The 57,671-nt window shown below is 50.0% G+C and carries 49 protein-coding genes; 26 read left to right on the top strand and 23 right to left on the bottom strand.

What is annotated here, in order from left to right; all coding sequences use genetic code 11:
- Window positions 1-337: 337 nt before the first annotated feature.
- The gene (locus QWI17_RS17675; protein ID WP_302723849.1) at window positions 338-847 is read right to left on the bottom strand and encodes a TlpA disulfide reductase family protein; all 510 of its coding nucleotides are present in this window, start codon (window positions 845-847) and stop codon (window positions 338-340) included.
- 11 nt (window positions 848-858) lie between these two features.
- A complete protein-coding gene (locus QWI17_RS17680; protein ID WP_302723850.1) occupies window positions 859-1,614 on the bottom strand; it encodes a hypothetical protein in 756 nt (251 codons plus the stop codon).
- Window positions 1,615-1,728: 114 nt separating this feature from the next.
- Here QWI17_RS17680 and QWI17_RS17685 point away from each other — a divergent pair, with 114 nt between their 5' ends.
- The 4 genes from QWI17_RS17685 (at window position 1,729) to QWI17_RS17700 (ending at window position 4,487) form a co-directional block, all read left to right on the top strand.
- Window positions 1,729-2,292 carry a MarR family winged helix-turn-helix transcriptional regulator gene (locus QWI17_RS17685; RefSeq protein ID WP_302723851.1) on the top strand — a complete coding sequence of 188 codons (564 nt, stop codon included), beginning with the start codon at window positions 1,729-1,731 and terminating at the stop codon, window positions 2,290-2,292.
- Window positions 2,293-2,294: 2 nt separating this feature from the next.
- Window positions 2,295-3,158 carry a fructosamine kinase family protein gene (locus tag QWI17_RS17690; protein WP_302723852.1) on the top strand — a complete coding sequence of 288 codons (864 nt, stop codon included), beginning with the start codon at window positions 2,295-2,297 and terminating at the stop codon, window positions 3,156-3,158.
- Between the two features lie 67 nt (window positions 3,159-3,225).
- Complete coding sequence (lepB, locus tag QWI17_RS17695; RefSeq protein ID WP_302723853.1) at window positions 3,226-3,849, top strand: signal peptidase I; 624 nt, start codon at window positions 3,226-3,228, stop codon at window positions 3,847-3,849.
- A 125-nt stretch (window positions 3,850-3,974) separates the two neighbouring features.
- Entirely contained in the window at window positions 3,975-4,487 is a 513-nt protein-coding gene (locus tag QWI17_RS17700; RefSeq protein WP_302723854.1) for a helix-turn-helix domain-containing protein, read from the top strand.
- Window positions 4,488-4,549: 62 nt separating this feature from the next.
- Here QWI17_RS17700 and mnmE read toward each other — a convergent pair whose 3' ends face one another.
- The 5 genes from mnmE to rpmH form a co-directional block, all read right to left on the bottom strand.
- A complete protein-coding gene (gene mnmE / locus QWI17_RS17705; protein ID WP_302723855.1) occupies window positions 4,550-5,908 on the bottom strand; it encodes a tRNA uridine-5-carboxymethylaminomethyl(34) synthesis GTPase MnmE in 1,359 nt (452 codons plus the stop codon).
- Between the two features lie 21 nt (window positions 5,909-5,929).
- Window positions 5,930-7,588: a membrane protein insertase YidC gene (yidC, locus tag QWI17_RS17710; RefSeq protein ID WP_302723856.1), complete on the bottom strand. Its 1,659-nt coding sequence runs from the start codon at window positions 7,586-7,588 to the stop codon at window positions 5,930-5,932.
- Between the two features lies 1 nt (window position 7,589).
- Window positions 7,590-7,889 carry a membrane protein insertion efficiency factor YidD gene (gene yidD, locus QWI17_RS17715; protein ID WP_370661381.1) on the bottom strand — a complete coding sequence of 100 codons (300 nt, stop codon included), beginning with the start codon at window positions 7,887-7,889 and terminating at the stop codon, window positions 7,590-7,592.
- Window positions 7,835-8,215: a ribonuclease P protein component gene (gene rnpA, locus QWI17_RS17720; RefSeq protein WP_302723858.1), complete on the bottom strand. Its 381-nt coding sequence runs from the start codon at window positions 8,213-8,215 to the stop codon at window positions 7,835-7,837. Before rnpA ends, yidD begins: the two co-directional genes overlap by 55 nt.
- Before the next feature lie 125 nt (window positions 8,216-8,340).
- The gene (gene rpmH / locus QWI17_RS17725) at window positions 8,341-8,475 is read right to left on the bottom strand and encodes a 50S ribosomal protein L34 (RefSeq protein ID WP_302723859.1); all 135 of its coding nucleotides are present in this window, start codon (window positions 8,473-8,475) and stop codon (window positions 8,341-8,343) included.
- 423 nt (window positions 8,476-8,898) lie between these two features.
- On the opposite strand from rpmH, the gene dnaA reads away from it, so the two are divergent.
- The 10 genes from dnaA to QWI17_RS17775 all read left to right on the top strand — a co-directional run bounded on the left by dnaA (window position 8,899) and on the right by QWI17_RS17775 (window position 25,652).
- Window positions 8,899-10,356 carry a chromosomal replication initiator protein DnaA gene (dnaA, locus tag QWI17_RS17730; protein ID WP_302723860.1) on the top strand — a complete coding sequence of 486 codons (1,458 nt, stop codon included), beginning with the start codon at window positions 8,899-8,901 and terminating at the stop codon, window positions 10,354-10,356.
- 21 nt (window positions 10,357-10,377) lie between these two features.
- Window positions 10,378-11,481, top strand: coding sequence for a DNA polymerase III subunit beta (gene dnaN / locus QWI17_RS17735; RefSeq protein WP_302723861.1), 1,104 nt, complete (start codon window positions 10,378-10,380; stop codon window positions 11,479-11,481).
- 10 nt (window positions 11,482-11,491) lie between these two features.
- On the top strand, window positions 11,492-12,613 hold the full coding sequence (recF, locus tag QWI17_RS17740) for a DNA replication/repair protein RecF (RefSeq protein ID WP_302723862.1): 1,122 nt from the start codon (window positions 11,492-11,494) through the stop codon (window positions 12,611-12,613).
- A 19-nt stretch (window positions 12,614-12,632) separates the two neighbouring features.
- Complete coding sequence (gyrB, locus tag QWI17_RS17745) at window positions 12,633-15,053, top strand: DNA topoisomerase (ATP-hydrolyzing) subunit B (protein WP_302723863.1); 2,421 nt, start codon at window positions 12,633-12,635, stop codon at window positions 15,051-15,053.
- Window positions 15,054-15,649: 596 nt separating this feature from the next.
- The gene (gene bacA / locus QWI17_RS17750) at window positions 15,650-16,282 is read left to right on the top strand and encodes a biofilm formation regulator BacA (RefSeq protein ID WP_302723864.1); all 633 of its coding nucleotides are present in this window, start codon (window positions 15,650-15,652) and stop codon (window positions 16,280-16,282) included.
- A gap of 14 nt (window positions 16,283-16,296) precedes the next feature.
- The gene (locus QWI17_RS17755) at window positions 16,297-16,980 is read left to right on the top strand and encodes a PspA/IM30 family protein (protein ID WP_302723865.1); all 684 of its coding nucleotides are present in this window, start codon (window positions 16,297-16,299) and stop codon (window positions 16,978-16,980) included.
- Between the two features lie 59 nt (window positions 16,981-17,039).
- Window positions 17,040-17,729, top strand: a complete 690-nt coding sequence (locus QWI17_RS17760; protein WP_302723866.1) for a DUF1449 domain-containing protein — start codon at window positions 17,040-17,042, stop codon at window positions 17,727-17,729.
- A gap of 34 nt (window positions 17,730-17,763) precedes the next feature.
- On the top strand, window positions 17,764-19,728 hold the full coding sequence (locus QWI17_RS17765) for a hypothetical protein (RefSeq protein ID WP_302723867.1): 1,965 nt from the start codon (window positions 17,764-17,766) through the stop codon (window positions 19,726-19,728).
- 67 nt (window positions 19,729-19,795) lie between these two features.
- The gene (locus QWI17_RS17770; RefSeq protein ID WP_302723868.1) at window positions 19,796-25,081 is read left to right on the top strand and encodes a DNA repair ATPase; all 5,286 of its coding nucleotides are present in this window, start codon (window positions 19,796-19,798) and stop codon (window positions 25,079-25,081) included.
- A gap of 58 nt (window positions 25,082-25,139) precedes the next feature.
- Window positions 25,140-25,652: a rhomboid family intramembrane serine protease gene (locus QWI17_RS17775; RefSeq protein WP_302723869.1), complete on the top strand. Its 513-nt coding sequence runs from the start codon at window positions 25,140-25,142 to the stop codon at window positions 25,650-25,652.
- Window positions 25,653-25,688: 36 nt separating this feature from the next.
- Here the strand turns inward: QWI17_RS17775 and QWI17_RS17780 are convergent, their stop codons facing one another.
- The gene (locus QWI17_RS17780; protein ID WP_302723870.1) at window positions 25,689-28,283 is read right to left on the bottom strand and encodes a bifunctional diguanylate cyclase/phosphodiesterase; all 2,595 of its coding nucleotides are present in this window, start codon (window positions 28,281-28,283) and stop codon (window positions 25,689-25,691) included.
- A gap of 282 nt (window positions 28,284-28,565) precedes the next feature.
- Between QWI17_RS17780 and QWI17_RS17785 the strand changes: the two genes are divergently transcribed.
- On the top strand, window positions 28,566-31,190 hold the full coding sequence (locus QWI17_RS17785; RefSeq protein ID WP_302723871.1) for a CHASE domain-containing protein: 2,625 nt from the start codon (window positions 28,566-28,568) through the stop codon (window positions 31,188-31,190).
- A gap of 45 nt (window positions 31,191-31,235) precedes the next feature.
- Here the strand turns inward: QWI17_RS17785 and QWI17_RS17790 are convergent, their stop codons facing one another.
- Complete coding sequence (locus tag QWI17_RS17790) at window positions 31,236-32,159, bottom strand: carboxylesterase family protein (protein WP_302723872.1); 924 nt, start codon at window positions 32,157-32,159, stop codon at window positions 31,236-31,238.
- Between the two features lie 29 nt (window positions 32,160-32,188).
- Window positions 32,189-32,668, bottom strand: coding sequence for an Lrp/AsnC family transcriptional regulator (locus QWI17_RS17795; protein WP_302723873.1), 480 nt, complete (start codon window positions 32,666-32,668; stop codon window positions 32,189-32,191).
- 263 nt (window positions 32,669-32,931) lie between these two features.
- On the opposite strand from QWI17_RS17795, the gene leuA reads away from it, so the two are divergent.
- The 4 genes from leuA (at window position 32,932) to QWI17_RS17815 (ending at window position 38,625) form a co-directional block, all read left to right on the top strand.
- The gene (gene leuA / locus QWI17_RS17800) at window positions 32,932-34,626 is read left to right on the top strand and encodes a 2-isopropylmalate synthase (RefSeq protein WP_302723874.1); all 1,695 of its coding nucleotides are present in this window, start codon (window positions 32,932-32,934) and stop codon (window positions 34,624-34,626) included.
- A gap of 83 nt (window positions 34,627-34,709) precedes the next feature.
- Entirely contained in the window at window positions 34,710-36,011 is a 1,302-nt protein-coding gene (locus QWI17_RS17805; RefSeq protein WP_302723875.1) for a GGDEF domain-containing protein, read from the top strand.
- Between the two features lie 57 nt (window positions 36,012-36,068).
- Entirely contained in the window at window positions 36,069-37,379 is a 1,311-nt protein-coding gene (locus QWI17_RS17810; protein WP_302723876.1) for a GGDEF domain-containing protein, read from the top strand.
- Between the two features lie 97 nt (window positions 37,380-37,476).
- Entirely contained in the window at window positions 37,477-38,625 is a 1,149-nt protein-coding gene (locus QWI17_RS17815; RefSeq protein ID WP_302723877.1) for a pectate lyase, read from the top strand.
- Window positions 38,626-38,640: 15 nt separating this feature from the next.
- Here the strand turns inward: QWI17_RS17815 and QWI17_RS17820 are convergent, their stop codons facing one another.
- From QWI17_RS17820 to glyQ, 4 genes are read right to left on the bottom strand one after another with little or no spacing between them, the layout of a single operon-like run.
- Entirely contained in the window at window positions 38,641-39,423 is a 783-nt protein-coding gene (locus QWI17_RS17820) for a lysophospholipid acyltransferase family protein (RefSeq protein ID WP_302723878.1), read from the bottom strand.
- A 23-nt stretch (window positions 39,424-39,446) separates the two neighbouring features.
- Window positions 39,447-40,007, bottom strand: coding sequence for a D-glycero-beta-D-manno-heptose 1,7-bisphosphate 7-phosphatase (gene gmhB, locus QWI17_RS17825; protein ID WP_302723879.1), 561 nt, complete (start codon window positions 40,005-40,007; stop codon window positions 39,447-39,449).
- Window positions 40,008-40,011: 4 nt separating this feature from the next.
- Window positions 40,012-42,090 (bottom strand): glycine--tRNA ligase subunit beta, encoded by a 2,079-nt coding sequence (glyS, locus tag QWI17_RS17830; RefSeq protein WP_302723880.1) that lies wholly within the window; start codon window positions 42,088-42,090, stop codon window positions 40,012-40,014.
- A gap of 3 nt (window positions 42,091-42,093) precedes the next feature.
- Window positions 42,094-43,041, bottom strand: a complete 948-nt coding sequence (gene glyQ / locus QWI17_RS17835; RefSeq protein WP_302723881.1) for a glycine--tRNA ligase subunit alpha — start codon at window positions 43,039-43,041, stop codon at window positions 42,094-42,096.
- Between the two features lie 96 nt (window positions 43,042-43,137).
- Here glyQ and QWI17_RS17840 point away from each other — a divergent pair, with 96 nt between their 5' ends.
- Genes QWI17_RS17840 through QWI17_RS17855 form a run of 4 tightly spaced genes read left to right on the top strand, consistent with a single transcriptional unit; the run spans window position 43,138 to window position 47,306 of the window.
- Window positions 43,138-44,106: a lysophospholipid acyltransferase family protein gene (locus tag QWI17_RS17840; RefSeq protein WP_302723882.1), complete on the top strand. Its 969-nt coding sequence runs from the start codon at window positions 43,138-43,140 to the stop codon at window positions 44,104-44,106.
- Window positions 44,107-44,123: 17 nt separating this feature from the next.
- Window positions 44,124-44,846 carry a putative ATP-dependent zinc protease gene (locus tag QWI17_RS17845; RefSeq protein WP_302723883.1) on the top strand — a complete coding sequence of 241 codons (723 nt, stop codon included), beginning with the start codon at window positions 44,124-44,126 and terminating at the stop codon, window positions 44,844-44,846.
- A complete protein-coding gene (locus tag QWI17_RS17850) occupies window positions 44,843-46,366 on the top strand; it encodes an inactive transglutaminase family protein (protein ID WP_302723884.1) in 1,524 nt (507 codons plus the stop codon). Before QWI17_RS17845 ends, QWI17_RS17850 begins: the two co-directional genes overlap by 4 nt.
- On the top strand, window positions 46,356-47,306 hold the full coding sequence (locus QWI17_RS17855) for an alpha-L-glutamate ligase-like protein (protein ID WP_302723885.1): 951 nt from the start codon (window positions 46,356-46,358) through the stop codon (window positions 47,304-47,306). Before QWI17_RS17850 ends, QWI17_RS17855 begins: the two co-directional genes overlap by 11 nt.
- A 21-nt stretch (window positions 47,307-47,327) precedes the next feature.
- Here the strand turns inward: QWI17_RS17855 and QWI17_RS17860 are convergent, their stop codons facing one another.
- From QWI17_RS17860 to def, 8 genes are all read right to left on the bottom strand, one after another.
- Window positions 47,328-47,510 (bottom strand): DUF3465 domain-containing protein, encoded by a 183-nt coding sequence (locus QWI17_RS17860; protein WP_370659584.1) that lies wholly within the window; start codon window positions 47,508-47,510, stop codon window positions 47,328-47,330.
- Between the two features lie 185 nt (window positions 47,511-47,695).
- Window positions 47,696-48,052: a DUF3465 domain-containing protein gene (locus QWI17_RS17865; RefSeq protein ID WP_302723886.1), complete on the bottom strand. Its 357-nt coding sequence runs from the start codon at window positions 48,050-48,052 to the stop codon at window positions 47,696-47,698.
- Window positions 48,053-48,063: 11 nt separating this feature from the next.
- A complete protein-coding gene (locus QWI17_RS17870) occupies window positions 48,064-48,417 on the bottom strand; it encodes a VOC family protein (RefSeq protein WP_302723887.1) in 354 nt (117 codons plus the stop codon).
- A 44-nt stretch (window positions 48,418-48,461) separates the two neighbouring features.
- Window positions 48,462-49,907: a TrkH family potassium uptake protein gene (locus QWI17_RS17875; protein WP_302723888.1), complete on the bottom strand. Its 1,446-nt coding sequence runs from the start codon at window positions 49,905-49,907 to the stop codon at window positions 48,462-48,464.
- A 68-nt stretch (window positions 49,908-49,975) separates the two neighbouring features.
- The gene (gene trkA, locus QWI17_RS17880) at window positions 49,976-51,361 is read right to left on the bottom strand and encodes a Trk system potassium transporter TrkA (protein ID WP_302723889.1); all 1,386 of its coding nucleotides are present in this window, start codon (window positions 51,359-51,361) and stop codon (window positions 49,976-49,978) included.
- A gap of 93 nt (window positions 51,362-51,454) precedes the next feature.
- The gene (gene rsmB, locus QWI17_RS17885; RefSeq protein ID WP_302723890.1) at window positions 51,455-52,756 is read right to left on the bottom strand and encodes a 16S rRNA (cytosine(967)-C(5))-methyltransferase RsmB; all 1,302 of its coding nucleotides are present in this window, start codon (window positions 52,754-52,756) and stop codon (window positions 51,455-51,457) included.
- A complete protein-coding gene (fmt, locus tag QWI17_RS17890; RefSeq protein WP_302723891.1) occupies window positions 52,753-53,718 on the bottom strand; it encodes a methionyl-tRNA formyltransferase in 966 nt (321 codons plus the stop codon). The genes rsmB and fmt overlap by 4 nt, the downstream gene beginning before the upstream one ends.
- 28 nt (window positions 53,719-53,746) lie before the next feature.
- Window positions 53,747-54,253 carry a peptide deformylase gene (gene def / locus QWI17_RS17895; protein WP_302723892.1) on the bottom strand — a complete coding sequence of 169 codons (507 nt, stop codon included), beginning with the start codon at window positions 54,251-54,253 and terminating at the stop codon, window positions 53,747-53,749.
- A gap of 169 nt (window positions 54,254-54,422) precedes the next feature.
- Here def and QWI17_RS17900 point away from each other — a divergent pair, with 169 nt between their 5' ends.
- Both QWI17_RS17900 and dprA read left to right on the top strand, forming a co-directional pair.
- Window positions 54,423-55,466, top strand: a complete 1,044-nt coding sequence (locus QWI17_RS17900) for a LysM peptidoglycan-binding domain-containing protein (protein WP_302723893.1) — start codon at window positions 54,423-54,425, stop codon at window positions 55,464-55,466.
- 46 nt (window positions 55,467-55,512) lie between these two features.
- A complete protein-coding gene (gene dprA / locus QWI17_RS17905) occupies window positions 55,513-56,616 on the top strand; it encodes a DNA-processing protein DprA (RefSeq protein ID WP_302723894.1) in 1,104 nt (367 codons plus the stop codon).
- A 7-nt stretch (window positions 56,617-56,623) separates the two neighbouring features.
- Here the strand turns inward: dprA and QWI17_RS17910 are convergent, their stop codons facing one another.
- Window positions 56,624-56,776, bottom strand: a complete 153-nt coding sequence (locus QWI17_RS17910) for a hypothetical protein (protein ID WP_302723895.1) — start codon at window positions 56,774-56,776, stop codon at window positions 56,624-56,626.
- A 299-nt stretch (window positions 56,777-57,075) separates the two neighbouring features.
- On the opposite strand from QWI17_RS17910, the gene tsaC reads away from it, so the two are divergent.
- Window positions 57,076-57,645 carry an L-threonylcarbamoyladenylate synthase type 1 TsaC gene (gene tsaC, locus QWI17_RS17915; RefSeq protein ID WP_302723896.1) on the top strand — a complete coding sequence of 190 codons (570 nt, stop codon included), beginning with the start codon at window positions 57,076-57,078 and terminating at the stop codon, window positions 57,643-57,645.
- Window positions 57,646-57,671 lie beyond the last annotated feature (26 nt).

Below are 57,671 nucleotides of genomic sequence, written 5' to 3' on the forward strand. Positions count from 1 at the left end.
TAACCCATATTTAAGTATATAAAACAATAAGTTAAAGAAAGTATAACCCTTAGTAAAAGATGCCGGTAAGCTGACAGAGACCCCTGCACAAGCTTGGGATGAAATGGCCAGTTATCCACTGAAATCTGGAAAATTGATTTATCCCCAATTCGTTATGCAGGTTTGTCAGTGGAAACACACAGGCTTATACCGAACCCTGATTACTATTTAATCGAAAAACGTGTAAAAACATGGAGTTATGGGATAAACCTGTGAACAATTGTGGATAAATCTTGTAAGTGCCCTTTTTGAGTCAGTTATATCTGTGGATAACCTTGTCCACTTCTGTTGAATACTTTTATATTGAGCAACCTTGGGTAGCTGAGCGCTGTATGATTGTTTTGTTATCGCTCCAAATCGCTTGAGTGATAAAGGCACTTAATTGCATGTCACTGAGTCTGCCAAAGTGTTGCACTATAAGGCTGCCGTCTGCTGAAAATATCAACATTGATGGCGTCCCTTGTAAATTATAGTGGGCCATAGTTTTGGGGACTGGCCCATCTGAGGCGGCATCTATAGCAACAGGGTAGGTAATCCCCATTTCACTCACAAACGCTTTTAGGGCTGTTGGCGTCATTGCATCGTGATGCTCAAATACGCTGTGTAACCCGACAATGGAAAGCTGATCTTCGGAGTAGACCTTTCGCACAGAAGCGAGCTGGGGCAGGCTGTGATAAACACAGCCTGGGCAAAGCATTTGAAAAGAGTGTATCAATAGTGCTTTGCCTGATAGAAACACCCGGTAGTCGCTTGTGTCGACGTTAAGCCATTCGCTGGCATACACGGGTACAAAGGGTTTCGAATTCATCGCCGTTGCTCCTAATGATCATGTTGTTCATCGAAGATACCGGGCAAGGAGAGGTCACCGCTTGCCACATCGAATACATTAACGACACACAATAATGGTGCGTGTACGCTTTGGTTAACCCGTAACCCCGCGATCACCCCATCGTATTGTGTCCCCTCAAGTTCGACTGTCGAGTCAAAGGGTACTCGCACATTAACGCTCTGTTGCTCGAAAACCGGTTGCCAACCAGGGCTGTCGATTAATATAGGTAGGCCTGGCCAGGTTTTAGGTAGGCTTGGCGTAGAGCCATCGGGGATATCCACAACGCCCAGTGCTCCTGCACCACACTGTTCGTTTGGGGCTAGAACGACCCAGTGGCTATGCCAGTTACTGCCATCGTTGTCGTACTGCCCGTCGCTGTTTTCGTCGAACAGTGGAGTGTCGTCGAAATCTGGATGAGAGGTGACCGCAAGCGCCAGTAAACCGGCATCTGATTCAAAACCGACGCTAGCAGTATCCAGTGTGGTGGGCCAAACATAAGAATAAACCTCACTGCCGGCCAGCTCTCCTTTTGCTTTTGGTTTGTGGTGTCCTGCACTGGCTGCAGTTGCCATATGGAATGTTGCGACATTACCGGCATAACTGACCTTTGCGTGCACAATGTCCATGGCTTTAGGGGTTGTTTTATCGGTGGGCGATTGAAGGCCGCCTTTGTGTTGGTCGTGCGCCACCGCGCCGTTGGCCATAAAAAGGGCGGCGTATAAGCTGATAATTCCACTGTGTTTCATTGTAATTTCCTCACTGTTTTGCTTATTTAAGTATTGTGTCGACTCGATACAATATTGAGTTTTCCATTATTTAGGTGGCTTGTCAATATTGTTTTTAGTCGATACTATTGTGGTATGAATGAAGCAGAGAAGATTGATCACTTACTCGATCGCCTTAGTGGGTTGTTGCGCACCGAAGTGCGGCGACTGGAGTCCGCAGAGACTTTACAGCCGGTGCAGTTAGAGGTACTGGATTACCTGAAGAGGGCGAACCGGTTCAGTGATACAGCAATGTCAGTCACTGAATATTTGGGGCAAACCAAAGGCACTGTGTCGCAGACGATAAAAGTGTTGCAAGGTCGCGGTTTAATACACAAAACGCCCGATGCTGAAGACCGCCGAGTAGTGCATCTTGTATTGACCCGTAAAGGTGAGCAGGTCCTGAATCAGCTAAAACCGTCACCACTGTTGCAACAAGCGCTTGGTTCTTTGTCTCCCGATTGCCAGCAATCTTTAGCGGCAGGGTTGATGGAGTTATTGTCAGCGATGCAAAGAACCAACAAAGCAAAGGCTTTTGGTCAGTGTCATTCCTGTCAGCACAACCTGAACCGAAACGGCGGGTATTGGTGTGGGTTAACCGAAGAAGCATTGTCGGTTGATGATGTTGAACTCATTTGCCGGGAATTTAGCGCAGCGTAACTATGTTCGATTGGTCACAGCTGATTCAAGAAGTCTTCTTCGGTGAGTTGGATGAGAAAACAATTCGGGCTGTCAGCGGTGGTGATATTTGCCAAAGTTTCAGCGCAAGCAACCTGAGCGGTGTTCAGTATTTTTTAAAATGCCATCGCAATGGTCAGTTGCTTGAAGCAGAGTTTGCCAATTTGCAGGAGCTTGCAAGGGCATCCGTGCGCACGCCCAAGTCGTTGGGTTACTTTTGTGGCGCTGACGTCGCAATTCTGTTGTTAGAGTATATATCCCTTGTCGATACAGGAGATGAGTATCAATTAGGGGTTGCTTTGGCGGATATGCATGCAATTCCTGCTGAAGACAATATGTATGGGTTTAAATCCAGCAATTTTATTGGCCATACTGTGCAGCACAATACTAAAAACCAAAATTGGGCAGAATTTTGGTGGCAGCAGCGTTTAAGGCCGCAGCTCGCTATGGCGCAACAAGCCGGATTAGCGACGGTAAAGGCATCATCCTTGAGAGAATGCTCGTTTGATCTGTTGTCGCGCCATCAACCTAAGGCATCGCTTTTGCACGGCGACCTGTGGAGTGGAAATAAAGCATATACGGCGTCTGGTGAGCCCGTGCTGTTTGATCCTGCCACTTACTATGGGGACAGAGAAACCGATATCGCCTTTACCTATGTTTTTGGCGGCTTCGGTTCAGACTTCTATCGTGGCTATAGCAGTCGTTGGGCTCTGCCTGCTGATGCCGCTCAACGTAGGCCTCTGTATAACCTCTATCATATGCTCAATCACTACAACCTTTTCGGTTCTGGGTATGAGTTTGCTGTTAACAGTTTACTTCGGGAGCTTGGCGTTCTGGCTGTTAGGTGAGTGGGGAAACTTTCCTTAGTGCGAGCGCTCTAAGGTGCCTTAGCCTATAAATACATGGATTTAAAATATGACTGCCAAACCTAAAACCCCCGGATTTATACGTCGCAATGCTGGATTTTTGTTGTTTGTATGCTGCCTGGCTTTTTTCCGCACGGCGGTTGCTGACTGGAATTACGTCCCATCCAGTTCTATGGAGCCAACGCTTTATCCCGGTGATGTTTTGGTCGTTAATAAGTTAGCGTACGGGCCGGCGGTACCCTTTACTCGATCGAGATTGTTGAGTGTCGGTAACCCTAGCAGAGGAGATATCATTACTTTCTTCCCGTCTCACACTGACAATTGTCTGGTAAAGCGGGTTATTGGTGTACCCGGCGATAGATTAAAAATAGAGGGGCATCGCATTTGGGTAAACAGTGAGTTGGTTTCGGTAGAGCACGATAACGGCCAGTATTGGGAGCTTTTACCCGGTGCAAAACATCTTTTGGACCCAACCGGTGAGCAGCCAATTCTTGAAGGCGAGTTGCTGATTCCTGAGGGCAAGTATTTTGTTATGGGTGATAACCGCGACAACAGCTTAGATTCTCGCTTCTGGGGGTTGGTGGACGAAAGCCAGGTGATCGGTAAAGTTGTGGCGGTCGGGTTAAATTTTACTGATCGGTTTGCTCAACGTTTTGCCCACAAAATAATGTAAGTTATTGTTTTTATTGATTTGTCACCAAGATGTCAGGTAGGTGACGTGGCTTTGTCAGGTGGATTTTTACAATACTTAGGTTGTGCAATTCATACCGCACACCTCAGTACATTACGGAGCAAGGAATGAACGTTCGAAAACTCAGATTAGTGAAAGGCTGGTCTCAGGAACAGTTAGCCGAAATGGCTGGCGTCAGCATTCGGACCATTCAACGCATTGAAAGGGGGCAGCCGCCCTCATTGGAAACGCGCAATGCACTTGCCGCTGTGTTTGAGGTTGATATCAGTGAATGGCCTATGGAGGGCAGTGATATGAACTCAACATCTACTACACCAAACGATACTGCGACGGATCATCAAGACGCCAAGGCGGAAGCTTTAGAAGAGCAAAAAGCTATAGAGTATGTAAGGGATGTTAAAGCGTTTTACTCTAATCTTGCGTCGTACCTGGTGATTATCCCGTTTCTGGTGTTTGTAAATTTAACCACTTCACCGGGTTATATGTGGGTATTCTGGCCCGCTTTTGGTTGGGGAATCGGCCTCGCCCTACACGCACTCAATGTGTTTGAGGTGTTTAATCTATTCGGCCCCGACTGGGAGCGCAAACAGGTTGAGAAGCGGCTGGGAAGGAAGTTGTAGAGTAAGTCGCTAGAGGTCTGAAGTCTGATGTCGGACGCTATCAGACCTCAGACCTCAGACCTCTATTTTCCTATACAAAAAGACGAGAAAATCCTTCCCAACAAGTCATCGGAGGTGAACTCTCCGGTGATTTCTGAAAGATAATTTTGCGCATCGCGCAGGTCTTCGGCTAACAGTTCTCCCGCCGCGTGTAGCTGTAGCTGTTCTTCTCCTTGTTGCAGGCAGCGCTGCGCCGATAAGAGGGCGTCTATGTGTCTTTGCCTTGCCGTGAAGGTGGCTTCGGTTGTGCTCTGGTAGCCGATGCAGTCTTTCAGGTGTTGCTTTAGAGTCTTCAGGCCCTGACCGGTTTTGGCGCTGATGGCGAGAGCGTTGTCGGGAAGTTTTGAGGTATCAGCTAAGTCCACCTTATTGTAGATAACGCTAACCTTGTCTGAGTGTTTAAGACGCTCAGTGAATTCTGGCCAAACATTTTCCGGTTGCCAGTCTGGGTGATTAATAGCGTCAACGGCATCGATCATAAGAAGAATGCGATCGGCCTTTTCGATCTCTGCCCAGGCGCGCTCAATCCCAATTTTTTCCACTTGATCCGATGCTTCACGCAAACCAGCGGTATCGATAATGTGCAATGGCATACCGTCGATATGGATATGCTCCTTGAGCACATCGCGCGTGGTGCCGGCGATATCAGTAACAATAGCACTGTCGCGTTCAACCAAAGCGTTTAGCAAGCTGGATTTACCGGCGTTGGGTTTACCTGCGATAACAACCTGCATGCCATCTCGAACCAGTTGTCCCTGGCGGGCCTGTTGAATCAGCTCGACCAAACTTTCGCTGATATGAGTTAGATCACCGGCGACTTTGCCATCACTGAGAAAATCGATCTCTTCTTCGGGGAAATCGATGGCCGCTTCTACGTAGATGCGCATGGCAATCAATGATTCCACCAGCGCATGCACCTGATTAGAAAACAACCCCTGTAAGGAATTTAGGGCGTTGCGGGCCGCTTGTTCGGAGCTGGCTTCAATCAAGTCGGCTATTGCCTCAGCCTGAGCGAGGTCGAGTTTGTCGTTCAAAAAAGCACGCTCTGAGAACTCGCCGGGTCGAGCCTGCCGGGCACCCAGTTGTTTCACTCGCTCTAACAGTAGGCCTAGAACAATGGGGCCGCCGTGACCTTGTAGTTCGAGTATGTCTTCCCCGGTAAATGAGTTGGGGCCGCTAAACAGAAGTGCTATGCCCCGGTCTAGCTCTTGGGTATTTTCGTCCCAGAAAGGCAGATAGTGCGCCTGCCGAGGTGTCAGTGTGGCTTTGGTTATAGCTTTTGCAATCTCAGGGGCCTGAGGTCCAGAAACTCGAACAATGCCGACGCCACCGCGACCGGTGGCGGTCGCGACGGCGGCAATGGTGTCGGTGGGAGGTAACACCGGAATAAAGATCCTTTTGGTTTAAGCGCTGGCGCTTTCCGACTTTTCAATCTGCCGGGTAATAATCATCTGCTGTAAGAATGATAATGTGTTGTTGGTTACCCAGTACAGAACCAGACCGGCGGGGAACCATAGGAACATAAAGGTGAAGACCACAGGCATCATCTTCATAATTTTTGCCTGCATTGGGTCCGGTGGTTCTGGGTTAAGGCGCATAGTCAGCCACATGGTGAAACCCATCAACAGAGGCAATATAAATATTGGATCTTTGACCGATAAGTCCGCCATCCATAGGAACGGAGTATGGCGAAGTTCGACTGACTCCATTAACACCCAATACAGAGCCAAAAATACAGGCATCTGAATAAGCATCGGTAAACATCCGCCCAGAGGGTTCACTTTCTCGTCGCGATAGAGCTTCATGGTCTCTTGCGACATTTTTTGACGATCATCACCGTAGCGTTCTTTTAGGTCCTTCATTTTGGGAGCTAGCTTGCGCATACGAGCCATAGACCTATAGCTTGTGGCACTTAGCTTAAAGAAGATTGCTTTAATAATAATTGTCAGGGCAATAATTGATATACCCCAATTACCAATTAGTTCATGAATATACTTTAGAACACTGAACAATGGCTTGGCCATCCACCATAGCCAACCGTAATCAACGGTCAGGTCCAGGTAGGGAGCAATGGCTTCGAGCGCTTCAGTGTCTTTAGGGCCTGCGTAAAACTCTGCGCCAAAGGTTTTAGTTTCTCCGGCGGCGACGGACATCAGTGGTGAGGTGAAACCCATCAGGAAAATGTCTTGGTTACCCTGCTGGCGCAAGTAGTATTGATTTTTGCTTTCCTGAGCAGGGATCCAGGCGCTGATAAAGTAGTGCTGAACCATGGAGATCCAGCCGCCTTCAACAGTCGCTTTAAAGCTCTTATCTTCAAGATCGTCGAAAGAGAACTTTTTATAGCGCTCATCTTCGGTGGTTAGGGCTGCCCCCACAAATGGTTGCATACCGAAGCCATTGGCTGTGTTAGGTTTGTGGCTATCTCGCTTAATTTGACCGTATAGCGCCGCCTGCCAAGTAGAGCTGCTGGCATTGTTAATTAAGTAGTTCACCTCTACCCGGTATTCACCGCGATAGAAGGTAAAGCGTTTGGTGATGACGACGCCGTCTTGCTCAGTGGTTAAATCTACTTGTAATGAACCGGCACCGTCGGCCATTTGAAAGTTATAGTCTGTGCTCACAAACAGAGGCCGTCCGTCCGCGCTGTCGGTGCCATTTGGTCCGACCAGACCGCTTTGAGCGGTATAAGTTTTCGTACCACTATTATCGACCAGAACAAAGGGTTGATCCGGTGTATCCACTTCGGCGAAATGTTTCGGCAGTGCAACATTGACGATATCGCCACCGCGTGGATCGATGGAAACCAGCAGAGAGTCAGTGGCAACTTCTATTAGTTGTCCGGTAGCTTGTTGTGCTGGCGTCGCGCCGGGTACATCGGGCTGGGGAACATCGTTGGTTACCACAGCGGGAACATCATTATCACTGCGAGCGCTGCTGACCTGGCTTTCTGCCACTGCTGCAGTGTTGAGTGCTTGCCGCTCCTGGAACTCTTCCCAGCGAATCACCAGGAGAATGATTACAGCGACCATTGCCGCGATTAACAGATTCTTTTGCCAATCCATCTTAGTGTTTGCCATTGGTTAGTGGTTGATTGTTTGATTTTGCCGGTACCGGGTCCAATCCGCCTGGATGCCAAGGGTGACATTTTAAAAGGCGGCGGGTGGTTAGATAACCCCCTTTTATAAAACCGTGGGTTTTTATTGCTTCTTCGCCGTAGTGGGAACAACTGGGGTAAAACCGACATTGGTTGCCGACCCAGGGGCTGAGTAAGTACCGGTAGGTATGTATCAGTTTGATGGCGAGCCAACTCACGATTGGGCCTCTTGGCTGGTTTGGGCTTTTTTGTTTTCTAAGCGTCGCCACTGCTTAGCGAGTAATTTAAATATCTGAGCGTTGTCGAGTTCGGCCAGACCGCGGCGAGCCAGTACAATAACATCTAACCCATATAAATGTTGCTGGTGTTCACGAAAACTTTCGCGAATAAGTCGTTTCACCCGATTGCGATCGACAGCCCGACGGATGTTCTTTTTGGCGATGATTAACCCCAGACGAGCGGGTTGTTCTGCATTGGGTCGCGACAGCATCAATATGAACTGGTGAGAGGCGCGAAATGGCGCGTTATCAAAGACCGTTTGAAATTCGGTTGCGTTTAACAGGCGCTGGTGTTTGCTGAAGGTTTTCGAGCTCACAGGGCTGCGACCTCGTATTGGGAGTATTATTGAGCCACAAACAAAAGGCACCGGTGTAGGGTCTCATACATGTGGCGAGACGCTACAGCGGTGCCCCTTGGGTCACACGCGGCCGATTGGCTAACTTATGCAGTTAAGCTTTTACGACCTTTAGCGCGACGACGAGCCAGTACGGCACGACCGTTTTTGTTGGCCATACGTGCACGGAAGCCGTGGGCGCGGGCGCGTTTCAAAACGCTGGGCTGAAATGTTCTTTTCATGGGTTAACCTACCGATTACCTGTATTGATCACACAGTGTGCGAAAAAGAGGCGGCGAGTTTATAGAATATAGCGAGCAAAATCAACGTCTAAGTAGGTGATAACCTTAAATTAGTTTGTATGCAGGTTTTGCAGTGGTTTTATTCAGCTTACTCAGTAGTTATACAGTAGTTTTGCAGGGCTCAGTGTGTTTATGCGGTAATCTTGCAATTTTTGCTCAAATATGTGGATAAGTCTGTGGGAATCTTTTTGATAACCTGAATAAAAGCTCTTAAAATTAACAATTTACGGCTATTAACGGCAATAATGCGTAAATTTGGTTTTACATGTGGATAACTTGTCGTGACAAGGGTAAACTAGCGGGTTCTAACACGGGCGCCGACCGTTGTAGCAGTGTGCTTGTGATTAATATTGGGGGTTAGTTTTGCCGGAATCGGTTTGGGAATATTGCGTTTCCAGTCTTCAGGACGAGTTGCCATCGCAACAGTTTAATACGTGGATTCGACCTTTAAAAATTGAAGGTGGTGCCGAGGGCGACTGTCTGCGCATTTTGGCCCCAAATCGGTTCGTTTGTGACTGGGTAAGAGAAAAGTTTCTCGATCGCATTGGAGAGCTGGCAAACCAGTACCAGGCTGACCCTGCTTTGAGCATCGAAGTTGGTGTGGGCAATCGCGGTACGACAACTAATGTAATGCGACGTCCAGCTCCCACTGCGCCACGTCCAGCCCCTGGCCATTTCAACAATAATGCCTCCGAGCCTATCGGGCGCTCCGACAGTCCGCTGCCATCCCCCGAAGAGCCGCGGCAACCATCCGCCGCAACAGTAGCGTCGAAGACTGATGTCGAAGGCGGATTGAAGCATCAGAGTAACGTGAACCGCGCTTTTACGTTTGCCAGTTTTGTTGAAGGTAAGTCTAACCAACTTGGGTTGGCTGCGGCGCGCCAGGTCGCGGAGAATCCTGGCGGTGCCTATAACCCCCTGTTTATTTACGGTGGCGTCGGCTTAGGTAAGACTCACTTAATGCAGGCCGTGGGCAATGCGTTGCTACAAAAGAACCCTAACGCTAAGGTTATTTACCTGCACTCGGAGCGGTTTGTGGCGGATATGGTTAAGGCGCTGCAGCTTAACGCTATTAATGACTTTAAACGTTATTATCGGTCTGTGGATGCGTTGCTGATTGATGATATTCAGTTTTTCGCAGGCAAGGAGCGCTCGCAAGAGGAATTTTTCCACACCTTCAATTCGTTACTGGAGGGTGGGCAGCAAATTATTCTGACGTGCGATCGATACCCGAAAGAGATTAACGGTCTTGAAGAGAGGTTAAAGTCTCGCTTTGGTTGGGGGCTCACGGTGGCGGTAGAGCCGCCTGAGTTGGAAATGCGCGTGGCTATCTTAAAGAAAAAGGCGCAGCAAGTGGAGGTGGATTTACCCGATGATGCGGCTTTTTTTATCGCCCAGAGAATCCGATCCAACGTTCGAGAGCTTGAAGGTGCGCTAAAAAGGGTGATAGCGAGCGCTCACTTCACTGGACGGTCAATCGATGTTGAACTGGTGCGAGAAGCCCTAAAAGACTTGTTAGCGCTGCAGGATAAGCAGGTGAGTGTTGATAATATTCAGCGAGTTGTCGGGGAGTACTACAAGATTAAAATCGCCGATATGCTGTCTAAGCGCCGCAGTCGTTCCGTTGCCCGCCCTCGCCAGGTGGCTATGGCCTTGGCTAAGGAGCTGACCAACCACAGTTTACCGGAAATTGGCGAAGCGTTCGGGGGGCGTGATCATACGACAGTTTTACACGCTTGCCGTAAAATTAAACAGTTAGAAGAAGAGGATGCGGATATCAGGGAAGATTTGAAAAACCTGCTGCGCTCCTTGACCACTTAATTAGGACTAAGAGACCATCACATGAAATTCGTCGTATCGCGAGAGGCATTGATTAAACCCCTGCAGTTGGTGGCCGGTGTAGTTGAGCGTCGCCAGACCTTACCCGTACTTTCCAATGTGTTGCTGGTGCTAGAGGGCGATAAGCTCGCACTTACTGGTACCGATCTTGAAGTAGAGATAGTCGGTCGCGTTGAATTAGAGGCGCCAGGCGTTGATGGTGAGATCACTGTTCCCGCACGAAAGTTTGTCGATATCGTGCGCTCTTTGCCTGATGACTCAATGATTGAAGTAATCGAAGAAGAAGGTCGTATTTTACTAAAAAGTGGCAGAAGCCGTTTTACTCTTTCTACTTTACCAGCCAGTGACTTCCCCAATGTGGAAGATGGCCCAAGTGACCTGCAATTCAGTGCTCAACAAGGTGAGATTAAGCGCTTGATTGATCGCACGGCATTTGCAATGGCCCAACAAGATGTTCGCTATTACCTCAACGGCATGCTTTGGGAGGTAAAGCAGGACCAGTTGCGAGTCGTGGCAACCGATGGTCATCGTATGGCTATGTGCACCCGCGAATTGGGTATCAATACGGCCGAGTTGGTACAGGCAATTTTGCCTCGAAAAGGGGTGTTAGAGTTAGCGCGCCTGATGAACGATAACGAAGATTTGGTTGATATTATTCTCAGTGCAAACCATATACGAGTTGCTTCAGAGGAGTACACGTTTACCTCTAAGTTGGTCGATGGCAAGTTTCCCGACTACGAGCGTGTTCTGCCCAGAGGCGGCGATAAGACTATGTACGGTTCGCGCAGCGAACTGAAACAGGCGTTTTCACGTACCGCGATTCTTTCTAATGAAAAGTATCGCGGAGTTCGGCTGCTATTAGACAGTGGTCAGTTGACTATAGTCGCAAATAACCCAGAGCAGGAAGAGGCGGAAGAGCAACTGACCGTTGATTATGATGGAGATTCGCTGGAAGTCGGTTTTAATGTGAGCTATTTGACCGATGTGGCGAATGTTTTGGACAGTGATACGGTCAAGATTACACTGTCAGATGCCAATAGTAGCGCGTTATTAGAAGAACCTGAAGAGGGTGACTCTCTTTATGTCGTAATGCCTATGAGGCTTTAAGTATAACGTCATGCCTATCCAGCGGCTGATGGTTTCCCAGTTTCGCAATTTGTTACAGGTGGACCTTCAGCCTTCTCCTGATATTAATCTTTTTTACGGTCTCAACGGTTCCGGCAAGACGTCACTACTTGAATCGGTGCACCTTTTGAGCCTGGGGAGATCTTTCCGTAATCACAAGATTAAGCCACTCATTAATACCGGAGCACAGGAGCTAACGGTATTCGGGCGCTCCACGGATACATCGATTGGTATTTCTAGGCCTCGCAGAGGTGACTCTCAATTTAAGGTTAATGGTAAGTCGGTCGGTTCGTTGGCTGAGTTGACTCGCTCTTTACCGGTTCTTGTCATCAACAGCGATACTTTCCAGCTCGTTGAGGGCGGGCCTAAGGAAAGGCGGCAGTTTCTTGATTGGCTTGTGTTCCACGTGGAACCTAATTTCTTTTGGGTTTGGAAGAATGCAGGGCGCTGCCTTAAACAACGGAACGCAATGCTGCGCCGTGATAGAATAGCCTACTGCGAATTTGCGGTTTGGGATCGAGAGTTAGCCCTCCAAAGTGTAAAGCTTGCTGAGTACCGTCTAGCGGCCTTCTCGGCGTTCAAAGACGCATTCCTAAAGTTAGTCGATCAGTTTGTGCGTGTAGAGGAACTAACGGTTGAATTGGATCAGGGGTGGAATACGGAGTCCGACTTAAGAGAGACGCTCAAAGGTAACTTCGAACGAGACTCTAAGCAGGGATTTACTGGATCAGGGTTTCATCGAGCAGATATTAAAATAAAGGTTGGTGCCTATAAAGCGGAGGAGGTGTTATCCAGGGGGCAACAAAAGCTCTTGGTTTGCGCTTTAATTTTGGCTCAATGTTTAGTGTTTCAGGAAGCAAGTAAAAAAAATTGTACATTGTTGGTCGATGATCTCCCCTCTGAGCTGGATGAAAAACATCAAGAGCTCATGATCGAGTGGATCAACAAATTGAATTGTCAGGTGTTTGTAACTGGCGTTGATGTCGACGCATTGTATGAACCCTGGAATAGAACGGTTAATCGGGATATTAAAGTGTTCCACGTGGAACGCGGAGAAATAAAACACAAAGAGTTGCAGGTGATAGCGGATAAAAACGCTGTTCAACCTCTCTAATAAGCGGAGTAGACCTACTATGTCAGACGACAAACCCAATTATGACTCGTCCAGTATCAAGGTACTTAAAGGCCTTGATGCTGTCCGTAAGCGCCCGGGTATGTATATTGGGGACACAGACGACGGTACAGGCTTGCACCACATGGTCTTTGAGGTGGTGGATAACTCCATTGATGAGGCTCTAGCGGGCTTCTGTTCGGAAATTCGTGTGGTAATCCACCCAGATGAATCGGTATCCGTCTCTGATAATGGTCGCGGTATCCCTACGGAAATGCACGAAGAGGGTGTTTCTGCTGCCGAGGTAATTCTGACGGTTCTACACGCTGGCGGTAAGTTTGATGACAATACCTACAAGGTCTCTGGTGGTCTGCACGGGGTGGGGGTTTCTGTTGTAAACGCCCTCTCTGAAGAGTTGAAGCTAACCATTCGCCGTGCTGGTGTGGTTAATGAACAGGTCTATAAGCATGGTGTGCCGCAAAAACCACTCAGTGTCGTAGGAGAGACCAGCTCAACCGGTACAGAGATTCATTTTAAGCCTTCAGCTGATACCTTTAGCAATATTAAGTTTGAATATGAACTGCTGGCAAAGCGCTTGCGGGAGCTATCATTTTTGAACTCAGGTGTGCGTATTGTGCTGAAAGATGAGCGCAGCGGTAAAGAAGAAGTTTATGAGTATGAAGGTGGTTTAAAAGCGTTTGTTGAGCACTTGAATGTTAATAAAACCCCAATTAATAAAGTCGTACATTTCACGGATCAGCGCGATGATGGCATCGCCGTAGAAGTAGCGTTGCAATGGAACGACTCTTTCCAGGAAAACATATTCTGTTACACCAATAATATTCCTCAGCGCGATGGCGGCACGCACTTGGCTGGCTTCCGCGCTGCGCTTACTCGCGGCTTGAACACCTATATTGAGAAAGAAGGTTTAGCGCAGAAAGCGAAAATCAGTACCACTGGTGACGACGCGCGCGAAGGCTTGACCGCCATTATCTCAGTTAAAGTTCCAGACCCGAAATTCTCCTCTCAGACCAAAGACAAGCTGGTATCTTCCGAGGTGAAAACAGCGGTAGAGCAGGAAATGAGCCATAATCTGGCAGATTTTTTGTTGGAAAACCCTGCAGAAGCCAAGCAGATTGTGGGCAAAATGATTGATGCAGCCCGCGCCCGCGAAGCGGCCCGTAAAGCTCGTGAAATGACCCGCCGTAAGGGTGCGTTGGATATAGCAGGCCTACCTGGCAAGCTTGCGGATTGCCAGGAAAAAGACCCTGCGCTTTCAGAACTCTACCTGGTGGAGGGTGATTCCGCCGGTGGTTCTGCCAAGCAAGGCAGGGCGCGTAAGACTCAGGCTATTTTGCCCTTGAAAGGTAAAATTCTGAATGTTGAGAAGGCGCGCTTTGACAAAATGTTATCCAGTGCCGAAGTGGGCACCCTTATTACCGCGCTCGGTTGTGGTATTGGTAAAACTGAATTTGATCCCGAGAAACTGCGTTACCACAGCATTATTATCATGACAGATGCTGATGTTGACGGTTCGCACATTCGCACGTTGCTGCTGACCTTCTTCTTCCGTCAAATGCGCGAGCTGATCGAGCGTGGTCATGTCTACATTGCACAACCACCACTGTATAAGATCGCCAAAGGCAAACAGGAGCAGTACCTTAAAGATGAACCTGCGCGTATCGCATTCTTGACCCAGGCTGCGCTCGAGGGTGCGAGTCTTCATGTAAATCCTCAGGATCCAGGTATTCGTGGCGAACAGCTGGAAAGCCTGGTGACCGAATACCGCAGTGTAATGGACACGATCGAACGGCTGTCGCGTCTTTACCCCGCCGAAGTTCTGGAACAAATGATATATATGCCGTCACTGTTGCCTGAGCAATTAGGCGATGAATCAGTGATGACCGAGTGGTGTGAAGTTCTGGCTTCTAAATTCCACAATAGCCACAAAGCCGGTGCTGACCGCTATGAGTTGACCGTTCGGGAAGATCAGGAGCGGCACTTGTTTTTGCCTCACATTGAGATTATCGAACACGGCGTTGCCTCAGAATACCCGTTTAACCATGAATTCTTTGCCTCTGGTGAGTACCGTACCATTATTGGTTTGGGTGAAAAACTGGATAGCTTGCTGGAAGAAGGTGCCTATGTGAAGCGCGGCGAGAAAACTCAGGAAATCGACACCTTTGACGCCGGATTAGAATGGTTAATGAAAGAAGCAACCCGCGGCTACTCGATTCAACGCTATAAAGGACTGGGCGAGATGAACCCCGAGCAGCTGTGGGAAACTACCATGGATCCACAGGGTCGTCGTATGCTAAAAGTGACGATTCAAGACGCTATTGCCGCAGATCAAATCTTCACTACCCTGATGGGCGACAACGTCGAGCCGCGTCGCGATTTTATTGAGACCAACGCACTGGCGGTGGCCAACCTCGACGTGTAAGTAAGTATTCACTATTAAGTAATTTGAGGCGCCTTTACTTTGTATTGGCGCCTTTTTTATAGGAAGCTAATGTGTCGAAGCGAATCAACTGGGATATTATTAGGCTTGCACCTTTTGTCTGTTAGGTGCTCAGTGCGCCAACGCCTTTTTCTCTTCGTTTTTGCGGGTTCGCATCATTCGTTGCAACTAAGGTGTGCCGCCCCTGCATCCTGATGTGCAATTGCCAAAAAAGCGCTCCAGAGTGACCAGAAATTGCAACAGTAAACCGATAATATGGAAGACATACCTAACACATAGATAATTGGATATACTTCTCCGAAGTCTGCGTTAGCTGGTACATGTCCCGTATCAGAGCATAAAATAAGGGGGCCAAGTTTCCGTCAGCGCCCTGTTTTAAGGATAAGCGCCCACTCATAAGGATATTGAATTATTTCTGCCCAAGCTAAAACACAACCCGTCCAGCACGCGTCTGCTAGTGTGCATTTGATACCCGAACTATCGTTTTTGATTGGCCCCAGTGCCGTAACTAAAACGATACTGTTGATATTACATGTAATTTCTTGACAGTATCACATGTAACAAACTAAGATGATCCTATGAAAGCGAAATCTTCTGCACACTATCAGCGCGAATATCGAAAAAGGCTCCGTGAACAGGGCCTGGTTAAGAAAGAAGTCTGGATACTTCCAGAAAATGCGGGACAACTTGCTGAGCTAGAGAAGTTGCTAAGAGAGCGTGGCGAGTCGTTTGCTTTAAAAGGAGAAAAAAGCATGACTGAGAGACGAGAGAATAGTTGGGATACTACCAGCCTATATGAAGCCCTTACCAATACAGAGTTGCTTACCAGTGATATGGCGAGTGTCGAGCTGATTGAGGGGGTAGACAAGGCGATACACATCACCATGAAAGAGTATGGTGACTTGCCGATTTTCCTAACCGTGGCGGGCGATCAGATTATTGTTGAGTCTGTACTTTGGTCGGTAGACGAAGTGGTTGATGTTGCTCGATTCAACGATTTAATTCTTAGGACTCATAAATACTTTCCGCTTTCTACCATTAGCCTTGACCAGATGGGCGCCAACGGAGATTACTATCAAATGTTCGGAGCCCTTAGTTCCACGTCATTGTTGCACAATGTGGTCTTTGAAATCGAGGTGTTGGCGAGCAATGTGATTCAGGCGACCGAGGCCTATGGCGAACATTTAAAACTATCCGTCGCGGCGAGTTAATCAGGAGCATAGTAATGAACATTTGGTCAAAAATGATGACAGCCCTTAAAGGCGGCGTAAACGAAGCCGGTGAAGCCATTGTAGATAGCCAGGCTTTGCGGATTCTGGATCAGGAAATTCGCGAATCTGCCGAGGAGCTAAAGCAATCAAAAGACAGTCTCGCCGATATACTGGCGCGCAAAAAGGTCGCTGAAGAGCGGTGCGCTCAGATTGAAGGTCAGATCAAAGAGCACGAAAGTTATGCGATAAAAGCGCTAGACAAGGGCGAAGAGGCGCTCGCCCGCGAGGTGGCGGAAAAGCTAGCTGACCTTGAGAATCAGTTGGCAAATGAGGCTGACGCAGCAAAAGGCTTTGAGCAAAGCCTGACGTCACTGCGCATTGCGATAAAGCAGGCCGAGCAAAACCTGAAACGCTTCAAACAGCAAGTGGATACGGTAAAGGCCACGGAGAATGTGCAAAGAGCGCAGGCCGCCGTGGCAGAAAGACATAGTGGCTCGCAGTCAAAAATGAGAACCGCAATGGACTCATTGGAACGAATTAAAGAAAAGCAAGCACTGAAAGCGGCACAAATGGAAGCGGCTAAAGAAATATCCGAAGAAACTACGGAGGCGTCTTTAAAGTCCAAACTTGAAGAAGCAGGTATTGCGCCCAGTGGCAAAAGTGCCGATGACATTCTTGAGCGTTTAAAGAAAAAATAACAGCTATTAGGGCGGCCGTGTTTTGGTCGCCCATCAAAATAGAATAGGGACGTGGGCCAATGTTTACAATCTTTTTTCTCGAAGATATGGACCCTTTTTATCAGAATATATCTTCCTTTCCCACCGTAATCTTTACGTTTCTACTGGTCATAACGGTTTTGTACTGGTTGGTGGCTGTATTGGGTTTTATCGATATCGAATTTTTGGATTTCGATCTTCCGGACCCGGACGGCGTCGGCGCACAGGGTGATGGGCTTAGCAATCCCGAGATGCTAGCAGGTTTAATGTTGCGCTTTGGCCTACACGGTGTGCCGTTAACGATTATTATTTCATTTATTGCTTTGTTCGGCTGGCTAATTTCCTACTATATCGTGCACTTCCTGTTTGGTTTTATTCCTGGCGGGTTTGTCAGTTTTCTGGTTGGAATACCCGTTCTGTTGTTCTGCCTATATCTCGCGGTAATGGTGACAGCGGTGGTGATAAAACCGATTCGCCCCCTTTTTAAGAGCTCCCAGTACCAGGCCATTAAATATGTGGTGGGACAAACGGCTATTGTAAGAACATCAGTAGTCGATGAGACATTTGGCGAAGCAATTTTAGAAGACGGTGGTGCTGGTTTACTACTGAAAGTTAGGTCTACATCTGGCGAGACCTTTAGCAAGGGTGATCGTGTGGTTCTACTCGAGCACCTAAAAGAGAAAAACACTTTCCGGGTTATATCGGAAAAAGAGTTCTTAGGAAACGAATAATTACTTTAACTAATTTGGAAACGGAGTAACCACTATGGCTGATCTATCAGGCCTTATGCCAATCGCAATTGGCGCTGGCATTTTCTTTATTGTCTTAATGGGGTTTGCGGCTCTATTCAAAGCCTTCTATGTCAAGGTCGATCAGGGTACGGCCCTTATCGTCAATGATATGTCAGCGAAACCCAAAGTGCATTTTACCGGTGCTCTGGTCTATCCGATCATCTACAAAAAAGAGATGATGAAAATCTCTTTGATTACGCTCGAAGTCGACAGAAGAGGCAAGGATGGCCTTATTTGTGCGGATAATATGCGAGCTGATATCACGGTTGCCTTCTACTTAAGAGTCAATGAAACCGCGGAGGATGTTTTGAAAGTGGCCAAATCCATTGGCGCCAATCGGGCCTCTGACAAAGGCGCGGTTAACGAACTGTTCAACGCGAAGTTTTCTGAGGCGCTAAAAACTGTAGGTAAACAAATTGACTTTGTTAAGTTATTTGAAGACCGCTTAGAGTTCCGCGAAAAGATTATTCGAGTTATCGGGGAAGATCTCAACGGTTACGTGCTTGAAGACGTGGCAATCGACTATCTTGAACAAACACCAAAATCGTCACTCGACCCTACCAATATTCTCGACTCCGAGGGTATCAAAAAGATTACAGAGCTCACCGCGAAGCAGAATGTGACAACAAACATGCTGGAGCGCGATGAAGAGCTCGCCGTAAAGAAAAAGAACGTTGAAACCGTGGAGGCGATGCTAGAGCTGGATCGTCAGCAGGCGGATGCCGAAGCTAAGCAAGAAAGAGAAATTGCCACTATACGCGCACGCGAAGAAGCTGAAACCAAAAAGGTTCAGGAAGAAGAAAGGCTCAAATTTGAAACAGCAACCATTCAGGCCGATCAAGACCTTTCCGTTCAAACGGAGAACCAAAAACGCGAAATTGAAGTGGCCGAGCAAAATCGCCAAAGAGCCGTGGTTATTGAAGTTGAAAAAGTAACCCGGGCAAGGGACCTGGAAATTGTTTCCAGAGAGCGCGAAGTAGAACTCCAACGTATAGCCGCGGAAAAAGCTGTAGAGGTAGAGAGAAAAGAAATAGCGAATGTTATTCGCGAACGTATCGCTGTTGACAAAACAGTCGCCATTGAAGAAGAGCGAATTAAAGAGGTTCGTGAAATTTCAGAAGCGGATCGCGCCAAGCAAACACAAGTGCTTGCCGCCGAGGCGCAAGCCGACGAAGAGAAGGTCAAGCAGGTCAAGGCTGCTGAGGCCGAAGAGCTTGCGGCAAAACACAAAGCCGTAGAAATCACTACTATTGCACAAGCTAACCTTGAAGCATCGGCTAAAGAAGCCGACTCCAAGAAAAAGCTTGCTGAAGGCGTTCAGGCTGAGCGAGCCGCTCCTGGTCTGGCTGACGCTAAAGTGCAGGAAGCCAAAGCGGATGCGTTGGAAAAAGAAGGTGTTGCAGAGGCCAACGTTATTCGCGCGAAAGGGGATGCCGAAGCAGACGCTCACTTAGGAACGGGTAAAGCAGAAGCTGAAGTAATTGCAGCAAAAGGCGAATCAGAAGCCAAAGCCGCGAGAGAAATTGGTATGTCAAATGCCGAAGTAACACGCGAACAGTTCAAAGCCGAAGCTGATGGTCTGGTCGATAAATTTGGCGCGATGAACAGCATGAGTGAAGATGCGCGCGCACACGAAGAATATCGTATGGGCTTAGAGACTGCGCTTAAAGAGGCATTGGCTTCTATTGACGCCGGTAAAGATATCGCGAAGGAGAATGCAGAAGTTCTTGCTGTTGCGCTGCAAAAAGCGAAAATCGATATTGTTGGCGGTGAGGATCATTTCTTCGACAACTTTGCGAAATCGCTGTCTATCGGTAAAGCTGTCGATGGTCTGGCTGACAAAAGTAGCACGATTCAGTCGTTAATCGATCGTGTAATTTCCGGAAAGCCCATTATTCCAAGCTTTACATCGACAGATAAAGAAGAAACCCAAGGATAAAAATTTGCGGGTAACAGGGGGCAGCTGCTCCCTGCTTCTTTAGGTGTACAGAGTAAAAGGTGGTGATATGGAACAACCGGATGTGGCGGTGGAAAACAATGATGTTGTCGATAGCGCAGTAGCCGAAGGTGGTGCCTATGAAATCATACGCAAGCGGCTAGAAGCTCAAAGCAAAGCTCTTTTCGAACAGGCCTCGAATCTCAACGCTGCGCGACTTGAGGAGTTTGGTAGCGCGGATATGGAAGTTAAGGCGCGCGTTCGGGTGCGCACTGAAAACAACTGCATTGCCCGCGATATTGTGCAGGTTGGTGAGTACCTCCTATTTGGTTACAACGTTTTTATTGGGTTAAAAAAAGAAACCAAAGTTGAAGACGTTTTCGCATTATTTAAACTTGAAGAAACCAATGAAAGTTATGAGATGAAGCCGGCTCCCTTTGCGGGTACTTTTTTGTCTCAGTCTGGCTTTGTCAACGACTTCGAGGAGCTCTATCGCTACTACAAGCAAACCCGATTGACCGAACTGACTATTAAAGATGGAAAGCTGTTAGCCGGATTTCAAATCGGTGAGCGCCCGGATGATATACGTGTTTTCCGCTGGTCGGTGTCGGCCGATGGCACAGAGGTTCAGTATATTGATAACCGCGGCGAACGAGACATAAAACTACCTTCGCGGTATGACTTTGAGTGGGTAAACACCACGCGTGATGATATTGTGCATGGTCGCCACGCTCATATCAATATTCTCGATACCGTTTTTGTAGAGACCACAAACGGTGACCTCACAATAAAAACGGAGAACAATACGGAAGACGGGCTGGGCGTCTATCGCGAGCCTGTGGAAGATCGAACCCAATCTCTCGATGATGCAGAAATAGCCTATGCGTCGGTAGGCGACCTTATACTAGTGCGTGTGAAACCCTACCGTGAAGACGAGTTTCGTTATCTTATATTCAATTCGTTGACTGAGACAGTTATTAGGGTTGATGCGATTGGCCAGTCATGCGTCCAGCTACCAGAAGATCACGGGCTAGTCTTTCCCGGCGGATACTATTTGCAAACCGGAGAGTTCAAAAATTTCGACGAAGTCTCGGTTAGTTTAAAGTTTAAGCGCTCCATCCGATCGCCAAACGGTGAGGATGTACTCTACATATTCTACGATCCGATTGATGGAGTCGTAGGGCTTTTCGCTTACAATTTAATTGAAAAAAAGCTTCAGAATCCGATATACGGCCACGGTTATGCACTCGCCGAGAATGGGCAGTTGGTTATTTTTTCGGCAGAAAGTGAGCCAACGCGCGTACACCCCATGCAGGTATGGCAAACACCCTATCAAAGTGCAGAATTTGCGAGCAAGGTACCCAGTAGCCAAACCTTTCTCGGTAAAATTGGTAATGCGGAGTTAGTTCGAGGTGTTTCGGACCTGTTCAGTATAAGTCGTATTATCGATGATCAGTCTGTATCGCTTCGCCTATACGAAGAGCTTAGCAAAGCAGCCCAGAAAATATTTGACGATCACTACTGGATTAGTACCGAACAAACCCAAGCGATCGTTGACATTGTAAAGGATATTGCAGCGACATCAGAGCTGGTTATTGATGAATTTGAAAAGGTTCAAAGTATACGTCTGCAGTCAGATAAAACCATGTCTGAGGCCGAGCGGAATCAGCAAATACTGGTTCAATCGGTGCAATCTGAAAATTGGGTTGCAGCACAAGAGTATGTAGATGCTCTGGCAAAAATACGCCAGCAACGCGGTCACCTGACCACCATTAAAGATTATCGCTATATCGATGTTGTCAGAATTGAAGAGCTCGATGAACAGCTACGGGAGGTTGAAGCAACGGTATCTAAAAAAACCGTTGAATTTCTATCACACGAGAACTCCCTAGACCCTTTTTTGCAGAAAATTGAAGACCTCAATAGCGAAGTTGAAAAAGCGAATACCAATGCGAGCCTGCAGCCGCTTATAGAGTCTATAGAGCAGTCAGCTTTTAGTCTTGATTTGCTGTCTGAGTTGATGGGCACACTAAAGGTGGATGATGCTACTGTTAGAACTCGCATCATCGACGCCATTTCTACAGTTTATGCGAAGCTTAATCAGAGCAAGGCCAATGCAACACACAAACGAAAGAATCTAGGGTCAGAGGAGGCGAAATCTCAATTTTCGGCTCAATTTAAACTGTTCTCTCAAAGTATAACCAATGCATTGGGCCTTTCCACAACCCCAGAAAAGTGCGACGAACAGTTATCGCGCCTGCTTGTTCAGTTGGAGGAATTTGAAAGTCAATTTAGTGATTTTGACCAGTTTCTGACCGATATAATGGACAAGCGTGAAGAAGTCTATGAGTCCTTTGAAAGCCACAAGCAAAAGTTGCTTGACGCCAGACAGCGCAAGGCGCAATCGGTCGGTGATGCTGCAGAGCGTATTTTGCTGAGTGTCGAAAAACGTTCGTTAAAATTCACAGATTCAGACAAGTTAAATACTTATTTCGCGTCAGACGCGCTCGTACTAAAGTCAAAAGAGCTGGTAGAACAGTTGCGCGAACTCGACAGCTCGGTAAAAGCCGATGATATTGAGTCGCGCTATAAAGCAATTAAAGAGCAAGCGCTGCGGTCGTTGCGCGATAAAAGTGACATTTTTGAAGATGGTGGCAATGTTATTAAGCTGGGCCCCCGCCACAAGTTTTCAGTTAACACCCAGGAGCTTGACCTTACGATAATACCGCGCGAAGGAAAACTGAACTTACATTTAACAGGAACAAATTATTTTGAGCCGGTGGAAGATCCCGGTCTACAGGATTCAGAAGACTTCTGGGATCTATCTCTGGAGTCTGAAACGCCGGACGTTTATCGCGGAGAGTTTTTGGCGTCGCTCATTATTGATGCGGCTCATAAGCAGCAACATGGCCTCTCGCTGGACAAGTTAAACAAAGGGCTTCTTGACGAGGACGTGCTGGCGACAATTGTGAAGGACTTTGCCGCTCCCAGGTACAAAGAGGGGTATGAAAGAGGTATTCATGATCACGATGCGGTCGTCTTGCTGAAAGAAATACTGCCCGCACTGGAGCGCGCAGACCTCCTGCGTTTTGATCCATTGAGTCGCGGTTTAGCCCAAATATTCTGGGCAAATATAAACAGCCAGGTAAAACGTAAACCGAAACAATCCGAGCGCGAATTATTGTCTTTTAACACCTGGCCAGAACGCGCTCAGTCTGCGTCGCACATGCAAACGGTATTTGCCAGTACAGAGGCGCTCGAGCTTTTAGCGACTGAAGTGCGCGAAGCACTTTGTGTTTTCATCGAGCGTCACCCAATACCGGTATCGAGTATTGATATTCGCCGGGCTGCGGACTATCTAGTCGCAGAGCTTAGCCGCGAACGTGTTGAATTTATTGGCAGTAAGTACGCAACACAGCTAGCCGAAGAGCTCAAGCGGTCTATGGACGATAATACCTGGCGCCGCTACCAGATGGCGCTGGAAAAAATGATGGGTTGGCCAGCGGAGCGCTGGAATCTATCCGTGGCATGGTTGCAAGCGCTCATCGTGGAAAAGGACTTGGAGCATTTGCGCCGTTATATACCGGAAGCAGTAGCGCTTATTAACGCCGATGAGAGGTTGGAGCGACGTTTTACGGAGGCTGATCTGGAGCTGACGTTTAACGGATTACTCGGCGATCACCCGCGTATCGAAAACAGACAAACAAGCTTTGCGTTGGACGCCTACCTTCAGCGTATGGAGCAACACAAATTCGAAGTCATACCTACCTATCAGAAGTATTTAAACCTGCGACAGGAAGTAATTGGCCGCAACCGCGAAGCATTGCGGTTAGAGGAATATAAGCCAAGACCGCTGAGTTCGTTCGTGCGCAACCGGTTAATCAACGAATCTTATTTGCCACTAATTGGCGACAATTTAGCAAAACAAATGGGAACGGTGGGGGAAAACAAGCGTACTGATCTTATGGGCCTGTTGATGATGATTTCCCCTCCGGGCTACGGTAAAACCACTTTGATGGAATATGTGGCAAACCGTCTGGGGTTGATATTCATGAAAATCAACTGTCCCTCTTTGGGGCACGACGTAATGTCCTTGGACCCGGACCAGGCTCCCAACGCAACCGCCAGACAGGAGTTGTATAAGCTAAATCTGGCCCTGGAAATGGGCAACAATGTCATGCTGTATTTAGATGATATTCAACATACACACCCGGAATTTCTGCAGAAATTTATATCCTTGTGTGATGGTACCCGGCGTATAGAAGGTGTTTGGAAGGGAAGAACAAAAACCTATGATATGCGTGGCAGAAAATTCTGTGTCGTTATGGCGGGTAACCCTTACACGGAATCAGGGGAGGCATTCAAAATTCCGGATATGCTTGCTAACCGGGCGGATATATACAATCTGGGCGATATACTGGGTGGAATGGACGAGCAGTTTGCGTTGAGTTACGTTGAGAATGCGCTGACGTCCAATCCGGTATTGGCACCGCTAGCCGTTCGAGAAATGAATGATGTTTATAAACTCATCGATATGGCAAAAGGCGTGAACATTGCTACGACTGACTTGAGCCACTCCTATAGCGGGGCGGAAATTAACGAAATCAAACAAGTACTGCAAAAGATGTTCGTTATTCAAGACGTTATTCTCAAAATTAACCAGCAGTATATTGCCTCTGCTGTGCAGAACGACAAATATCGAACAGAGCCGCCCTTTAAGCTGCAAGGTAGCTATCGGAACATGAACAAAATGACGGAGAAGGTATCTGCCGTCATGAACGAACGCGAATTAATGCAAATGATTGAGGATCACTACCAGGGTGAGGCACAGTTATTAACCACAGGCGCAGAAGATAACCTACTGAAGTTGGCTGAAATTCGCGGAAATATGAGCCCAGAGCAGCAATCGCGTTGGCAGCAAATAAAAACAGACTTCCAGCGTAATAAAGCCATGGGTGGCGATGACGCAAATACGGGCGGCAAGATAGTCGTCCAATTGGCTGATTTGGTGAGTGGGGTACAGACCCTGTCAAATGCTGTGATCAATACGAAAAAAGTTGAATCCAGTGATACCGCAGCAAGTGAAGCGCTAACCGCAATGATAGATAAACTGTCAGAGGTCGTGAAAAAGTCAAAACCCTCCATTAAAGTTGTCAATGAACCTGTGCCTGGTATCGACAAAGTACTGACCGTACTAGCTGAGACAATAGAGCATAGTATATTTCCTCTGGTGAGGAGTATGGACAAGAAGCTTGAAATTGATTTGCGTACCCATGAAAAAATGTCTGACATTTCAAACCAATTGAGGTCACTGGAGGCGGAAGTGGCGAGTACCCCAAATAAAGGAACGAGCTAGTATTACTACCGTTGAAAAATCTCTATACCTGCGCCTACGTATTATTGCAGGCCTGGTTTTGCTTTTACTCGCCGTACATATTATTAATCTAGGTATGGGGGGGGAATTGATTCAATATGGAATCATACCCCGCGACAAACAACACTGGTTTGGTGTATTGACGGCGCCGTTTATCCACGCAAGCTACAGTCATTTGCTTAACAATATAATTGGCCTTAGTGTGTTGGCCGGCATTTTTTTACTGCGCTCAATTCGTCAGTTTTTTACTGCCAGTGTCTTTATTATTGTTGTTGGCGGTACCCTGGTTTGGGCTTTCGGACGAAACGCTGTTCACATAGGAGCCAGTGGCTGGATTTTTGGGTTGTGGAGTTTTCTCATTGTCGCTGCTTGGTTTGAGCGAAGTTTAAAGAGTTTCGCTATCGCGATGTTAGTGGTATTTCTATATGGTGGGATGATTTACGGAGTACTACCAACTCGGGAAGGTGTCTCTTTTGAGTCTCATTTGTTCGGCGCATTGGCTGGTATTATTTTTTCCGCAATAGTTGGAACAAAAAAACTTGGTTGCGGATAACAAGTGAATATTCCAACTCTGAGACAACGGCCAGATCTACTTGTCTTCGAGGAGCAATAAAAATTCTTCACCGGGGATAGGCTTACCAAAGAAATAGCCCTGGCCAAAGTCACAGTTCCATTTCATCAAAATAGCCAACTGACGATCGGTTTCCACGCCTTCCGCGACTACTTGCAAGCCCAAACTGTGTGCAAGGCTGAGGACGGCTTTAGTTAGAGATTCAGGTGTTTTCTGCACTCCCAGTTGGCTGACAAAAGATTTATCAACTTTTAGAATGTCGATAGGAAAGCGAGTTAGATAACTGAGCGATGAATAGCCAGTACCAAAATCATCGATGGCTAAACTTACACCCAACGACTTAAGCTTATTAAGGGTTGACAGTATATGGTCAGATTCATCAATCAGTAAGCGCTCAGTGATTTCCACAGTAATGTGTAAATTTTGAGCTGCCTTTTCAATAATTGCTATCCATAACTCTAACGAATCGTCTTTACTACTGAATACCCTTGGCGACACGTTAACCGAAAGGCCTATGTCTTTACCGGTCTGCCTGTTTAACTGCGTAATATAGTCACTAGCGGTCTGTAATACATATCGGTCAATCTCATTGATGCGACCGGTTTCCTCTGCCAGAGAAATAAACGCTTCTGTTGTGATGTTGGTCGACGAATTGCTCCATCGAACTAAGGCTTCACACTTGCAAATGGTGTGCGACGCTAAATCGATTATGGGTTGATAATGAACATTCAGTTCTCGGTTCTGTATAGCGTGAATTAATTGGGTCGTAAGATTATGCTTTTTTTCCGATTCTATTTGCATGATCTTGGTAAAATACTGCCAGCCGTTGCGACCCGATCTCTTCACCTCGTACATGGCTTTGTCAGCGTTTGATACCAGCGACTCGGCATTTGTACCGTCATCCGGGTAAAGCGATATTCCGATACTAGCGCCACAAAATATGGTATTCTGATCGATAGAAAATGGCTTGTTGATACTAGATATAATACTCTGAGAAATGTTCACCGGTATTTTACCGTCGCTCAAATCAATCAATATGACAATAAACTCGTCTCCGCTATAACGGGCAACGGTATCAGTTGTCCGGACACAGCTTTTGATTCTGGCAGCTACCTCCCTGAGAAGTTGATCACCGATTGCGTGGCCTAAGTTATCGTTCACCGGCTTGAAATTGTCTAGATCAATAAACAAAATGGCGAGTTTCTCGCCGTTTCTTTGACTCAGATGAATTGCTTTGTTAAGACGATTGGAAAGAAGCAAGCGATTGGGCAAACCTGTGAGTTGGTCGTAAATAGCCTGATGCTGAATTTTATTGGTAATAATTTTACGCTGAGTTATATCTTGTACAGAGCCGAGAACAGTGTAGGGCGGAGAAGTATCGTCCAGTGGTTTTCCTTTGAATCTAACCCAGTGTTGATCGCTATCTGGCGCCGTGAATTGTAGCTCTACATCAAAGGGTTTTCCACGAGAGGCTTTTTTAAAATGTCCGGCTAGGTCATTAGCCTGCTTCGGGTCAAATCTACGCAGTATCTCCGCTAAGCTGGGGTTGGGGGTATCCATACACAGGATGTTCCCGGCTTGCTCGCTCCAAAGACTTAACACTAACGAGTCTCGCCTAGGGGTAAGCTGCCAGCCGCCGACTAACGCCAACTTACCCACCTCTTCTAATAATGTCTGATTTTTATTTAGAGCAATCTGAAAATCCTGTTCCTGTGTCGTTTGCCGAAAGCGATATAAAACCAGAGCGCTTAAGGTAGCACCTATGAGCAAAATCGCCAGGCGCAGCGCCCAGTAGGTAGTACCCTGACCCCCGGTTACGTTCGAGTTGGTTCTCGCCGCGAGTTGCCAAGTGCCATTGGCAACCGTTAATTCTGTGCGTTGGGTCAGAGGGTCGTCGAACAGTAAAGGGTCGCCAAAAAAGACGGCGCCGTCACGGCCTTTACCGTCGAAGCCTCGTATGCCAATCTCAACAGGGAGATTGCTGTCGAGTATACCGGCTGCCTTATAAAGCTTTTGCGTATAGATAGGCGCTGAAACAATGCCCCAAAATTGATCGTCTGCGGTGATGACTGCGGCGCGGCCAATAACCGCTTCGCCACCCTGCACCATTTGTACCGGTCCCGCCAAAATCATATCGCCGCGTTTTGTTAAGCTGGCCACAGCGGGAAGCTGTTCGATATTGGTTCGATAATTGAGACCGACGGCGCGTCGATTATTGTTATCCAGAGGGTAGATCAGTTCGACAACGAGATCGGGCGCAGCCGCAACATTAACCAGTAGAGGCTCCTGGCGAAAGATCGTACTGGCATAGCGTTCAAAATCACGCTGATTGATATCTGGGTATATCGCAATATGCGCGGCTAAGCCGCTGAGTAACGAAAGATTATTGTTGAGGACACCACTGAGTTCGGCACTGAGTCGGCTAAGCTCTTGGGTAGCGATCAATTGCTGCTGTTGACCTTCCACCTGAGCGATATAGCGTTCAAGGCTTAGCTCAACGAGTAGCATGGTGACGATCACTATCAGGACACTAATAATGGCCCAGCGTTTGGCAGTCGCTCGAATGGATGAGTGGTGATTCATATATGCAGGGTATTGGTTGTCTACTGCCAAAATTTAATACATCGTTGCAATGACTATAGCCGTATTTGGCGCGACATGCTTAAAAATACGCCAACGAAAACAGTTGTGGTTCTTTTATTGGTGTCGAAGTGGCCCTATGCGCTTAATAATTGAGCTAGTTGGAGAAAGCGGGCGCTCTTAAGCTGCGGGCGATCAATGCTCACAAGCCTTCGCCGGGCAATGTTTATGGTGTTCTGATGATATATTGCTTTGGCACCAGATTATCAGACTACAATTTCTAATAGCCTCGGGTAACTAGTTAAGGATCGCCGCTTGTTTAAGTTTTTTATTCAATCCCTATCGTTAGTGGTTGCTTACTGGGTGGTGGGCCTATTGGCGCTCATGCTAGCCATTCCTCCTGGTTTCGCCACGGCTATTTTTCCACCTATTGGGATTGCCATTGGCGCCGTACTGCTTGTAGGCGTACGGCTATTGCCTGCAGTCTTTTTGGGGTCGCTGGCGCTCAATCTGACGGTTAGCTTTCAGAGTAACCAAACACTCACCACAGAAGGTGGCTTATTAGCGTCTGGTATCGCGTTGGGCACTACACTCGCGGTTTCAGTGGCTCACGCGCTGAGCCGGGTCATATTAAAAGAGCGACAAGCGTTTACCCGCGAGGGCGAAATAGCGACCCTGCTTTTGGCAACAGGGCCTATCGCTTGCGTGCTCAGTGCTAGCTTTTGTACCGCCGCTCTGTACGCAGCAGGGGTTGTGGGACTCGGCAGCCTTGGTGTTACCTGGTGGACCTGGTGGATCGGCGACAGCATTGGTGTCATGTTGGCGTTACCCTTGATGTATGTAGCGTTTGGCAAACCGGCGGATGTATGGCGAAAACGCGCTCTTCACGTTGGTTTGCCTATTGTCATAGCGACGAGCTTAATGACGCTTGTTTTTGTGAGAATTAATACCGCTGAACTTGATCGGCTAGAAAAGGCCTTTAATCAATTGAGTGTCCCGTTCGCAGCAAACTTCAATTCGGCTCTGGCGGGGCAACTGGGAGTCCTGAGAAGTATTGATGGCTTGCTACAAGCTTCACAAGATGTCACCGAACAGGACTTTGCAGTTTTTACGCAGGATGTGTTGGAAACCAATCCGGCGTTCTATGCACTATCGTGGAATGCTTACATTGCACACCCTGAACGTGCAAAAGAGGAGCGAGCCCTGGCAGCGCGAGGCTTGCCCGCGATGATTCGCGAGCGTTCCGAAGAGGGCGTGTTGGTAGGTGCCGGACAGCATAGTGATTATATTTTCGTAAAATATATAGAGCCGAAAGTCGGCAATGAAATGGCGCAAAGTTTCAATGTCGGTTCCATAGCAAATCGTCGCGAAGCGTTGGTACGTAGTGCAAATACAGGCGAGGCGGTGATGACCTCACCGATACAGCTGGTACAAGATACCGTGCAACGTAAAGCGTTACTTATTTTTTACCCTGTATATAAAAAAGGTGTCAGTCGTCAACAACTCAGCGCTACTCAGGGCTTCGCCACCGCCGTCGTTGTCATGGAAGAACTGATCAATAAGCTGATAAGTGATTACGGTACAAGCCCGGGATTTACTGTCGCGGTAGATTATGTTGGCAACCAACAAGAAAATCTCGCGACTTTAGATAGCGCAAAGCTGTCTCAATTGGCGCCATTGTTGCGATTTGAGCAGACCTACCCCTTCGCAGGTGCGGCGTTGAAAATAACGTTAGAGCCTACCGATACGTTTATTACCAAGCACAAAAGTACACTAACGTGGACGGTGCTGGCGGGTGGTTTTCTTTTTTGTGCGTTGCTGGGAGGTTTTTTACTTTCGCTGAGTGTTCGTTCTGAACGTATTGGCGAACTGGTGGATGAAAGGACCGCCGAACTTTCGTCTATTTTGAACAGCGCAACCGATGTCATCTTAACGGTCGACGCAAACGGTGTAATACATCGCCACAATCAATCTGCTGTAACACTGTTCTCGACAACCGATGCGACGATCAGTGGCTCTCATATTGATGAATGGCTAGAGGCATTTGCCAGAGAAAAAGTCACTATTAGCCGATTCTTCGATGAACACAACAATACGGTTTTTGATACCACATTAATTACCCAAAATGGCGAAAGAGTGGCGGTAGAGGTCGGTATTAGCTCGGTAGAATTGAGTCAAGGCTCCTACTATGTAGTGATGTTGCATGATATTACCGAGCGGAAAAAAACTGAAAAACTAAAAAGTGAATTTATCAGTACCGTCAGTCACGAATTGCGTACACCGTTAACGTCTATTGTGGGCTCCTTGAAATTAGTAGAGGCTGGTGTCACGGGTGAAATCAGTGCTAAGGCAAAAAGCATGATTACCATTGCCCGCAATAATACCGAGCGCCTGAACGCCTTAGTGAATGATATATTGGATGTTGAAAAGCTGGAGTTTGATCAACTAAAAATTGCAATCAGCGATGTTCCCTTGGTATCGATAGTGAAACAGGTCGTTCAGCAAGTTGAAGGCTTTGCGGATGGTTTCGGTGTGACCCTAGAGTTAAGTTGGCAAGAGCACGTGACAGATGCCACCTGTATTCGGGCCGACGCACATCGCTTGACACAGGTCATTGTAAATATTTTGTCTAACGCAATTAAATATTCGAATAAGGGTGCGAGCGTTATCGTATCTGTGGGCGTAGAAGGTAAACATGCCGTGATTGCGGTTCGGGACTCAGGCCGGGGTATGCCAGAGTATTTTAGAAAACAAATTTTCCAAAAATTCTCTCAAGCTGATTCCACCGACACGCGGGAAAAGAGCGGCACCGGCCTTGGATTATACATTGCAAAATCGCTGACAGAAAAAATGCAAGGCAGCATCAGTTTTGAGTCTGAACTTGGCAAAGGCAGTGAATTCTTTATCAGCTTGCCTTTGGCCGAGCCCAACAATAGCTAATCCGTCGCGGCCAACGGTTTTGGCTGAGGTGTATACCGCCCAGCGCTAGCGGCTTTGGTCGAGCAGCCAGCGGTAGAAGTCTTCACTGCGGTAGACCCGCCGCCAGGCGTCGTGTCCCATGTCCTCATGAATGGTGAATCGGACGTTGGGGTGGCCGAGCTGTTCGAGTCGATTAAGCGCCGGGTAAAAGTACTGCGCCGGCACGGTTTGATCACGGCCGCCAGCGAATTGCCAAATTGGGATCTGATGTTTGGCGATAGGCGCAATATAGGACGGATGCCCCCAGCCCACAACCGGGGCAATGGCTGCAAACAGCTCGGGGTGTTTACTGGCAAGCCACCAGGCGCCAAAGCCGCCATAACTCATGCCGGTTAAATAAAGTCGGTTTTTATCGGTTCTGTAGTTGGTTTGCACCGTGCTAATAATGTTGAGTAGGTCGGTTTCCACCTTGTCCCATCCTTCGGGCAGCATGGGTGGCACGTTACTCATGTCCTTATGTTCTGGCATGCCAGTCATAGCTTGTGGCGTGGCAAAATACGGGTCTCTTGGCGGTGTTCCATCCTCCAGGCGCTGCGGTATTTGTGATCGGGTGCGATTGTCAATGTAGCTTATGCCCCGTTTGTCCATATCAAACATGTGCAGCTGAGGGGAGATGATAATAAACGGCAAGTCATTTTTCTGTATCCAGGCTTCGTAAACGGGGCCATGTATTAGCACATAATCCAGTTCATCTTTTCCGTTGCCTCTTTCGCCGTTGCCGTGCAGGAATACGATAACAGGCCATGAGCGCTCGCTGTCGGTCTCGTATTCGCGCGGTAAATAAAGATAAAAGTCGCGCGCCTTATTGTCTGCCGTGCTGTTATAGCTTATGCGTTTGAGCTGTGGTTCGGCGCGCGCGGTCTCGCTGTCGGCTGTGGCGGACCCGGTCGCGAGTAGCCCTGACAGAAAAAATGTAGATATAAAGCGCATTGAGCAACCTCGAATTTGCATGGTATGCATTAGGCCCTGTGTTGTATTGGCAGAGCTGTCGTGCGAATCGGGGATTTCAGCACGAATGAAGATTGAACACCGTTGACCCCTTCAACACGGGTGAGCTTACCCAGTAAAAACTGCTGAAATGCATCCATGTCCTCAACAATAACTTTAAGCAAATAGTCAGCACTTTGACCGGTGATCAAATGACACTCCAGTACCTCGGGGTAGCTGGCTATTGTGGTCTCAAAATGCTCGAATCGCTCGGGTGTATGTTTATCCATGCTGATATGGATAAACGCCATTAGGTTCAAGCCTAGTTTGCGGGCGTTAAGCAAAGCAACGTAGCCGTCGATCAGTCCGTCTTCTTCAAGCTGTCGTACCCGCCGTAAGCACGGTGAGGGCGATAGGCTAATGGCATCGGCCAATTCCTGATTGGAAATACGCCCTTCGCGCTGTAAGCGCTCTAATATCATGCCATCGTATCGGTCGAGTTGCGTTGTCACTGAGCCTTCCCTTTCTAAATTTCACTTATGGAGATAGTAGCGCAACAATATGCTAATTAATGTAAATATAACGGTAGTTTCGCAATCATATGCTGCTGTAGCTCCTTTAGACTTTACGCAAAGGGTAGGAAAGTCAGCGCGGGTCACCCGCCGGCAATGGCTTCGAGCCAAAAGCTCATAGTAGCGCGTTCCTTGGGTGATCCCCATGACACCGAGTTACTGCCTTACCCGCTTACCTAACTACACAGACACGGGAAAACGATATGTTGAAGCAGCCAAGCCAAAAATACCAAGCCTTCAGGCCCGTTGCTCTGCCAGAGCGCCAGTGGCCGAACAGAGCCATTGAGCAGCCTCCGATTTGGATGAGTACCGATTTGCGCGATGGTAATCAGGCGTTGATTGACCCTATGTCAGTGGCGACTAAACTGAAGTTTTTCAAAGCCTTGGTCGCTATGGGCTTCAAAGAAATTGAGGTTGGCTTTCCGTCCGCGTCGGCCACGGATTTTGAGTTTGTCCGGTTGCTGATCGAGCAAGATCATATTCCGGCGGACGTCACCATCGAGGTTCTGACCCAAGCCCGCGAAGAGTTGATTAACCGCACTGTAGAATCCGTACAGGGAGCCCATCGGGCCATTGTGCATATGTACAACCCCACCGCACCGGATTTTCGCGAGATTGTCTATCGCACGGATCAGGACGGTGTCAAAGCCATTGCCGAGCAGGGTACCCATTGGGTGAAACAGGCGGTAGCTCAATATCCGAATACCGAGTGGGTTTATCAGTACTCGCCCGAAGTGTTTTCCAGTACGGAGCTTGAGTTTGCAAAAGAGGTTGTGGATGCCGTGTCGGCCATATGGCAGCCCACCGCTGATCACAAAATGATAGTAAATTTGCCCGCCACGGTAGAAATGTCGACGCCCAACACCTATGCCGATCAAATTGAGTGGATGCATCGGCATATTGCGCGGCGTGAAAGCATCACACTCAGTGTGCACCCGCACAATGATCGCGGCACTGCCGTGGCCGCCGCAGAGTTAGCGATCATGGCGGGGGCAGATCGAGTCGAGGGATGTCTTTTTGGCAACGGTGAACGCACCGGAAATGTTGACTTGGTGACATTGGCTTTGAATATGTACACTCAGGGGGTGGCGCCGGGTCTGGATTTTAGTCGCATCGATGAAGTGCGCCAATTAGTCGAGCAATGCAACAAAATACCCGTTCATCCACGTCACCCGTACGCGGGGGAGTTGGTTTTTACCGCATTTTCTGGATCGCATCAGGATGCTATTAAAAAGGGTTTTGCTGTCCGCAGGGAAGGGGAGCATTGGCGTGTGCCCTACTTACCCATTGACCCCAAGGATTTGGGCCGCGATTATGAGTCTGTGGTGAGGGTCAATAGCCAGTCCGGCAAGGGCGGGATCAGTTTTCTGCTGGCACAGGAGTATGGGTTGGATATACCGCGCCGGCTGCAAATTGAATTTAGCCGTATCGTCCAGGCCCACACAGATAGCACGGGAAAAGAGGCGCGCAGTGCCGATATTTTTGCCCTGTTTGAGTCGGAATATTTACAGCGCCCGAACGAGCTGGCCTATAAGAACATCGAGCAACACAGTACCGACGAGTCTGTCACACTGGCCGTCGACGTCGACTTCAAAGGTAATACTGAGCGGCTCTTTGGTCAGGGTAGTGGTCCGATTGCGGCTGCTGTGGCCGCTTTGGCAGACCGGTTAGGTGTCGATATTCAGGTCGTGGATTACCATGAGCACGCGATTCAAGGCGGTGGAGCATTGGGAGAGGCGGTCGGCTATATTGAGTTGAAAATCTCTGATCAGCCGCCCGTTTTTGGCGTTGGGCGCGATAAAAGTATTGTCGCGGCGGCGGTTCGCGCCTTGCTAAACGGTATTAGTCGTTCCCAGGCCTTGACGGTTGATGGTTCCCAACGCGACCAAGTTGGCTAATTTTTGGCTCTCTGAAGGTCTGTTTTTACTGCTAAACTGATATAAGCCGCCTTTGAGCGGCCTATATGAGGAGAGCGATCGGGTTGAGTCAATCGGTTAAAAAAGGTCACCTTGCTATTGTCGTTCTACTTATAGTGTCGGCACTATTTGTTCTTGTTTACCGCTGGATTCCCGAGCGGCGGCTCGTGCTTATGCCTCATCCGGAGGGCACCTACTATTTGTATGATGATTCCGGTATAGGTGGCGCTAACACCGCCAGTTGGGTCAATGCTGATCAACACCATTGGCGCTGCCGGCGCGAGGCGACGTTGGAATCACAGTTCTGTGGGTTTAATCTGGCGCTCGGACATGAGTATTCGCAAGGTATTGATTTTTCCGATTACAGCGAACTCGTTCTAGCGTTGGACTATCGCACGCAGGCCGATCTTATCACCGTTTTTTTGCGCAACTTCAATCCTGCGTATTCGACACTCGAGGACGGCAATAGCGCGCAGTATATTCAGTTTGTTATCCGCCCCGAGGATCGTGAACCCGAGCTCCGTATAGATTTTTCAGAGTTCAGTCTGGCCGATTGGTGGATGAACCAGCGCAAGTTAGAAAGGCCGTATCGGTCACCCGAGTTCAATAACATTACACTGCTTGGCATCAATATGGGGAGCAATTTACCGGCGGGTAACAACGATATTGTTATAAAGCATATTGCGCTCACCGGCCCTTGGTTCAGTGAAAAGCATTGGTATCTCGGCATTATTGTGTTTTTTTGGAGTGGAACTTTGCTCTACCTGATTTTTGTTAGCGTAACACACCGTAAAAAAGCGATAGAGACGGCAAAGAAATACGAAAATCTGGCGGATGAGCACAAGAACCTGTACGACAAAACGCAAGTGCTTACGGAAATTAGCCGGCGCGACGGGCTGTCCGGTCTGCTCAATCGATACGGCTTGGCGCAGGCGATAGAGCAGTGGCATATACCCAGTGTAGCGCCGGTGTCGCTTGTGATGTTCGATATTGATCACTTTAAGCGAATCAATGATCGACGAGGTCATCTGGAGGGCGACAAAGTTATTTGCCGGGTTGCAGAGATATTGCACAATCACAGCCGCGAGCAGGATGTACTTTCACGTTGGGGAGGAGAAGAGTTTCTGCTCGTGCTGCCGCATACATCGACACAGCAAGCGCATCAAGTGGGAGAAAAAATCCGCCAACGTATTTTTAATGACGAGTATTTTACCGCTAAAAAATTGACCGTAACCATAAGTTTAGGTATCGCTGCTATGGGCTCAGAACAATCATTTGAACACGCCCTGCGCCGCGCAGACGATTGCCTCTATCGTGCAAAAGCTATGGGGCGCAATTGCAGTGTTGTTGAAACAGAAGATGTTTGACGCAAAATTTTCTGTATTGACAAGTGGTGCCACAATGGCTTTTCCGAGGTGACCTGATTGGCTGTAGCGGATAATCAAAAACAGTGGGTATTGCTTTGTGCTCTCCTACTGACCATTTTGCTTATTGCCCTTCGCGATTATTTACCGAAGCGGCAGTTGCAATTAGTCGCTGGTGCCGACCAAATCACCTACCTTTATTACGATAAAACTGAGGGCGGAGGCACTCTTGGTGAGTGGATAGATCAGGAAAATCTCAGTTTTCGTTGTATTCGCTTTAACATGGAGCTGCCCTCTACCTACTGCGGCGTCAGTCTAGAGTTAACGCTAGATCCGGGAGATTTTACCCGAGGGATCGACTTCAGTCATTACGACACCTTGTTGTTGGATATCGATATTAACAGTGATCAGTCTCGAATATCTTTAATTTTTCGCAACTTTAATCCGGATTATTCGGACGCCTCTGATTTCAATTCAACACAGCATATTTCCCTGCCATTGCGAGTAAGGGATTTAGACCAACCGATAGCAATTAGCTTTGATGAGTTTTCGGTTTCGGAATGGTGGCTTGTGAACCGCGACATTGAGCGAGAGTACACCCAACCCGACTTTAGCAATGTTGTGTTAATGGGGATTGATGCGCGAGATCGGTTAAATGGTGGAGTACATGAATTTACCATCAATCAGGTGACCTTATCCGGTGACATGGTGAAAGCAGAAACCTGGTACTTGGCAATCCTGCTGACGTGGATTATCGGGATGGTACTTTATTTACTCTACAATGCGGTTTACTGGCGGAAACAGGCCCGCGGTAGTGAAAAAAAATTCAGGCACCTTGCCAGCCGTCACCGCGAGTTGCGTGGCGAAGCGGCCAGCCTGAAGTCATTGTCTGAGCGCGACACATTGTCGGGTTTGCCTAATCGACGGGCGTTAACCAGCGCGTTTGAAAAATTGGATATGGCGGCTGTTCAACCGATGGCATTTATCTTGATCGATATTGATCATTTTAAGCGCATCAACGACAGACGCGGCCACTCCGAAGGCGACCGCGTTATTCGTGAGGTATCAAATATATTATTGAACAATACCCGGGGCGATGATTTGCTGGCGCGCTGGGGGGGAGAGGAGTACCTACTTGTTTGCCCCGCAACCAATTCGGCGCAGTCGTTGATGATCGCGGAAAAAATTCGTCACCGGGTGTTTTCTAGCGAGTTCTTTGTCGAACAGCCCATGGCGGTCAGCGTCAGTTTGGGTGTGGCGCAAATGCGTGACGGTGAGAGTTTTGAAAGTGTATTTGATCGCGCTGACACGTGTTTGTACAAAGCTAAGGCTCTGGGCAGGAATTGCTCCATTTTGGACGATGAGCTTTAGCGATTCTTAACGTGGGTGACTTTTACGAAAGGGCCATGGCATCGCCGCCAGTCGGTCTTTGCGCTACAATGGTTGGCCATTGCCGACGCCACATAGAATGAATAATCAGCCGCTTATTTCGCTCAGTCTCAGTATACTGCTGGCCGCCTTGATGGGGGTAGTGGGCTGTACGGCTCACGAGCCGGTATATCGCGAAATTCCCACAGCGAATTTTGCCAGCGTGGTTGATTTTTGGCATCAGCAAAGTGGCTTATCCGGCGCACAGAAAAGTCAGTATCCGCCTGCCGATATTTTGCCTGTTGCCGAAAATTTACTGCTAATGCAGCGCAATAATGGCGGCTGGCCGGCTTATCACAATCCTTTTCGCCGGCTCAGTGACACAGAGCGCCTGCAGTATCTTAAAGATCAGAATGCGAAAGATTCCAGCTTTCGCAACTACAATATTTTTCCGCAAGTGTTTTATTTGTCCCATGTGTATCTGCAAACCGGTGATGTGCGCTATCGCAACGCAGCGCGCCGGGCGATACGATTGATTATGGCTTCACAGGTCTATAATGGCGGCTGGACGTTGCAGGCCAGTGATCAGCCCCAAGAGGGCGAAGCCGTGCTGATTGATACCGCGACAACCCTCGATGCACAGGTGTTTTTGCGCAAAGTTGCAGCCGGAGAGATTCCCTACGGTTACATTCCCTTTGATATGCGCCGGCAGGCGGCCGAAGCTGTGCGCAAAGGCGACCAATTGTTGTTGCGTATGCAGCAGGCCTACGACAGCCGACTCGCAATCTGGGCGTCGGCGTATCGGTTGAGTACTTCCCTTGCCGATGCAGCGGATGGTGAGGCTATAGCGGCACTCAATGTCCCGCTAAGTGTGCGAGTGGTTCGGTACTTAATGGCCATAAAACGCCCACCTGCGGAGATCGTGCGCTCGGTGGAAGGAGCGGCCGAGTGGTTTCGCGGCAACACGCTGCAGCGCTGGTTGGCGAGGCAATCCGAGGCGTCGACGCGCTCCGTCACGTCGCTTAAAAGTAGGGAACGTCTACCCGATAAGGCCCTCTGGGCACAGCGATATGACATTGTCAGCTCCACCCCGTTGCACAGTTCCGCCACCGGTTCGGCGCGCACAGTTTGGTTTGGGCGGCCCGTCGATACAGGCGCTTGGGCGAGGCCACTATTGCAGGCAGAGCTCAAACAGTGGCGGCAGAACGTTGTTGCGAGGCCCGTCTCTAAGGTGCCAGAAGCACCTTGATTAATTGGCGCACCGTTACGATGCCTGCTCTTGTTCAGGCTGGGTGTTTTTCACGGCTTGTTGCGGGCTGTATATACCGTCTTTGCGCGCCAGCGGTAGATTGGCAATGGTTGTTTCAGTCCAGACTTTTACCTGCTCTGTCAGCGCTTTGCGGTCGGCATTTTCCGTATACATCGCCTCGCCAATGACCACGGTAATCGTGCCCGGGTACTTGCGGAAGTGCTTGTGTGGCCAACACTCGGCGGCATTGTGCGCTACCGGCACCACGGGAACCTTAGCAGCGCAAGCAATGTCAGCGCCACTTCGGTAGTAAGTGCCTACTTTGCCGAGGGGCATACGGGTTCCCTCGGGAAAAATCAGCACGCTGATACCTTCCTGTAAACGCTCAATTCCTTTGCTTTTTACTTCCTTGAGTGCCTGCATACGGTTGGACCGGTCGATGGCAATAGGCTTCAATGCGGCCAGGCCCCAACCGAAAAACGGTATGCGCATCAATTCTTTTTTAAGAATAGTGCTAATGGGGGCCATATAATATTGTAAAAACATGGTTTCCCAGGTGCTTTGGTGTTTGGCCATGACCACAACTGGGTGGTCTTTACGGGTGCGCTGATCAATGACTTTAAAACGGATACCGCAGGTTACCCGCAGCCAAAACATAACAAACCGATTCCATAAGGTGATAAAGCGCCAACGCAACCGGTAGGGCAATAGAGGCCACAGCAGAACGCTAAGGCTACCGGCAATCACCCCGGTCAGGTAATAACCGGCATTGAAAAGCAGTGTGCGTAGGTAGAGCAATGGGGTCATCCTTGTAGGAAAATTTACGACAGTAGCTTATCGACAACAGCACTCAAATCAGAGAATACTTCGACCGGGTTGTCATCTAATGTGTAAGAGCCGGTTGCTTGGCCATTCAATTGGTTTAGTGTTTGTTCGCCATTGCCGGTTAATACCAAACATAGTTGGCAGCCCTTTGCGAGGCCAGCCTGTAAGTCGCGCAAGCTGTCGCCCACCAATATAGCGTCTTGCGCACCGACATTAAATTCAGCCTCGATGGCATCCAGCAGACCCGGTAACGGTTTGCGGCACTTGCACTGATCGTCGGGCCCGTGTGGGCAATAAAAAATAGCGCTTATTTGGCCACCGGCATCTTCCACCAATTCGGTCAGTTTGGCGTGCATGGCCTCGAGGTCGTCGAGATCGAAAAAGCCGCGTGCCAACCCGGATTGATTGGTCGCGACCACCACGGTATAGCCCGCCGCACTGAGCCGGGCAATGGCTTCAATGCTGCCGGCAATGGGAATCCACTGGTCGGCCGAGCGGATGTAGTTACCGCTGTCGCGGTTGATGACTCCGTCCCGGTCGAGAATCGCCAGTTTCATATTCCTACCCCTTACTGGGCGCAAGCAGTGAAATGTCGGCAACTTGCAAAAATAAGCTGCGCAGTTGATGTAAGAGTGCTAAACGGTTATTGCGCAAAGATTCATCCTCGGCCATGACCATCACCTCGTCGAAGAAACGATCGACCGGCTCGCGCAGGCTCGCAAGTTCCGCCAGAGCGTCGGCGTAGCGGCGCTCCTGATACAGCGGCGTTACCGAGGTCGCTTTTTGGGCAACCGCTTCGGCCAAACGTTTTTCGGCGTCTTCGCTCAGCAGTTCGGTATTGACCGCACCGCTTGGCTGTTGGTCAAGTTTGCTAAGGATGTTCGACACGCGCTTGTTGGCGGCGGCCAGCGCCGCGGCTTCGTTCATGCGAGCGAAGGCATCGACTGCTAGTACGCGAGCGTTGATATCCAGCGGATGGCTGATACCTTTGGCGGCAACGGCCAAATACACCTCGGTGGCAATAGCGTCCTCTTCATACCAGGCGCGAAAGCGCTCCAGCATATAGGCCAAAGCTTCAGCGACAGTGTCTTCTGGCTTGACGATACTGTCGCCGTGAGCGGCTACAGCGGTTTCCAGCAGTGCCTTAAGGTCGAGGTTTATGTCTTGCTCGACCATTAGGCGCAGCGCTCCGAGGCTGGCACGACGCAGGCCGAACGGATCCTTGGAGCCTGTCGGTTTTTGGCCAATGCCAAAAATTCCTACGATGGTATCGAGCCGGTCGGCCAGCGCAATCAAGGTGCCTGTAGTGGTCTCGGGCAGTTTGTCACCCGCGTATTTCGGCAAATATTGCTCGGTTAGTGCCTTAGCGACTTCTTCGTCCTCGCCGTCGTTGAGCGCGTAGTAGTAGCCAGCAATGCCCTGCATTTTATCGAACTCTAGTACCATTTCGGTGACCAGATCCGCCTTGGACAGCTCACCGGCGCGTTTGGCCTTGGTGGCATCAGCGCCAATCTCAGCGGCAATGGCGGCGGCGAGGCTCGCAATGCGTTCGGTTTTATCAAAAATACTGCCAAGCTTGGCTTGAAACACAATGCTTTTAAGCCGGGCACGCTGGTTGGCGAGAGGGGTTTTCTTATCGGTTTCGAAGAAAAAAGCCGCGTCGGACAAGCGTGGCCGAATAACGCGCTCATTGCCGTCGATGACCTGGGCGGGGTCTTTTGATTCAATGTTGGCGAGAGTGATAAAGTTTGGTTTCAGCTCGCCGTTATTGTCCACCACGTGGAAGTACTTTTGGTGCTCGGCCATCGACGAAATCAAAGCCTCCGCCGGCACTTGCAAAAAGCGCTCTTCAAATTTGCCAGTAAGGGCCACTGGCCACTCCACCAGCGCAGTCACTTCGTCTAGCAGGTCTTCATCAATCACCGCGACGCCGCCTATTTGGCTCGCTTGCTGATTCACCTGTTCGATAATGAGTGAGCGGCGCTCGGTCATATCCACCAGCACGTAGGCTGAGCGCATAGCTTCTACATAATCAGAAGCATTTGCCAGGCTGACGGCTTCATTGTGGTGGAAGCGATGGCCGCGAGATTCACGGCCGGACTTAAGACCAAGGATTTGTGCATCGACTACGGCCTCGCCATACACCATGACCAACCAATGTACCGGGCGCACGAACTCAGTGCGTCGGGCTCCCCAGCGCATGCGCTTAGGAATAGGCAGTTTGGCCAGCGCATCATTAAAAATATCGCCCAGTAGCAAGGTTGCTTGTTCGCCACCGGCCTGTTGACGGGCCACCAGTTTGTCGGCCTTGCCGTCGTTTTCGGTCGTCAGCTCACTGACGGCTAAACCGTTCTTACTGGCAAAGGCTGCAGCGGCCTTGGTGGGGTTGCCTTCGCCATCAAAGGCGATTTTTGCCGGCGGCCCCCACACGGTGACTTCTTTTACCGGTGTGGCCGGCGCCAGATCTTTAATGATAATGGCCAGTCGGCGCGGGGCGGCATAGCTCTCTAGGCCGGCGTGTTCCAGGCCGGCTTTTGCCAGGCCGTCGGTGACCCCAGCGGCAAGCGCACTGAGCAGTGATTTTAGGGCAACGGGGGGCAGCTCTTCGGTACCCAGTTCAAACAAAAAATCGGCAGACATGGCTTATTTCTCCTCCGCGGCGAGTACTTCCTGGCGTAATGTTTCCTCCGCCAGAGGAAAGCCCAGTTGTTTGCGGGCATCAAAGTAGGCTTGAGCCACAGCTCGGGCCAAGGTACGCACGCGCAAAATAAAGCGCTGACGCTCGGTAACGGAAATAGCGTGACGCGCATCGAGCAAGTTAAAGGCGTGTGAAGCCTTCATGACCATTTCGTAGGCGGGCAGGGGCAGTCCGGCTTCCACTAAACGCTGGCTTTCGCGCTCGCATACATCAAAGGTTTGGAACAGGAATTCGACATCGGCCTGTTCAAAGTTGTAGGTCGACATTTCCACCTCATTTTGGTGAAAGACATCGCCATAGGTGACTTTTTCGCCGGCCGGGCTAATGGTCCAGGTCAAATCAAAAATTGAGTCAACGCCCTGTAAGTACATGGCAATGCGTTCCAGACCGTAGGTAATTTCACCGGTAACCGGGTAGCATTCAATGCCGCCGACTTGCTGAAAGTAAGTAAATTGGGTGACTTCCATACCGTTTAGCCAAACTTCCCAGCCGAGCCCCCAGGCCCCAAGTGTGGGCGATTCCCAGTTGTCTTCAACGAAGCGAATGTCGTGAATGCTGGTATCAATGCCAAGCTCGCGCAGGGATTCTAAGTAGAGTTCCTGAATATTGTCCGGTGAAGGTTTCAACGCCACCTGAAACTGGTAATAGTGCTGCAGCCGGTTAGGGTTTTCGCCGTAACGGCCGTCGGTTGGGCGACGGCAGGGTTGCACATAAGCACTGTTCCAGGTTTCCGGGCCGATAGCACGCAGAAAGGTGGCGGGGTGGAATGTGCCTGCACCCACCTCCATATCGAGCGGTTGCAATACAACACAGCCCTGGCGAGCCCAGTATTCTTGCAGGGCGAGAATTAGCCCCTGAAAGGTGCTTACGTCGGCTTGGGGTCTTTCGGACACAAGATTTCTCCGGATTTTGGTGTTGCAGCCCCCGTGATTTCGAGGCTCTGCGGAATTCAAAGGGGCGAATTATAGCGTCACAGCGGGTGCATTGGTATGGCAGGAGCACAAACTGACTGCAAAGTGTGCCAGTGTTCTTTCCGCTGGCGGATAAATTCCGGTAAGCTTCACCTCTTTTTGAGGTTGAGGTGTATCTTGAAGCAGCGTTTCGTTCTCTGGTTATTAAAAGGTGTGGGACGTCTACCTTTGGGGATGGCTCGGGCCCTGGGTGCTTGTGTGGGGTGGTTACTGTATAAAACCAACTCCAGAGCCGCCCGTGTCACCAAAGTGAATTTGGCCCTTTGCTTTCCGGCTATGCCGCAACCGGAGCGAGATCAGTTAGCGCGCAAGAGTTTGATAGAAACGGGGCGTACCGGCGCTGAAATCCCCGTTCTTTGGCAGCGTAAAGAGTCCTGGTTGCGTCAACATGCGCTCGAGTATGAGGGCATCGAGTATATTCGGCGCTCGCGCGAGGCGGGCAAAGGCATCATTATGCTGACGCCCCACTTGGGTAATTGGGAGCTACTTCCCTGCATCCTCACCTTGCATGGCAAAATCACTGTGTTGTACCAGCCGCCCAAGGACAATGCGCTGGAAGACTATATTGCGAGTGCGCGCCGGCGCAGCCAGGTTGCATTAGCGCCGACTAATCGCCGTGGCGTCGCAATGTTGATTAAGGCTTTAAAAGCTGGAGAAATGGTCGGAATTCTGCCCGATCAGGTGCCGGATTCAGGTAATGGCGGTGTTGAGGCGCTATTTTTCGGCGAGCCCGCAATGACAATGACGCTGGTACACAATCTGATGCGTCGCACCGATTGTGAGGTGCTGATGTGCTATGCACTGCGAGTGGCGGGGGGATTTAAGGTTGTGGTTACACCGTGCGAAGGTGGTATTAATGAGCCTGACCTAATCGTCGGCGCTACGGCGCTAAACAAAACGGTACAGAGCAGTATTGAAAAAGCGCCCGCGCAATATCAGTGGGAGTACAAACGATTTAAAGGGCGCAAACAGGGCGAACCCTACTAAATTTAAGGTATAAAGGCATGAATTTACCGAAGCGTGTTCTTACGCTTGGCTTAATAACCGCCACTTTGACAGCGTGCAGTAACTCCCACTATCAATTGGTCGCAACTGAGGACCTATCGCAATTGCACGCCTGCGCAATCAGCGCTGACAACCAGCACCAGCTACTGTTGCAGCAACAGCTGGAGCTCAAACAGGGTATGGCGGATTTGCTGACGGAGTTAGAACATTCGCGCTCAGAGGTTGCTGAGCTAAGTGCAACACCTCAAGAGTGTATCAGCGTATCTGTTATGCCCGAGACACCGCAGCGGGGCACCGATGATGTGGATGAAGTCGCCAAGCAATTGGTGGGTGCTAACGAAACGGTACGTTTTGAGGAGTTCGGATTGGCGTTACCGGCCACGATCGATACCGGTGTTAGTTTGTCGGTCCTTTACGTGACAGATGTGCAGCTCTTTGAGCGCAATGGTGAAGACTGGGTTGGCTTTGCGATTGACAGCGCTACGAGCCTGGAGAAAAAACTGTTGCGCCAGGCGCTTGTTACAGGCCAGCGCGATAAGAAAAAACCCGTGGTTGAGTTGCGCTTTACGTTGGGCAACGTTACCCAGAGTGCCGAGTTTGCACTGACGCAAACAGCGATGCCGCGCAACCCGGTTCGAATTGGCCGAATGGCCCTGCGCGATGTCATGGTGGTGGACGTGAGTCGCGACCATATTGCTTCCAACGTGGATGAGGCTCAATGAATCGAGGCAAAATACCTTTTTACCTATTAGTTCTCTCGCTTATTGGTGCTGGATTGACGACGGCATGGTTGCGACATTCAACCACCGAAATTCCACTCGTTCCCGGCGAACAAAAACCCGTGTGGTTGATTGAGGCCAGAGTTGATTTTTTTGCCGATGGCGGAGCCACCACCATAACGCTAGATTTGCCAGATGAGGCGCCGGCGTTTCGTTTGATTCGCGAGCAGGCGGCAAGTCCCGGTTATGGGTTTGCCGTACTCGATGATCAAAAAAATCGTCGGGCCGAATGGACAAAGCGCGAAGCCTATGGCTTACAAACACTATATTACAATGCGCAGTATCAACCAGTAGAAGCTGACACCGCCGAGTCCGCTAACCTGCCCAAAACTCAATCTGTGTACTGGAGCGAACCTCAGTCCACCGCAGCCCGCGAGTTATTGCGAGGCGCTCTCGCACGCTCAAGCACCCCGGCGAGCACCGCTCGCGAGTTAATTAAATTACTCAACCCCAATGCCGCAGATCAAAATGCGGAGCTGCTGCTGGCAAACGAGTCGAGCCGAGCCGAGTTGTTGGTTAAGTTGCTCAATCAGGCGGAGGTTCCCGCCCGCCAAGTCATGGCGCTTAAACTTGAAGATGCGCGCCGGCGCCAGGTACTGCAGCCTATGGTGGAGCTCTATGCCGATGGGCGCTGGTTGCTGATTGATTCTATGACCGGCGAGCAGGGCCTACCTGACAATTTGTTACTTTGGTCGCGAGGAGAAAATTCACAACTGGATGTTATCGGCGGTCAAAACTCGCGGCTAACCTTCTCTATGATTCGTCAAACTGTACCGGCGATGGCGCTTTCGCAGGTACAGTTTACCGATAACCTGTTCAGTATGTTAGGCGTTTACAGCTTGCCTATTGAAGAACAAAGCATGTTTAAAATGCTCTTTTTGTTGCCACTGGGGGCAATGGTGGTGGTATTTATGCGGGTTATGATCGGCCTAAAAACCGCAGGGACTTTTATGCCGATTTTGATCTCTTTGGCCTTTTTACAAACGTCACTGGTACCCGGGCTCATTAGTTTTGTACTCATTGTCGGACTGGGCTTATTGTTGCGCAGTTACCTGTCCTATCTCAACCTGCTACTGGTGGCTCGTATAGCCACACTTATCGTGTTGGTCATTTTCTTGATATCCATATTAAGTTTGGTGGGTTACCAGCTTGGTTTCAATACGGGAATCACGATTACGTTCTTCCCAATGATTATTATTGCCTGGACCATCGAGCGGATGAGTATTCTCTGGGAAGAAGAGGGCGCGCATGAAGTGTTGATTCAGGGCGGCGGCAGCCTGTTGGTTGCGGTGTTTGCCTTTTTGCTTATGAACATACAAGTGATCAGTCACCTGAGTTTTAATTTCCCCGAACTCAATCTCGTGATCTTGGCATTGATTTTAATGATGGGCCAGTACACCGGTTATAAGCTGTCTGAACTCCATCGTTTCCGCTCCATGAGTAATGCCAACGATGTTGATTAGTCCTTTCAAACTACGCGATTTAGGCATGCTCGGGATGAATTGCCGCAATCGCGATTTTATAGGGCGTTACAATCGACGCGAATTGTATCCACTCGTTGATAACAAACTCGAAACCAAGCTACTGGCTCAAGATTATGACGTGGCCACACCGCAACTACGGTTTGTGGTGCGGGAGCAGCATGAAATAGTTCATATTGAGCAACAGCTCAGGGACCTCAAAGGTTTTGCCATCAAGCCGGCCAAAGGCTCAGGCGGCAAAGGGATCTGGGTAATCACCCATCGTCAGGACGCCAACTTTATAAAGTCATCCGGCGCGGAAATTACTCTGAACGATATTCGTCGGCATATGAGTAACACGTTAGCGGGCCTCTACTCATTGGGGGGCGTGAGCGATGAAGTCATCGTTGAGGATCTCATTGAAATAGACGACTGTTTTGAAGGCTATTCGTTTGAAGGTGTGCCAGATATTCGGATTGTGGTTTTTCGAGGCTTTCCGGTTATGGCTATGTTGCGTTTGGCCACCCACGCCTCAGACGGAAAGGCTAATCTGCACCAGGGGGCGGTGGGTGTTGGTTTAGATTTGGCAACCGGGCGATGTTTAAATGCGGTGCAGTACGGCATGCCAATATCTGAACATCCCGACACCAAACAACCGCTTAAAGAAATCAAAATTCCCGGTTGGCAAGGAATGCTGACACTGGCGTCGCGCTGCTACGATATGACGGGGTTGGGTTACATAGGCGCCGATTTAGTATTGGATGCTAATCGTGGCCCTGAACTGCTTGAGTTAAATGCAAGGCCCGGTCTGGCGATTCAGGTGGCCAATGGATTTGGTTTGCTCCCGCGCTTGCGCCATGTCGAAAAATTAAGTGAGAAAAAGTTTGCAAACGCGGACGCACGCGTAGCTTATGTAATGCAGAACTTTGCCAAGTTCGATTGATTGCGAATTTTATGCAAAACCCTACCAGTATTTTTTATCTTGATGCATAAGATAGCCAGGCTCCTGACGTCTTGCGGGATCGCGATGCGTCCAGTGTACAACGCCACCTTTGTCGTTCCATTCATAAATGCCATAAAACTCAATCGTATCGCCGCGTCGCAGATTATTAATGCGAGGTGCTAGCAGGCTGTTGAAAAACCCCATGCATGCTCAGCGTAGCCTGAAGCGTGCAGGTGTTGTGTCTTGTCTCGACGGACAGGGTGGTTCCCTTTGCTAGAGGCAAGGCGCAGCAGATGTGCGCTTCAGGCCACGCCCCCGGGGCTTTCAGGCTGGCCCGCACTCGTCGTTGCCCTTTTTCGATGGGTGGACACACACCTTCAAAAGGCCGCCTAGATTACGAGCCTGCCTGAAAGCCTGAGTACGCTTGGGGTTTTCCAACAGCCTGCCAGGTCAATATTGTGAGCAATCAGTAGGGTTTGGCGTGTCGGTAGTTCGACGATGAATCGCTGGTGACGGTCCCCTTTATTATCATCGGCCAATATTCGCAACACCCGACCTCGACCAAAGGTTTGTACATTGTGTGCGCGCTCTTGCCAAAGCTTACCCAAATCGCTGGTTGCTAAATCTTGATCCGATAGTTGTTGCGATAAATGCTGCTCGTCATTTTGTTTATTGCAAGCACTTGCTGTTACAAAAAGGCAGAGTAACAGGCCGTGGATTGTTGCTATATCGAGTGAATATTTCACTGTGGGGGCATTTAGGTATCAGACCAAACGGCAAATTCACTGCCGCCGGGTTCGCAAAAGTGAAAGCGGCGGCCCCCGGGAAACTCAAAGGTGGGTTGGACAATAGTTGCGCCGGCACCCACAACCAATTGTTCAGTCTCTTCCAAATCTGTACTGTAAAAAATAATTAGGCAAGCGCCCTGTTCGGTCCGTGAAACGGCCGAGCTTTTAAAAAAGCCGCCCTCGATAGTGGCGCTGGTAAAGGCGGTGTATTCGGAGCCATAGTCGGTAAAAATCCAGTTAAAGGCCGCCTGAAAGAATGCCTTGGTTGCATCTAAGTCTTGGGAGGGAATTTCCAGGTACTGAATATTGTTATGGTAATCCATACAGATGTCCCTTGTATAAAGTCACTTACATAGTTCGTGTCTACTTAGCGTCGCCAAAACACGGGGCTAAACAATACTAACAGCGTAAACACTTCTAGCCGGCCCAGCAGCATTGCAAAACACAGTACCCATTTTGCCGGACTGTTGATGTCCCCGTAATGAGACGCTACCTTGCCCATGCCGGGCCCCAAATTTGTGATGCAGGCGCCAATTGCTGAGAAGGCCGTTTGCAAATCGAGGCCAGTGGCGATGAGCACCAAAAACATGGCGGCAAAGGCCACTACATACATTGCGAAAAAACCCCAAACGGCTTCAATAACGCGATCGGGTACGGTGATTTTGCCAATCTTGACCGAAATAACCGCGTTGGGGTGAATCAGTCGGTGAATTTCGCGGATGCCTTGTTTGTAAAGTAGCAGCACCCGCATTGCTTTCATGCCGCCGCCGGTGGAGCCGGCACAGCCGCCAACAAAGGCAAATATAAATAGCATATAGGGCAAAAAGCTGGGAAAGCTGGAGTAGTTGCTGGCAAAACCCGCGGTGGTCATGGTGGAGACAAAGTTAAATGTCCCCAGATAGAAACTTTCTGAAGGTGTATATGATTTAGAACCGGCGAGATAGGCGACAGTAATCACAGTGCCAACCACTATCCAATACAAAAAGAATTTGAGTTCAGCGTCGGCAAAGTAATGGCGTAGAGATTTTTCTCGCCAGACAAAAAAGTGCAGGGCGAAGTTGATTCCGGCAATCAGCATAAAGACCGTACACACCATCATAATGGCGGGAGACTGATAGTGCAGAATGCTGGCATCGTGGGTTGAAAAGCCGCCGTTGGCAATGGTGGAAAATGCGTGGCTGATGGCCTCAAACCAATTCATACCTGCAACGCGGTAGGCGACTGCGCAGGCAACAGTGAACACCAGGTACATAGTGAACAGTGCTTTCGCCGTTTCGGTAATGCGCGGTGTTAACTTGTTGTCTTTTACCGGGCCCGGTGCCTCAGCACGGTATAACTGCATGCCGCCGATGCCCAGCATTGGGAGGATGGCCACGGCGATTACAATAATACCGATACCGCCAAACCACTGTAGCTGCTGACGGTAAAACAGGATCGAGGGCGGCAGCGTGTCGAGCCCGGTGATGACTGTCGCACCCGTGGTGGTCAGGCCCGAGATAGATTCAAATATGGCATCGGTAATAGATAAATCCAGACCGTTGGAAAAGAACAAGGGCACGGCGCCGAAGGAGCCCAGAACAAACCAAAACAACGCGGTGATCAAGAAGCCGTCGCGGGTACGCAGGTCGGCGCGACTTTTATAAACCGGTGCCCATATGGCGAGGCCACAGCCAAATGTGACGGCGAAGGCCATAAGAAAGGTCATGTAATTGTGGTCGTTAAACCAGAGACTGACGCTGATGGGAATAAGCAGCGTTAGGCTGAACATCATCAGGAGTACGCCGAGCACGCGGGCGATTACCGCAAAATGCATAGCGTCTCCGGAATGGTGCTCTCAACTGTGGGCATAGGTGTAATCATCAAAGTATCTTAGAAACCTGTTTAGAAAAAGGTAAACCCCACCTGAAACAGCTTTTCGATATCGCGGGTATGTTTTTTATTGAGCAAAAACACAATCACATGATCGCCGCTTTCTACCACGACATCGTCATGGGCAATAATCACTTCACTGCCTGAGCCGTTCTCGCGCACAATAGCGCCAATGTTGGCGCCTTGCGGTAAGTCGATATCCTCCAGCGCCCGCCCCACCACTTTGGACGAGTTTTTATCGCCGTGTGCAATAAGTTCGATGGCTTCCGCTGCGCCGCGGCGCAGCGAGTAAACACTGACCATATCGCCCCGGCGAACATGAGTGAGCAAGCTGCCGATGGTGGTTGTTTGCGGCGATATGGCGATATCGATGTCGCCACCTTGCACCAGGTCAACGTAGGCTGGGTTGTTGATCAGTGCCATGACCTTGCGAGCCCCCAATCGTTTGGCCAGCATTGAGGACATAATATTGGCTTCGTCGTCATTGGTGAGGGCTAAAAATACATCGGTATCTTCGATGTTCTCGTCGGCCAGTAAGTCCTGATCAGAGGCGCTGCCCTGCAAGACAATGGCTCTTTCCAGGTGTTCTGACAAGTGCGCGGCGCGCTCCTTGTTGTGCTCGACGACGCGAACGCTATAGCGGTTCTCCAATTTGCGGGCCAGGCGCATACCGATGTTGCCACCACCGGCAATTATGATGCGTTTGTAGGCGGTTTCCATGCGTCGTAATTCGCTGATTACCGCGCGAATGTCATTTTTACCGGCGATAAAAAACACTTCGTCATCGGCTTCAATAACCGTGGCACCGGTTGGTAATATAGCTTTGCCGCGACGATAAATAGCGGCGACTCGCGTGTCCACCGAAGGCATGTGCTCGCGCAAAAAGCGAAGTTCTTGCCCCACCAGCGGCCCGCCGTGATAGGCCTTTACCGCTACCAGTTGCACCTTACCCTCAGCAAAATCGAGAACCTGCAAGGCCCCCGGTGTTTCAATGAGGCGGTGAATGTAATCAGACACTAATTGTTCCGGGCTGATCAACACATCGATTGGGATCGCATCGTTGGAAAATAGATTGTTGTTGGTGAGGTAAGCGGTTGCTCTTACCCGGGCAATTTTCGTCGGGGTGCGAAACAAGCTGTGTGCCACCTGACAGGCAATCATATTGATTTCATCGTTGTTGGTGACGGCCACCAGCATATCGGCATCCTCAACACCCGCTTGTATCAATATGTCAGGGTGTGAGCCCTCGCCATGAACCACGCCGATATCAAGCCGGTCGCGCAACTCACGCAGGCGCCCTTGATTGGTGTCAATGATGGTAATGTCGTTCGATTCGTCGGCGAGGTTTTCCGCAAGGCTGGCGCCTACTTGTCCTGCACCCAGAATAATGATTTTCATAAACCTGCCAGGTTATCCCTTAACATTGGGGCTTCACTGATGTGTCAGTGCTGGTTTTGCTTGCTGCTCGCACAACTTTACCGCTTTTGGCGGTCATTTGGCTATTTTTCTCAACTTTGCATAGTAAAAGCCATCGTGGCCATCACTAGACTGCAATAACTGCCGGCCCACATCTTGGGCGATGCCCCAATCAGCGGCAATGGTTATGGTCTCGCAATCTGGCGTGCGAGCGAGAAACTGTTTAACTACTTGTCGGTTCTCTTGTGGAAGCGCCGAGCAAGTCGCGTACAGTAATATGCCACCAGGCTTAAGGGTGGGCCAAAGTGCATCGAGCAAATGGTTTTGCAGTTCGCTCAACTTGTCTATGTCAGCGGCGCTGCGCAAAAATTTAATGTCGCTCTGGCGACGAACAATGCCTGTGGCCGAGCAGGGGGCGTCGAGTAATATACGATCAAAACCTGCACCGTCCCACCAGTCGTGAGGCTTTGTGGCGTCTCCTTTTTGCACGCTTGCCGCGACGTTGAGGCGGCTGAGGTTTTCTTGCACGCGGCTCAGTCGGCGCTCGTCACAATCGAGCGCGATCACCTCGTTGAGGTTCGGCTCAGTCTGCAACAGGTGCCCGGTTTTGCCACCGGGGGCGCTGCAGGCATCGAGTACGCGCAGCCCCGGGGCTAAATCCAACAAGGGCGCCGCAAGTTGCGCCGCCTCGTCTTGAACACTGATTAAACCACTGTCGAAACCGGGCAGGGCGGTTGGGTCGGTTGCCTTTGCCAGGGTAAATCCGCAGGCGCTGTGTAGGCAGGGCTTGGCACCTATTCCGGCCTCTCGCAGCGCGTCTAAATAAGCGTCGCGCGTTTGCTGTTGGGTGTCGATGCGCAATGTCAGCGGCGGGTGGGCGTTATTGGCCTCGATCATGTTGGCAAATTGCTCGGGCCAGGCGTTGCGATAGGCGTCGATAAGCCACATAGGGTGCGACTTTTGAAATTCAGGGTTGCCGCCCAGCTTGGCGACAATGGTCGTTTTTTCACGCTGGTAGCGGCGCAAAGCGGCGTTGATCACCCCGGTTGCCCAGTTCTTTTTCAGCGCCTTAGCGGCACCCGCGGTTTCGCCGATTGCGGCGTGATCGGGAACGCGCATGTAATCTAACTGATATAAGCCCAGCAACAACAAGGCCTGAATATCGCTGTCTTTTGCGCGCAAGGGTTTGTCGAGTAGCTTGCGAACGATCAGTTGCAGTCTCGGGTAGTAGCGCATTGTGCCGTAGCACAATTCTCGTAGTAAGGCCTCATTGCCTTCATCGACCCGTTCCTGCATGGCGGGCAGGCTGCTCGCTAAAGAGCCCTTGTGACGCAATAGATCGGCGAGTACGCGAGCTGCGGCTACTCGTGGTTTCACTGGCCGGGCTCCAGCATACGATCGCCGATGGCAAACAAGTTGGCATTGCCACGCAGAATATCGGCCACAGGCAGAGCGCGTTTGCCTGGCATTTGTAGAGTTTCAATACAGAGGCTGCCTGCACCGCAGGCAACGACAATATGATCGCGGTTGATTGCGAGGATCTGACCGGCTTGCCCCTGCGAGTTTGGCCCCGGGCTGGCCTGCCAAATACGGATACGGTCGTCCGGAGCTTGCGCGGGGCGCGTAAAAGCGACGGGAAAAGGGTTGAATGCACGGATTTTACGGTCGATTTCACAGGCGGGGGCTGACCAGTCTATTTCGGCTTCGGCCTTGCTTATTTTGGCGGCGTAGTTTGCTTTAGTGTCGTCTTGTTTACGCGGTTTTGCGGTGCCCGTTGCCAGCTGCCCGATGGCCGTCAGAAGTGCCGGACCACCGAGTCGCATCAGGTTGTCATGCAGGCTACCACCGGTATCACTGGGGGTGATGGGGCAGTGGGCCTCAACCAGCATGGCGCCGGTATCCAGTCCAACATCCATTTGCATGATGGTAACCCCGCTTTCACTGTCGCCGGCTTCAATGGCCCGCTGAATCGGCGCCGCGCCGCGCCAGCGCGGCAGCAGTGAGGCGTGGACGTTGATGCAACCTAGAGGGGGGGTGTCTAGCACGGCCTTGGGTAGCAGCAAGCCATAGGCGACCACTACCATAAGATCGGCGTTCAGCGCAGCCAGTTCGGCCTGGGCATCGGCTTCTTTGAAATTGTGGGGCTGCAGAACTGGAATGCCGGCAGCTTCGGCGGCCTGTTTGACCGGGCTGGGTTTGAGTTTCTTGCCGCGCCCGGCCGGGCGATCTGGCTGGGTGTAGCAGCCGACAATCTGGTGCGGGCTGTCTATAAGCACTTGCAGGTGGGTCGCCGCAAACTCAGGCGTACCCGCGAAAATAATTCGCAGGGGTGAACTCATAAAATCTTCCTGTTGAGCGCGGCTGTGACTAGGCTTTGGCGCGGTGGAGCTTTTCCAATTTTTTGCGAATTCGCTGGCGTTTGATTTGCGATATGTAGTCGACAAAAAGCTTGCCATTAAGGTGGTCGAGTTCGTGCTGAATGCACACCGCCAGCAGCCCATCGGGCTCCAGAGTGAAAGATTTGCCGTCGCGGTCGAGCGCATCGACGCGGATTTGCGTGGGACGGTCTACGCTTTCATAGAAACCGGGCACAGAGAGGCAGCCCTCGTCATAAGGGGCTGCGTCGTCACCGAGCACAGTAACCTCAGGGTTGATAAGCACCCGGGGTTCGCTTTGGTCTTCGGATATATCCATGACCACAATGCGCCGGTGGACGTTGACCTGTGTGGCGGCGAGGCCGATGCCCGGCGCGGCATACATGGTTTCAAACATGTTGTCGATCAGCTCGCGAACACTGTCATCGACATTTTCCACAGGCTTGGCGATAGTGCGCAAACGTGGGTCGGGAAATTCAAGAATTTCAAGTAGGGCCATAAGCTTTGTGACAAACTTCTAGTAAAAAGGTAACAAGCGCTGCTAACATGATGATCGTACAGGAATTAACCTGAGTCCAGAGACATGCTTACTGGTCGCGTAGTGCGCAACATTGCGCTATTATAACGGCTAAACCGCTCAGGGCCGAACAAAAACAGGATCGGTTTCTATGAAAAAAATGATTTTTGCTGTTCTGGCACTATCCGTCGCCAGTGTGTTTTCTTGGGCCGAGTCCTCGCCGTTCAAGTCGGATTCACCCAAAGAGTACGTGGTGGCCGATGGTGACACGCTCTGGGGAATTTCGGAAAAATTCCTCGATGCGCCCTGGCTGTGGCCGGAAATTTGGCACGCCAACCCGGAAATTGATAACCCCCACCTCATTTTCCCGGGCGACGTTGTACGTATGGTGTACATCGATGGCAAGCCGCGCTTGACGGTAGATCGCACGGTTCGGTTGGTTCCCTCTGGTGATGCCAAGCTGGAACCTACGATTCGGGTGCTGCCCATTGAGGCTGCAATCCCGGCCATATCACTGGACAAAATCGCCTCTTACCTATCGCGCTCTCGCATCGTAATGCCGGAGGACGTTGAAGGTGTGCCATACATAGTGGCTGGCCCGGATAAACGCTTAATCGTAGCCATTGGCGATATCGGCTACGCGCGCGGTGATTTCCCCGATGATATTTACAATTTCAGTGTATTTCGTCAGGGTGAGACGTTTGTTGATGAGACTGGCGAAGAGGATGAGCTGTTGGGCGTTCACGCTGTTGGCGTGGGTGCAGTTTCCGTCGATAAAGTGCAAGGTGATATCGCCCGGGTTCTTGTCACCCGCTCTGATGAAGAGCTGCGTGCGGGTGACATTTTGCTGCCAAGTGCGGAGCGGGCGGTTGATTCGATCTTCTATCCCAGCGCTGCAGATTTCCCCATTGAGGCCGAAATTATCGCGGTAGAAGGTGGTGTAAGCAAAATAGGCACCATGGACGTTGCCATTATTAATAGAGGTCGTCGCGACGGCGTGCAGGTGGGCAATGTCTTTGAGGGCTTTGTCCGCGGCGAGACCATTCAGGATCGAGTGTCCGGCGATACTATTCAGCTCTTGGATGAATCGGCTGGTCTGCTGATGGTGTTCCGCACCTTCGAGAAACTGAGTTTTGTGATTGTGGTGGAAGCTGAGCGTCCGATGGCAGTCGGCGATATTTTGCGCAACCCCTAATTTCGGTAATATTGCCTTAGGGCGATCAAATTAAAGGATACTTGCCATGGATGGCATCGAAGCGGCGTTGACGCTGTCTTACCTCCCCCAATTGGGCCCCGCCCGACTCAAACAAGTGCATCAAGCACTTGGCCCTCTCCCCAATTTGTTAGACATGGGCGAAGAGCAATTAATCGACCATATGCCGGGCGCTGCACTGTGTGCATTGCGAGCTTGGCAGGACAACCTTTCTCATCCAATTCGCGAGCGAGTTCAGCGTGATCTTGACCGGGTGGCCAGCACTCGCGGTGTAACGCACTTATGCCTTGCCGATGATGACTATCCTCACTTGTTGTACAACACCAGTGCTCCGCCGCCAATATTAAGTGTTCGCGGGAGTATAGCGGCGCTGGAGCTGCCGCAGATTGCCATGGTAGGCACACGCCGCCCTACGGTGGGGGGCAGTGAAATTGCCAGAGACTTCGCCCGTTATTTGGCGGCCTCTGGTTTCGCTGTGACGAGCGGTTTGGCGTTGGGTATCGATGCTTGCGCGCACCGGGGAGCTCTTGATGCTAAGGGTGTAACCTTGGCCGTACTGGGTTCGGGGATTGATCGCGTTTATCCCGCGCGCAACCGGGCGTTGGCGGAAGAAATTGTGGATGGAGGGGGCGCCCTAGTGAGTGAGTTTTTACCGGGCACTGCACCGGAGGCAAAAAATTTTCCGCGGCGTAATCGTGTTATCAGTGGATTAAGTTTGGGCACCATGGTCGTGGAGGCGGCGATAAAGAGCGGCTCACTGATTACGGCGCGCTATGCGTTGGAGCAGGAGCGCGAGGTATTCGCTGTGCCCGGTTCTATACACAACCCCATGAGCCGGGGCTGTCATAGTCTTATTAATTCGGGCGCAAAATTGGTGGAGTGTGCGCAGGATATCATCGAAGAATTAGGCGCCGGCCTGGCTTTTAAACATGAACAGTGCCAGCCTACCGGCGACATCAATGAGGCTCAGGAGCATTGGTTGCTGCAAACTATGGGGTATGACCCGGTCACCGTTGACCACCTGTGTTCGCGCAGCGGGGCGCCAGCGGCCGATATACTAACCAGTTTAATCGAACTCGAGCTTCATGGCGCGGTAGAGCAGCGCGGTAGCTACTATTGCCGTGTGCGATAGCGCGAGCTTAAGGCATCGGGTCTTTTCTACCCGCAGCGGTTTCAGGGTGGGCGCGGCTATCATCTTGAATGTGCCGATAAGCGTAGTAACCGAGGTAACCCATAATCAGCAAAATGGCGATGATAGTAGCCGTACTAAGCAGCAAGACAAAGTCAAACATAAGTAAGCTCCGAAATTCCTATGGTGGCTAATAGCTTAATCCCCACAGTGAGTAAGGCTATTGATGCGGATCAAACTTTGTATTGCTTGGATCGCGGCAAATCGTTGACAGCTTGTGGTTCTGCCTTTTGTATTAAGGGGTTTTTATTGTTTGAGCACCGCAATTAATGTAAATTTGCGCGTTTTTCCAGCGGGGTTTGGCACTATGCGCAAATCATATCTTACGATGCTTGCAGGTTCTGGCTCGCGGGCAATGGTGGCCCTTCGCAATAATCTAGCCGGGCAACAAGGCTTTTACTCATGACGGCTTGGCTCGGGCATCACCGTATTCGGCAGGCCGCGCAAGTGTTACGGCAAGGTGGGGTTATAGCCTACCCGACAGAATCCGTTTGGGGGCTCGGTGCGGACCCGGCGAACCCTCGGGCCATTGCCCGACTGCTAGACTTAAAACACCGTCCTCGGGATAAGGGTTTGATTCTTATTGCCGCCTCTTTGGCGCAGGTAGAGCCCTGGCTCGTCTCCCTACCCAGTGATCTGCGTGCCCAGTTGGAAGCCTCCTGGCCCGGCCCAAATACCTGGCTAGTGCCCAATTGCGCCATAGCTTCACCGTGGGTGACCGGGAATCACACCAGTGTTGCCCTGCGGGTGACCGACCATCCAGTAGCGAAAGCCTTATGCCTCGCATTTGGTGGCCCGCTGATCAGCACTTCTGCCAATCCGCAAAAACGGCCTGCCGCTAAAACTGCCGTTGAGGTAAGACGCTATTTTGGCCGCAAGTTAGACTTCATTGCACCTGGGCAAACGTCGGGGCGGCGTCAGCCTTCGCAAATTCGCGATTTGTTAACAGGTAGAATTTTGCGCGGCGGCTAACGCCAGATGTACCCTCAGGCCGGTGC

The organism is Gilvimarinus gilvus, assembly GCF_030518155.1.
Lineage (GTDB): Bacteria > Pseudomonadota > Gammaproteobacteria > Pseudomonadales > Cellvibrionaceae > Gilvimarinus > Gilvimarinus gilvus.

Bases quoted from the DNA above. Each gene is read 5' to 3' on its own strand.
- QWI17_RS17675 (WP_302723849.1), bottom strand. From the start codon at position 847: ATGAATTCGAAACCCTTTGTACCCGTGTATGCCAGCGAATGGCTTAAC.
- QWI17_RS17680 (WP_302723850.1), bottom strand. From the start codon at position 1,614: ATGAAACACAGTGGAATTATCAGCTTATACGCCGCCCTTTTTATGGCC.
- QWI17_RS17685 (WP_302723851.1), top strand. From the start codon at position 1,729: ATGAATGAAGCAGAGAAGATTGATCACTTACTCGATCGCCTTAGTGGG.
- QWI17_RS17690 (WP_302723852.1), top strand. From the start codon at position 2,295: ATGTTCGATTGGTCACAGCTGATTCAAGAAGTCTTCTTCGGTGAGTTG.
- lepB (WP_302723853.1), top strand. From the start codon at position 3,226: ATGACTGCCAAACCTAAAACCCCCGGATTTATACGTCGCAATGCTGGA.
- QWI17_RS17700 (WP_302723854.1), top strand. From the start codon at position 3,975: ATGAACGTTCGAAAACTCAGATTAGTGAAAGGCTGGTCTCAGGAACAG.
- yidC (WP_302723856.1), bottom strand. From the start codon at position 7,588: ATGGATTGGCAAAAGAATCTGTTAATCGCGGCAATGGTCGCTGTAATC.
- rpmH (WP_302723859.1), bottom strand. From the start codon at position 8,475: ATGAAAAGAACATTTCAGCCCAGCGTTTTGAAACGCGCCCGCGCCCAC.
- dnaN (WP_302723861.1), top strand. From the start codon at position 10,378: ATGAAATTCGTCGTATCGCGAGAGGCATTGATTAAACCCCTGCAGTTG.
- recF (WP_302723862.1), top strand. From the start codon at position 11,492: ATGCCTATCCAGCGGCTGATGGTTTCCCAGTTTCGCAATTTGTTACAG.
- gyrB (WP_302723863.1), top strand. From the start codon at position 12,633: ATGTCAGACGACAAACCCAATTATGACTCGTCCAGTATCAAGGTACTT.
- bacA (WP_302723864.1), top strand. From the start codon at position 15,650: ATGAAAGCGAAATCTTCTGCACACTATCAGCGCGAATATCGAAAAAGG.
- QWI17_RS17755 (WP_302723865.1), top strand. From the start codon at position 16,297: ATGAACATTTGGTCAAAAATGATGACAGCCCTTAAAGGCGGCGTAAAC.
- QWI17_RS17760 (WP_302723866.1), top strand. From the start codon at position 17,040: ATGTTTACAATCTTTTTTCTCGAAGATATGGACCCTTTTTATCAGAAT.
- QWI17_RS17765 (WP_302723867.1), top strand. From the start codon at position 17,764: ATGGCTGATCTATCAGGCCTTATGCCAATCGCAATTGGCGCTGGCATT.
- QWI17_RS17770 (WP_302723868.1), top strand. From the start codon at position 19,796: ATGGAACAACCGGATGTGGCGGTGGAAAACAATGATGTTGTCGATAGC.
- QWI17_RS17790 (WP_302723872.1), bottom strand. From the start codon at position 32,159: ATGCGCTTTATATCTACATTTTTTCTGTCAGGGCTACTCGCGACCGGG.
- leuA (WP_302723874.1), top strand. From the start codon at position 32,932: ATGTTGAAGCAGCCAAGCCAAAAATACCAAGCCTTCAGGCCCGTTGCT.
- QWI17_RS17815 (WP_302723877.1), top strand. From the start codon at position 37,477: ATGAATAATCAGCCGCTTATTTCGCTCAGTCTCAGTATACTGCTGGCC.
- gmhB (WP_302723879.1), bottom strand. From the start codon at position 40,007: ATGAAACTGGCGATTCTCGACCGGGACGGAGTCATCAACCGCGACAGC.
- glyS (WP_302723880.1), bottom strand. From the start codon at position 42,090: ATGTCTGCCGATTTTTTGTTTGAACTGGGTACCGAAGAGCTGCCCCCC.
- QWI17_RS17840 (WP_302723882.1), top strand. From the start codon at position 43,138: ATGGCAGGAGCACAAACTGACTGCAAAGTGTGCCAGTGTTCTTTCCGC.
- QWI17_RS17845 (WP_302723883.1), top strand. From the start codon at position 44,124: ATGAATTTACCGAAGCGTGTTCTTACGCTTGGCTTAATAACCGCCACT.
- QWI17_RS17850 (WP_302723884.1), top strand. From the start codon at position 44,843: ATGAATCGAGGCAAAATACCTTTTTACCTATTAGTTCTCTCGCTTATT.
- QWI17_RS17855 (WP_302723885.1), top strand. From the start codon at position 46,356: ATGTTGATTAGTCCTTTCAAACTACGCGATTTAGGCATGCTCGGGATG.
- QWI17_RS17860 (WP_370659584.1), bottom strand. From the start codon at position 47,510: ATGGGGTTTTTCAACAGCCTGCTAGCACCTCGCATTAATAATCTGCGA.
- QWI17_RS17870 (WP_302723887.1), bottom strand. From the start codon at position 48,417: ATGGATTACCATAACAATATTCAGTACCTGGAAATTCCCTCCCAAGAC.
- QWI17_RS17875 (WP_302723888.1), bottom strand. From the start codon at position 49,907: ATGCATTTTGCGGTAATCGCCCGCGTGCTCGGCGTACTCCTGATGATG.
- trkA (WP_302723889.1), bottom strand. From the start codon at position 51,361: ATGAAAATCATTATTCTGGGTGCAGGACAAGTAGGCGCCAGCCTTGCG.
- fmt (WP_302723891.1), bottom strand. From the start codon at position 53,718: ATGAGTTCACCCCTGCGAATTATTTTCGCGGGTACGCCTGAGTTTGCG.
- def (WP_302723892.1), bottom strand. From the start codon at position 54,253: ATGGCCCTACTTGAAATTCTTGAATTTCCCGACCCACGTTTGCGCACT.
- QWI17_RS17900 (WP_302723893.1), top strand. From the start codon at position 54,423: ATGAAAAAAATGATTTTTGCTGTTCTGGCACTATCCGTCGCCAGTGTG.
- dprA (WP_302723894.1), top strand. From the start codon at position 55,513: ATGGATGGCATCGAAGCGGCGTTGACGCTGTCTTACCTCCCCCAATTG.
- QWI17_RS17910 (WP_302723895.1), bottom strand. From the start codon at position 56,776: ATGTTTGACTTTGTCTTGCTGCTTAGTACGGCTACTATCATCGCCATT.
- tsaC (WP_302723896.1), top strand. From the start codon at position 57,076: ATGACGGCTTGGCTCGGGCATCACCGTATTCGGCAGGCCGCGCAAGTG.